General features: G+C 43.2%; 49 protein-coding genes (2 of these 49 only partly in view). 24 read left to right on the top strand and 25 right to left on the bottom strand.

Translation table 11 applies throughout. The annotated features are described in order from the left end of the window. From E2K93_RS01040 to E2K93_RS01025, 4 genes are all read right to left on the bottom strand, one after another. Positions 1-644: the 5' portion of a transporter gene (locus E2K93_RS01040; RefSeq protein WP_228445420.1), read on the bottom strand. It extends 166 nt beyond the left edge of the window; only the first 644 of its 810 coding nucleotides appear in the window; it begins with the start codon at positions 642-644; the stop codon falls past the left edge of the window. Between the two features lie 382 nt (positions 645-1,026). Continuing rightward, complete coding sequence (locus E2K93_RS01035; RefSeq protein ID WP_135437303.1) at positions 1,027-1,461, bottom strand: hypothetical protein; 435 nt, start codon at positions 1,459-1,461, stop codon at positions 1,027-1,029. Between the two features lie 85 nt (positions 1,462-1,546). Continuing rightward, positions 1,547-3,178, bottom strand: coding sequence for an ATP-binding protein (locus E2K93_RS01030; protein ID WP_135437302.1), 1,632 nt, complete (start codon positions 3,176-3,178; stop codon positions 1,547-1,549). A gap of 196 nt (positions 3,179-3,374) precedes the next feature. Further along, entirely contained in the window at positions 3,375-3,989 is a 615-nt protein-coding gene (locus E2K93_RS01025; protein WP_135437301.1) for an arylesterase, read from the bottom strand. Between E2K93_RS01025 and E2K93_RS01020 the strand changes: the two genes are divergently transcribed. Both E2K93_RS01020 and E2K93_RS01015 read left to right on the top strand, forming a co-directional pair. Further along, positions 3,988-4,710, top strand: coding sequence for an ABC transporter ATP-binding protein (locus tag E2K93_RS01020; protein ID WP_135437300.1), 723 nt, complete (start codon positions 3,988-3,990; stop codon positions 4,708-4,710). The two genes, E2K93_RS01025 and E2K93_RS01020, sit on opposite strands and share 2 nt — an antisense overlap. After that, positions 4,710-7,214: an ABC transporter permease gene (locus E2K93_RS01015; protein ID WP_228445416.1), complete on the top strand. Its 2,505-nt coding sequence runs from the start codon at positions 4,710-4,712 to the stop codon at positions 7,212-7,214. The genes E2K93_RS01020 and E2K93_RS01015 overlap by 1 nt, the downstream gene beginning before the upstream one ends. A gap of 31 nt (positions 7,215-7,245) precedes the next feature. On the opposite strand, the gene E2K93_RS01010 is transcribed toward E2K93_RS01015, so the two are convergent. After that, positions 7,246-8,172, bottom strand: a complete 927-nt coding sequence (locus tag E2K93_RS01010) for a TIGR01777 family oxidoreductase (protein WP_228445414.1) — start codon at positions 8,170-8,172, stop codon at positions 7,246-7,248. A gap of 121 nt (positions 8,173-8,293) precedes the next feature. Here E2K93_RS01010 and E2K93_RS01005 point away from each other — a divergent pair, with 121 nt between their 5' ends. Continuing rightward, positions 8,294-9,376 (top strand): AI-2E family transporter, encoded by a 1,083-nt coding sequence (locus E2K93_RS01005; protein WP_135437299.1) that lies wholly within the window; start codon positions 8,294-8,296, stop codon positions 9,374-9,376. A gap of 93 nt (positions 9,377-9,469) precedes the next feature. Here E2K93_RS01005 and E2K93_RS01000 read toward each other — a convergent pair whose 3' ends face one another. From E2K93_RS01000 to E2K93_RS00975, 6 genes are all read right to left on the bottom strand, one after another. Then, complete coding sequence (locus E2K93_RS01000) at positions 9,470-9,901, bottom strand: lysozyme inhibitor LprI family protein (protein WP_135437298.1); 432 nt, start codon at positions 9,899-9,901, stop codon at positions 9,470-9,472. A gap of 29 nt (positions 9,902-9,930) precedes the next feature. Further along, positions 9,931-10,233 carry a YciI family protein gene (locus E2K93_RS00995; RefSeq protein WP_135437297.1) on the bottom strand — a complete coding sequence of 101 codons (303 nt, stop codon included), beginning with the start codon at positions 10,231-10,233 and terminating at the stop codon, positions 9,931-9,933. Continuing rightward, entirely contained in the window at positions 10,233-10,790 is a 558-nt protein-coding gene (locus E2K93_RS00990; protein ID WP_135437296.1) for a septation protein A, read from the bottom strand. Before E2K93_RS00990 ends, E2K93_RS00995 begins: the two co-directional genes overlap by 1 nt. A gap of 101 nt (positions 10,791-10,891) precedes the next feature. Beyond that, positions 10,892-11,572, bottom strand: coding sequence for a sulfotransferase (locus E2K93_RS00985; protein ID WP_228445412.1), 681 nt, complete (start codon positions 11,570-11,572; stop codon positions 10,892-10,894). Positions 11,573-11,576: 4 nt separating this feature from the next. Then, the gene (locus E2K93_RS00980; RefSeq protein WP_135437295.1) at positions 11,577-12,800 is read right to left on the bottom strand and encodes a M24 family metallopeptidase; all 1,224 of its coding nucleotides are present in this window, start codon (positions 12,798-12,800) and stop codon (positions 11,577-11,579) included. Positions 12,801-12,912: 112 nt separating this feature from the next. Next, positions 12,913-13,257 carry a carboxymuconolactone decarboxylase family protein gene (locus E2K93_RS00975; RefSeq protein ID WP_135437294.1) on the bottom strand — a complete coding sequence of 115 codons (345 nt, stop codon included), beginning with the start codon at positions 13,255-13,257 and terminating at the stop codon, positions 12,913-12,915. A 151-nt stretch (positions 13,258-13,408) separates the two neighbouring features. Between E2K93_RS00975 and E2K93_RS00970 the strand changes: the two genes are divergently transcribed. Continuing rightward, on the top strand, positions 13,409-13,756 hold the full coding sequence (locus tag E2K93_RS00970) for a rhodanese-like domain-containing protein (protein WP_135437293.1): 348 nt from the start codon (positions 13,409-13,411) through the stop codon (positions 13,754-13,756). A 162-nt stretch (positions 13,757-13,918) separates the two neighbouring features. Here E2K93_RS00970 and tcdA read toward each other — a convergent pair whose 3' ends face one another. The 8 genes from tcdA to E2K93_RS00930 all read right to left on the bottom strand — a co-directional run bounded on the left by tcdA (position 13,919) and on the right by E2K93_RS00930 (position 19,923). Continuing rightward, positions 13,919-14,716, bottom strand: coding sequence for a tRNA cyclic N6-threonylcarbamoyladenosine(37) synthase TcdA (gene tcdA, locus E2K93_RS00965; RefSeq protein ID WP_135437292.1), 798 nt, complete (start codon positions 14,714-14,716; stop codon positions 13,919-13,921). A 232-nt stretch (positions 14,717-14,948) separates the two neighbouring features. After that, entirely contained in the window at positions 14,949-15,737 is a 789-nt protein-coding gene (locus E2K93_RS00960; RefSeq protein WP_135437291.1) for a hypothetical protein, read from the bottom strand. A gap of 167 nt (positions 15,738-15,904) precedes the next feature. After that, positions 15,905-16,846: a LysR family transcriptional regulator gene (locus tag E2K93_RS00955; RefSeq protein ID WP_135437290.1), complete on the bottom strand. Its 942-nt coding sequence runs from the start codon at positions 16,844-16,846 to the stop codon at positions 15,905-15,907. A 246-nt stretch (positions 16,847-17,092) separates the two neighbouring features. Continuing rightward, complete coding sequence (locus E2K93_RS00950) at positions 17,093-17,284, bottom strand: hypothetical protein (RefSeq protein WP_135437289.1); 192 nt, start codon at positions 17,282-17,284, stop codon at positions 17,093-17,095. After that, a complete protein-coding gene (locus E2K93_RS00945) occupies positions 17,277-17,993 on the bottom strand; it encodes a M15 family metallopeptidase (protein ID WP_135437288.1) in 717 nt (238 codons plus the stop codon). Before E2K93_RS00945 ends, E2K93_RS00950 begins: the two co-directional genes overlap by 8 nt. A gap of 23 nt (positions 17,994-18,016) precedes the next feature. Then, positions 18,017-19,162, bottom strand: coding sequence for a succinyl-diaminopimelate desuccinylase (gene dapE, locus E2K93_RS00940; protein ID WP_135437287.1), 1,146 nt, complete (start codon positions 19,160-19,162; stop codon positions 18,017-18,019). Further along, a complete protein-coding gene (locus E2K93_RS00935) occupies positions 19,155-19,505 on the bottom strand; it encodes a Spx/MgsR family RNA polymerase-binding regulatory protein (protein WP_135437286.1) in 351 nt (116 codons plus the stop codon). The genes dapE and E2K93_RS00935 overlap by 8 nt, the downstream gene beginning before the upstream one ends. A 22-nt stretch (positions 19,506-19,527) precedes the next feature. Further along, positions 19,528-19,923, bottom strand: coding sequence for an ACT domain-containing protein (locus E2K93_RS00930; protein ID WP_135437285.1), 396 nt, complete (start codon positions 19,921-19,923; stop codon positions 19,528-19,530). A 615-nt stretch (positions 19,924-20,538) separates the two neighbouring features. Here E2K93_RS00930 and yfbV point away from each other — a divergent pair. Further along, on the top strand, positions 20,539-20,961 hold the full coding sequence (yfbV, locus tag E2K93_RS00925; RefSeq protein WP_135437284.1) for a terminus macrodomain insulation protein YfbV: 423 nt from the start codon (positions 20,539-20,541) through the stop codon (positions 20,959-20,961). Positions 20,962-21,046: 85 nt separating this feature from the next. Here the strand turns inward: yfbV and rlmA are convergent, their stop codons facing one another. Next, complete coding sequence (gene rlmA / locus E2K93_RS00920) at positions 21,047-21,856, bottom strand: 23S rRNA (guanine(745)-N(1))-methyltransferase (RefSeq protein WP_135437283.1); 810 nt, start codon at positions 21,854-21,856, stop codon at positions 21,047-21,049. A 29-nt stretch (positions 21,857-21,885) separates the two neighbouring features. Beyond that, on the bottom strand, positions 21,886-22,695 hold the full coding sequence (gene xthA, locus E2K93_RS00915; RefSeq protein WP_135437282.1) for an exodeoxyribonuclease III: 810 nt from the start codon (positions 22,693-22,695) through the stop codon (positions 21,886-21,888). A gap of 437 nt (positions 22,696-23,132) precedes the next feature. On the opposite strand from xthA, the gene E2K93_RS00910 reads away from it, so the two are divergent. Both E2K93_RS00910 and E2K93_RS00905 read left to right on the top strand, forming a co-directional pair. Continuing rightward, positions 23,133-23,849, top strand: coding sequence for a response regulator (locus tag E2K93_RS00910; protein ID WP_135437281.1), 717 nt, complete (start codon positions 23,133-23,135; stop codon positions 23,847-23,849). Between the two features lie 24 nt (positions 23,850-23,873). Next, positions 23,874-25,151, top strand: a complete 1,278-nt coding sequence (locus E2K93_RS00905) for an ATP-binding protein (RefSeq protein WP_135437280.1) — start codon at positions 23,874-23,876, stop codon at positions 25,149-25,151. 134 nt (positions 25,152-25,285) lie between these two features. Here E2K93_RS00905 and E2K93_RS00900 read toward each other — a convergent pair whose 3' ends face one another. The 4 genes from E2K93_RS00900 to E2K93_RS00885 form a co-directional block, all read right to left on the bottom strand. Beyond that, positions 25,286-25,759, bottom strand: coding sequence for a YchJ family protein (locus tag E2K93_RS00900; RefSeq protein ID WP_135437279.1), 474 nt, complete (start codon positions 25,757-25,759; stop codon positions 25,286-25,288). Between the two features lie 300 nt (positions 25,760-26,059). Next, the gene (locus tag E2K93_RS00895; RefSeq protein ID WP_135437278.1) at positions 26,060-26,467 is read right to left on the bottom strand and encodes a hypothetical protein; all 408 of its coding nucleotides are present in this window, start codon (positions 26,465-26,467) and stop codon (positions 26,060-26,062) included. Between the two features lie 268 nt (positions 26,468-26,735). Next, the gene (locus E2K93_RS00890; RefSeq protein WP_135437277.1) at positions 26,736-28,472 is read right to left on the bottom strand and encodes a thiamine pyrophosphate-binding protein; all 1,737 of its coding nucleotides are present in this window, start codon (positions 28,470-28,472) and stop codon (positions 26,736-26,738) included. A gap of 31 nt (positions 28,473-28,503) precedes the next feature. Beyond that, positions 28,504-30,138, bottom strand: coding sequence for an FAD-binding dehydrogenase (locus E2K93_RS00885; RefSeq protein WP_135437276.1), 1,635 nt, complete (start codon positions 30,136-30,138; stop codon positions 28,504-28,506). A 78-nt stretch (positions 30,139-30,216) separates the two neighbouring features. On the opposite strand from E2K93_RS00885, the gene E2K93_RS00880 reads away from it, so the two are divergent. The 17 genes from E2K93_RS00880 to E2K93_RS00800 all read left to right on the top strand — a co-directional run. Continuing rightward, a complete protein-coding gene (locus E2K93_RS00880; RefSeq protein ID WP_135437275.1) occupies positions 30,217-31,200 on the top strand; it encodes a helix-turn-helix transcriptional regulator in 984 nt (327 codons plus the stop codon). A 35-nt stretch (positions 31,201-31,235) separates the two neighbouring features. Continuing rightward, complete coding sequence (locus tag E2K93_RS00875; RefSeq protein WP_135437274.1) at positions 31,236-31,808, top strand: DUF6942 family protein; 573 nt, start codon at positions 31,236-31,238, stop codon at positions 31,806-31,808. Positions 31,809-31,898: 90 nt separating this feature from the next. Next, a complete protein-coding gene (locus E2K93_RS00870) occupies positions 31,899-33,107 on the top strand; it encodes an acetate kinase (RefSeq protein WP_135437273.1) in 1,209 nt (402 codons plus the stop codon). 9 nt (positions 33,108-33,116) lie between these two features. Further along, complete coding sequence (gene pta / locus E2K93_RS00865) at positions 33,117-35,234, top strand: phosphate acetyltransferase (protein ID WP_135437272.1); 2,118 nt, start codon at positions 33,117-33,119, stop codon at positions 35,232-35,234. Positions 35,235-35,539: 305 nt separating this feature from the next. Further along, complete coding sequence (locus E2K93_RS00860; protein WP_135437271.1) at positions 35,540-36,409, top strand: bifunctional 5,10-methylenetetrahydrofolate dehydrogenase/5,10-methenyltetrahydrofolate cyclohydrolase; 870 nt, start codon at positions 35,540-35,542, stop codon at positions 36,407-36,409. 228 nt (positions 36,410-36,637) lie between these two features. Continuing rightward, positions 36,638-37,780 (top strand): porin, encoded by a 1,143-nt coding sequence (locus tag E2K93_RS00855; protein WP_135437270.1) that lies wholly within the window; start codon positions 36,638-36,640, stop codon positions 37,778-37,780. A gap of 169 nt (positions 37,781-37,949) precedes the next feature. Further along, positions 37,950-38,708: a hypothetical protein gene (locus tag E2K93_RS00850; RefSeq protein WP_135437269.1), complete on the top strand. Its 759-nt coding sequence runs from the start codon at positions 37,950-37,952 to the stop codon at positions 38,706-38,708. A 381-nt stretch (positions 38,709-39,089) separates the two neighbouring features. Beyond that, positions 39,090-42,818, top strand: coding sequence for a S8 family serine peptidase (locus E2K93_RS00845; RefSeq protein WP_135437268.1), 3,729 nt, complete (start codon positions 39,090-39,092; stop codon positions 42,816-42,818). Positions 42,819-42,861: 43 nt separating this feature from the next. Further along, complete coding sequence (locus tag E2K93_RS00840) at positions 42,862-47,004, top strand: S8 family serine peptidase (RefSeq protein ID WP_135437267.1); 4,143 nt, start codon at positions 42,862-42,864, stop codon at positions 47,002-47,004. Between the two features lie 490 nt (positions 47,005-47,494). Then, the gene (locus E2K93_RS00835; RefSeq protein ID WP_228445410.1) at positions 47,495-50,311 is read left to right on the top strand and encodes a hypothetical protein; all 2,817 of its coding nucleotides are present in this window, start codon (positions 47,495-47,497) and stop codon (positions 50,309-50,311) included. A gap of 106 nt (positions 50,312-50,417) precedes the next feature. Further along, entirely contained in the window at positions 50,418-53,090 is a 2,673-nt protein-coding gene (locus tag E2K93_RS00830) for a TonB-dependent receptor domain-containing protein (RefSeq protein ID WP_135437266.1), read from the top strand. A 712-nt stretch (positions 53,091-53,802) separates the two neighbouring features. Then, positions 53,803-54,570, top strand: a complete 768-nt coding sequence (locus E2K93_RS00825; RefSeq protein ID WP_135437265.1) for a DUF3450 domain-containing protein — start codon at positions 53,803-53,805, stop codon at positions 54,568-54,570. Between the two features lie 15 nt (positions 54,571-54,585). Further along, complete coding sequence (locus tag E2K93_RS00820) at positions 54,586-55,962, top strand: MotA/TolQ/ExbB proton channel family protein (protein WP_135437264.1); 1,377 nt, start codon at positions 54,586-54,588, stop codon at positions 55,960-55,962. A gap of 3 nt (positions 55,963-55,965) precedes the next feature. Further along, complete coding sequence (locus tag E2K93_RS00815) at positions 55,966-56,505, top strand: MotA/TolQ/ExbB proton channel family protein (protein ID WP_135437263.1); 540 nt, start codon at positions 55,966-55,968, stop codon at positions 56,503-56,505. Positions 56,506-56,526: 21 nt separating this feature from the next. Next, positions 56,527-56,940, top strand: coding sequence for an ExbD/TolR family protein (locus E2K93_RS00810; protein WP_135437262.1), 414 nt, complete (start codon positions 56,527-56,529; stop codon positions 56,938-56,940). A 24-nt stretch (positions 56,941-56,964) separates the two neighbouring features. Continuing rightward, a complete protein-coding gene (locus E2K93_RS00805) occupies positions 56,965-57,570 on the top strand; it encodes an energy transducer TonB (RefSeq protein WP_135437261.1) in 606 nt (201 codons plus the stop codon). A gap of 14 nt (positions 57,571-57,584) precedes the next feature. Next, on the top strand, positions 57,585-57,671 hold the 5' end (the start) of the coding sequence (locus tag E2K93_RS00800; RefSeq protein ID WP_135437260.1) for a tetratricopeptide repeat protein. Its footprint extends 1,263 nt past the window's final position; the window shows 87 of its 1,350 coding nt (coding positions 1-87); the start codon lies at positions 57,585-57,587; its stop codon lies beyond the right edge, outside the window.

Here is a 57,671-nt window from a genome sequence, read left to right as displayed (position 1 = left end):
TCATTCCAGTTGTAATTGGACTCTGAGGTCAATTCAATGGTCATCGCACCTTCGGTGGTGTAATCATAAAACGGTTGAATAAAAAAATTGCTGTAACTGTCTCCAATACTTCCTTCCGCTGAATAATACTGCGTGGCTAGAAAGCCATAAGTGCGTGGGCCATCGACGGTCAATGCGATAAAAGAACCACCAATACCGTGCTCGTCAAAACCTAAGTAGTCATCACTTGCGGTATCAAGCTGAACATAGGGCCCATAACCCATGATCCAACCATTGTCGGTTGGCTCTGTGGGCGAAAAGAATAAGCTTTCAGAAATATCACCAATGCCGCTTTGCGACCCTGCACCGGGGAAAATGTCGTCTTGCTGAATAATTGGCAAAATAGTACGAGTTATTAAATTCCAATCTTCATTAAGTTCAATAGGAATGATTGGTTGGACAAATATTGTGGTTCTGGTTCCATCGTCCTCAGGGCCGATATTGTCGTTATATTCGGTTTGAATAGGCACAATAACCATCGTCGTTAAGGGGTTGGCAATCTCTTGTGCGAGATCTTTAGAATTGGGTTTTTCTGCTGCACTGGCAACGCAAAAGCTCATTGATGCGAGTAAGCCAATACTGATTTTGCTGATAGTACTTTTCACAAGAATACTCTTCTGTCATACCATACAAACCTTTGGCTTAGTCATCACTTTAATTCAGGTGCAATGACACTCGGTTTTATAACGACTGGTGTTTTCTTATCTAAAAAAGGTTATAGAGATTATAGAGCTAACATGACCACTAATGCTTTTACATTTCGGTATTGCTACCTGCTAACTCGTTTAATTATTACGTTAATTAGTAATACAGTTAATTAATAATACACTTTTGCTAGAAGCGCAAAAATGTATAGCCAGGTTCGCCGAATTAGCCTTACCATCGGGGTTGCGGCCTTCGCCGCAATGACGGTGCTTTTCAAGTGATCTGACCCCTTGAATGACCCCTTGAAACAAGCGGGGGGCAATTTTGCTAGCTCATTTTATTTTAGTCGAGCCAGTTTTTCTGATTGGCGTGTTTAGCCAAATACAATAGGGCGACGGCAATAATGATCACCAATAAAGGCATGACCATCGCCGATTGTCCAAAGATAGCGATGCCATCATTGAGCATAAACGCATGTACGTTTTGCACGATCACGCCAAGTAAACTGAGCAACAATAAAACAATCGCAAGTCGTTTGCGCAGAGCGAGCATTAAACAGCCTAAGCTGCCGGCAAATACGGCGATGGCAAAGGCAGTCATAGCCCACGTTGGCATGGTTTGATAAAACGCTTGTTGCGCTTCAGAAAGACTGGACATAACGTCGGCATTATTGACTGGGCCCATTAAATAGGCCATGACGCCCATTAAATTCCAGATCAAGGCTACAACGGTAACAGGAGCGAACCATTTCGGCGCAGGGTGTAAGGTATCATTCATAAGCAATTCCAGCTGGTAAAGGATAATCTTAGCTTATCGTATTACCCGTGAAATGGCTAATGCAGTCAATGGCTTAGCGCCATAATTAGGCTTTAGGAAAGTACTTGTCTACCAAGGCCGTTAAATCATCGGCTTTCAGCGGTTTAGCCAAAGAGTCACAAATACCAGCGGACAAGCATTCAAGCTTGTCGGTCATTGAAAGATTCGCGCTAACGGCAATGATCGGTGTGCTGGAATTACGATTATCGGCCTTAATTTTCTTGGCGGTTTCCAGACCATTCATGCCCGGCATGCGCAGATCGGTAAGAATGATATCGAACTGATGTTGATGACAAAGCTCTATCGCTTGTTCACCGCTTTGTGCACTCATAACATCAAAATTAAGGTTGTTAAGAAAGTAACTAGGTACCACGATATTCATTTCTAAATCATCAACGACTAAGGCTTTCTTACCTTGAAAACGCTGACGTTCACAGATATTGTGCGCTGAGCTTGGCGCGTTTTTCTTGGCAAAACTTAGCTTGAAACTAAAGCGACTGCCCTGACCAATGTCGCTATCGACACTGAGCTTACCGCCCATTTTGTCGATAATACGACTGGCAACCGATAAGCCTATACCTGAGCCGAAGTGGCGTTCGTTTTGATCAGATTGATAAAATGCGTCGAAGATTTTATCTTGCTCTGCCTTGGCGATACCGACACCAGTATCGGTCACACACACATTAAGTTGAACGTTATCTTTTTCACCTTCGCAACTGAAGGTTATGTTGATTTCACCTTGTTCGGTAAATTTAATGGCGTTGTTGATCAGATTTATAATGACTTGGAATAGTTTACTTTCGTCACCCAATAAATAGTAATCGATAGGGGTTAATGAGGTAAATTTTACGTTTACGTCATTTTTTCGATTGATGGTTGCGACTACTTTTTGCAATTGTTCAAAGGTATAACCTAAATTAAATACCTTTTCATTTAAGGTTAGTGCGTTAATTTCAAAGTTAGTGGCATCAAGGATATCTTCAATGACCAATGATAAATGCTCTGTTGTTTCGGCAATGTCGTCAATGTAACGGAATACTCCGTGATATCCCTGACTGGCAAGTGTCGAGTTAGCATTGTCTGATGATTCAATCGACGCTTGCACTTGCTGAAATTCATTTTGGGTGATCTCGGCAAGCCCTGAAATGGCATTTAACGGTGTGCGTATTTCATGACTTAGCTGCGCTAAAAATTCGGTCTTTTCTCGGTTCGCTTTGAGAAGTTCTTGTTCTAATCGCTTTTGCTCGGAGATATTGGTCGCCGAGCCGGCTAGGGCGATAACCTTATTATCACGATCGGTAATCGCCGCCTTGGTGGTTAAGAACCAAGACAGGCTGCCATCTTTGACCCGTATCTCTTCTTCAATTTTGATGGTTTCCGCATTTTTAATTAGTTTTTTATCGGTATTGATAATATGATCACGAGTTTTCTCATCAAAACTGAAAATGTCCGCATCGGTTTTGCCTATAACTTGTTGGCGATTTATACCGGTCTCTACTTCGTAGGCACGATTAACAAACAAATGTTTGCCATCAACATCTTTTACAAAAATGATTGAGTCAATCGCATCAAGCACCGACATAAATAGGTGATCATGGCTGCCTTCAATGTGGTGCTGAAAACTAAACGCATCAATATGTTTACTGATGATATCAAAAATGTGGTGCGGGTCTGACATGAGGGCTTATATTATCACGGGTTTGTTTTTCATTAATATTGCCATAATATCGCCGTTGATGACATGACTTGTTATCATTTTGACTATTATTTTGGACGTTTGAGCAACGTTCAGGCAAGGATGTGAAACTAAGCTACGTTGTTGTACTTTTATGTTACGCACTACACACAAGTCCTTAGCCCTTAGTTAATAAAAATTAAATATTCGCGTCCAACATACTTTTCATTTCATCGGCCAATATTGGCTGCGCTTTTGAGTTTGGGTGAATGCCGTCGGCTTGCATCATACTCGGATCGGTCGCGACTTTTTCGATAAAAAACTCCAGTAAGGTGACGTCGGTTTGCTTGGCGACATCGACAAATACTTGTTCAAACATTTGGTTATAGCGAGGACCATAATTAGGTGGAATTTTTACTTTCGATAATAAAACCTGTACATTTTTAGCCTTAGCTTTTGATATTATTTGTAACAAGTTGTTTTTTATGAGCTTTGGTGGGAAGCCACGTAGGCCATCATTGCCGCCCAACTCAATTAACAATATATCAACTTTATTTTGCTCTAAAATAGCGTCAATCCTAGATAGACCGCCTTCTGTAGTCTCACCACTGATGCTGGCGTTTTTGATACGGTAAGTGGCTTTTTCGCTTTCGAGTTGTTGATTTAGAAGATAAACCCACCCCTGTTTTTCTTCCATGCCATAACTTGCACTTAGGCTATCACCTAGTAGTAAAATAGTATTGTGAGCCAAAACCTTTTGGCTTAACGTAACAGTTAGTAGTATGACAAGAAACAGGGACAATTTTTTAAGCATGAATAAAGATTCCGAAATTATTCTAGAATGCCGCGCAGTCAGTAAAAAAGTGACAACCGCCGCGACCAAGGGTCAAGATAATGTGCTGACCATCTTGCGAACAATTGACCTGCAAGTCAAGTCTGGTGAAACCTTAGCAATCATCGGCGCATCCGGCTCAGGTAAAACAACCTTGCTATCATTGATGGCCGGTCTTGATGTGCCAAGTGATGGTGAAATTTATTTAAAAGGCTTGCCGTTGCATCAATACGATGAAGAGCAACGCAGTCAAGTTCGTGCCCAACATGTGGGCTTTATTTTCCAATCGTTTTTATTGATCACCAGTTTAACCGCATTAGAAAATGTCATGCTGCCAGCAGAGCTGGCCGGCGACACACAAGCGCGAGAAAAAGCAGAAGCGATGCTTACTCGCGTAGGTCTTGGTGATCGTTTTGAACATTACCCAAGTCAACTATCCGGCGGTGAGCAGCAGCGCGTTGCCATTGCCCGTGCCTTTATCAGCAAACCTGATATTTTGTTTGCCGATGAGCCAACCGGTAACTTAGATGCTAATACTGGTGAAACCATTAATCAGTTATTGTTTGAACTAAACAAACAACAAGGCACAACGTTAGTGCTGGTTACCCATGACACCGATTTAGCGCAACGTTGCCAGCGAAAACTCACCATGCACGCCGGTGAATTTGTCAGTCAGCAACCGGCAATAGCTGAGGTGGTGTAATGACGATGCCTATGTGGATGCGGCATTCATTGCGCTTATTTAAGCACGAACTGAGACGTGGTGAACTGACCATAATCTGTTTTGCGATCATTTTGGCGGTTGCTACGGTATTTTCCCTGTCAGGATTTAGTGATCAAATTCGTTCAGCGTTGATCAGCAAGAGTAACAGCTTTATCGCCTCGGACAGGGTGTTGCAATCGAGTCGTCCTGTTGACCAGGCCATATTAAACGAAGCGCAGCAGCAAGGATTAGGGCAGGCCAGTGTGTTGTTGTTCTCATCTATGGTGTTCTCTGAAGATGAAATGTTACTGGCGTCAGTGAAAGCGGTGACCGAACAATACCCATTGCGTGGTGAGTTATTAATTGATAACAACAATCAACCTATAGCCGGTAACCAACCGCAATCAGGCAACGTATGGGTTGCGCCAAGCTTATTGGAAAAAATGGGCTTGAATGTGGGGGATTCTCTGGAGATAGGCGTCGCAACATTTACCATTAGCGCCACCATCTTTCAGGAGCCTGATACCTCATTTTCTGTCTTTACCCAAGGTCCAAGGGTATTGATGAACTTTGCCGACGTTGAACAAACACAAGTCGTGCAACCCGGCTCTCGCTTAACCTATCGTTATTTATTTGCCGGTGAAGACTCGGTCATTGAGTCATTTGAAGAATGGGTTAAACCGCAGGTATTAGAAACCCAGCGTTGGTATGACATTAAATCTCAACAATCTCCTCTTGCGAGAGCCTTGAACCGCGCCGAAAAATATTTGGCCTTAGGCAGCATGTTGGGCATTATCTTGGCGAGCGTTGCCGTCAGTGTTGCCGCGCGACGTTACGGCCAACGTCACCAACCTATGGTGGCAGTATTTAAAGCCATGGGCGCATCACTGTCTCATATTCGCAAATTGTATTTGTTGCATTGGAGCTCTTTAGCGCTGTTCTCTATTATCAGTGGCCTGTTACTCGGAGCATTGATACTTGGCGTTGGTTTGTTTTTTATCGGTGATTATTTGCCTTATGGCAGCAGTGAACTTGGCATATACCCATTTGCGGTTGCCGTATTTACCGGCGTTATCTGTGCGTTTGCGTTTGCTATAACACCAATGCAGTCGTTAATTTCGACACCTGTATTATCGGTTATTCGTGGCTTTACCAGTTTTGATAAGCGTCGCGGCTGGCTCGGTAATATTCCGCCATTGGTCGCGGTATTCCTGTTGTTGTGGCTGTTTAGTCGAGATGTGGTGCTTACCTTAGCCTTGATGGTTGGCGGCGCAATCGCCATTGCTATTGTGTTGTTACTCGGTCGCATGTTGGTTAGTGTTGGTCGAAAAATTGGCTCTCAAGCAGGTCAAGGCATGCACTTAGCCATGGCTAACTTAAAACGCAGAGGCAAACAAAATAATGTGCAACTGATCAGCTTTACCGTCGCCATCAAGTTATTGCTGTTGATGCTGGTTGTTCGCAACGATTTACTTGATGAGTGGCAAGGTCAATTGCCAGTCGATACACCAAATCAGTTTTTGGTGAATATCAATAAGCAACAAGTCGGCAATGTTGAGCAGTTTTTGGCTGAGCATAATATGAGTGCCAGTAACCTGTACCCAATCGTTAGAGGTCGACTCACGGCGATTAATGAAGAAACCGTCAGCAAAGAAGCGTCAAAAGAAGAGCAAGATGGTTCTGATCGTGGTCGCCAAGGCATTGGCCGTGAATTGAATTTGACCTGGCATAATCAATTACCCAAAGAAAATAAGATCATCGAAGGTGAATGGTTTGTCGACGCTGAAAACAAGGCACAGGTGTCGGTTGAATCCCGTGTTGCTGAGCGCTTAAAGCTTAACATTGGTGATACCATTAGCTTTCAAATTGGTGCGCAAAACGTCACCGTACCGGTCACCAGTATTCGTGAAGTGAATTGGCAAACCATGCAGCCAAACTTCTACATGATATTTTCGGACGCGGTATTGGATCAATTCCCAGCAACGTATATTGCTTCGATCCATGTTCCTCAAGATAAAAAACGCGAGATGCAGCGCTTTTTAAGTCAATACCCAACCATCAGTGTGATTGATGTTGAGGCGATGCTAACGCAATTACGCGATGTGATTGAACAAGTCTCTTTGGCGGTCGAGTTTATTTTGATCTTGGTGCTTGTCGCTGGGGCGTTGGTGTTGATTGCACAAGTACAAGCGAGCATGGAAGAGCGTGAACGTGAACTGGCTATATTGCGTACCTTAGGCGCGCGAGGAAGTTTATTAAAGGCGGCAACACTATTGGAGTTTGTCGTGTTAGGTGCTATTGCCGGATTACTGGCGAGCTGGGGCATGGAAGTTGCCGTGCATGTGGTGCAACAGCGAGTGTTTGATATGCAGCCTAATTGGCATTTCGAATACTGGTTGCTTGGTATTATCAGTGGCGCGGCGTTTGTTGGCTTGATGGGATTGATCAGTTGTTACCGGTTAATGAACTTATCGAGCGTGACGCTAATTCGTCGTACTTTATAATAGTGAGTTTTTTAGTCAGCTTTTATAGTGGCTAAGGTGCTAACAAATCGTTAAGCGCTTCTTCCAATTGCGGATGCTGGAACAGAAATTCAGCATCCGTTAATTTTTTGGGAATAACTTTTTGCCCAAATAAAAACAAATCTGCCATCTCTCCAAACAGTAAACGTAAAACAAAACCTGGCATTGTGGCCACATTAGGTCGATTCAATATTTTCGCGAGTGTGGCACTGAATTCGGCATTGGTTACTGGGTTTGGCGCAGTTAAGTTGTAGCTGCCTTGGCAATGGGGATGATTGAGTACAAACTCGATGGCACGCACCATATCATCAATATGGATCCAAGACATATATTGATGGCCGGTGGCGAAACGACCGCCTAAGCCCATCTTGTAGGGCAATAACATCTTTTTCAAAGCGCCATGGTTTTTATCCAAAACAATCCCAGTTCGTAATAAGCAAACCCGAGTTTTGGCATGGCTTAGGAGGGCTTTTTGTTCCCAAACTTTACAAACACGATGGGTGAATTCTTGATAGCATTCATCGAAGTTCTCATCAATCTCAATCGAATTCTGTCGACCATAATAACCAATAGCCGAGCCTGATATAAAGACCCTTGGGGGAGACGATGAATTGTTTAAGCGTTTTGATAAGCGATGGGTTAAATTCCAGCGACTATGACAGATATTACGCTTTTGTTGCAAGCTCCAGCGCTTGTCGGCAATGGGTTCACCAGCAAGATTAATAACTGCGTCGTAATCATTAAGGTCATCGAGATCTCGAATGCCATACAGTAGTTGAATGTTCTCTTCGTTGTTAAACAGACAGTTAACCGAGACACGCTGGCGGGTCAGCACATCAAATTGATATTTGTGCTGATATTTCTTGATAAATGCGGATCCGATCAAGCCGGTACCACCTGTTAGTAGTATGCGTTTCACTGAATCGTTGTTTTCACTCAAAGCAAGTCTGTATTGCCTTAAGTGTAGACGATAGGAACATTTTTAGCACCGCTCATATACCTTTTAAGCGAACTTTGTTAAGGTAAAAACATACTAAAAAATAACTAGTTAAGTTATCAACATGACCACTATAAAGCATACTGGTGCGGTGCGCGTACTGTTAATATTAACCTGCCTTGTTGTCATCATGGCAGGCATTAAAACCGCCAGTAATATCCTTATCCCGTTTTTACTCTCTGTATTTATTGCCATTATGTGCAACCCACTGGTCACCAAGGCTGAACAATATAAGGTGCCCAAGGCTTTGGCTATTGTGCTGATTATCGCCTTATTCGTTGGAATAGGTATGACTTTGGCCGGCTTGATTGGCAATTCATTAAATGAATTGTCGTTATTAATGCCGGAATACAAAGCTCAAATTACGCAAAAATTCGCTGGCTTAATAGACAAACTCGCAGATTACAATATCAATGTCTCATCAAAGTTGTTGGTACAGTATCTTGATCCCAGTGCGGCGATGGGCTTTGCTGCCGATATGCTATCTGGCTTTGGTGGCATCATGGCCAATGTGTTTTTGATCTTATTGACTGTGGTGTTTATGTTATTTGAAGCATCAAGTATCTCTGGGAAATTGCATTTGGCATTGAAAGATCCAGAGATGAAAATAGAGCGAATTGACCGTTTTCTTACGTCTGTAAATCAGTACGTGGCGATAAAAACCTGGGTCAGTTTACTAACCGGAACATTGGTTTCGGTGATGCTTTGGGTGATCGGATTAGATTTCTTTATTCTTTGGGGAGTCTTGGCATTCCTGTTTAACTATATTCCAAATATTGGTTCTATTATTGCTGCGGTACCGGCGGTGTTATTAGCATTTGTTCAGTTTGATCCAAGTGTGGCATTAGCCATAGGTGCAGGCTACATGGTGATCAATACGGTAATGGGCAACATGGTTGAACCTAGGTTTTTAGGCAAAGGCCTGGGTTTATCGACCCTTGTGGTGTTCTTGTCATTGATATTTTGGGGCTGGTTACTCGGCACCGTCGGTATGTTGTTGTCCGTGCCCTTAACCATGATCATTAAAATTGCCTTGGAAAGCTCAGAAGAGGGCAAGTGGTTAGCGGTGATGCTTGGTGATGAAGATGAAGTTGAAGATAAGTTAAAGCCTGAAAATGAGCTAAAAACAGACAATGAGCCGAGCTAAAATCTAGGTTACAGAGCAATAGGAAAAACTACACGTAAAGTAAACGCAAAGCGAGAAACTAGCTCGCTTTGGCCATTCTACAATCATATTTTGTTAGTTTGATAGCTGCGTTTGTAAGGTACTCATCCGTGCCTGAGTAAGCCGAATATAACAACGTTTATATTCAATGCCTGCACCACTGCCTGGTGCCATTAACTGATAATGCAATTGACATTGTTTTAGCCTATATCCGCTAAACGCCTGATTAGCTTGCTGCATGGCTATGACGGCATCGTCGCGACCGGTGATACTGGCAAGTTCCTTGACTTGTTTCTCTAAGGTGAAGAGTAAATCTTGATACTGGCTATCTAACGTTTTGATGTGCACATCGAGGCATTCAGACAAGGCAACTTGGCTGTCACTGTGAGCGTCACACTGGTGGTTATTTAATGCAGATTTGGCAATCGATTGAGGCGAGTAGGGCAACAAGCCCACGGCACATAATAGACAAGTAATGCAGGCGCCAGACAGTAACGTATATTGCATATCTGGCTCCTTACGAATTATCTGATGAGCTACACACCCAACACTTTTTTGAAGGGTTTTACGGTGACGTTTTTGTATACGCCGGCAGCAATGTACGGATCGGCATCAGCCCAAGCTTTAGCTGCGTCTAATGAATCAAAGTCGATGACCAAAAGCGAACCGGTAAAACCAGACTGACCTGGGTCGTCACTGTCTATGGCTGGCAACGGTCCAGCAATTAGCAGCCGACCTTGATCTTGCAATTGCTGCAAACGTGCGAGATGTTTATCACGCACGGATAAACGTTTTTGCAGTGAATTATCAACATCTTCACTGTAAATCATGTACCACATTATTCTTTGTCCTTTTGCGGGCTGCTTTCATCGTCTTCCGGTAAATACTTAAATACCGATACCACCGATACAATGGCAAAGATAAAGGTCATTGCGGTTAGGCCAAATACTTTGAAATTGACCCAGGTTTGTTGGTCATAGTTAAACGCGACGTACCAGTTTGAAACAGCGCAGACAATGAAAAAACCAACCCATGCAAGGTTGAATTTAGTCCATACGCTTTCAGGCAATTGAAATTGCTCACCAAGAAAACTTTGCAGTAAGTTCTTGTTAAAAACGTATTTACCAACCAGCAAGGCAACTGCGAATAGGCCATTAATAATCGATACTTTCCACTTAATGAAGGTATCATCATTAAAGATAATCGTTAGACTACCAAAGCCAACAATAAGCGCGAATATGACCCATTGTCGATTTGGGATCGGGTGCTTTTTAATCTTTAAAAATGCCATATGGATGACGGTAGCAACAATCAACGCACCGGTCGCGACGAAAATATCGTGAGTTTTATAAAAGATGAAAAATATAATTAAGGGAATGTATTCTAGTAATGCCATAGTATTGTCATTGTTGTAAAAAATAAAAATTCAGTCGATACATAGGTGGTGATTTTCTTGTCTTACAAGCGGCTTTAATATCGACAACTTACCCTAGTATATCAGTTAGCGGATTCGAGGCTAGATAGATGCAAAAATAAATCAGCATCGATTCGCCCTCGATGGCTCGAATCGACTTTATTCGGGTGCCTGATTTTATTCCAGGCGATGACTTTGCCTGCAACGTTTATCGGTTCAAAGCCAGGGTGTTCGGCAGGCGCATCAACACCAACAAACGCACATAAGCGACTAAAAGCATCTGCGTCACTCACCTTAATCGATAATAGATCCTGCTCTCGACCTTGAAAGTAATTGAATACCTGTTGTTGATGACGTCGATAACAATCGGCTAGCAACGAATCATGTTGCAGCATATCGGCGCTGTATGGACTAAACACCTGCAAAAAACTGTGTTTGATGTAGGGATTAAAGCCACCATGTTGACGAACTAGGTTATCGTGCATTCGTTGCAATAGGCGCCTAATGGATGCAATCCATGGCTGCATATCTCGTTCTAGATAAATAAAACGACTGCCAGGAAACGCTTTGTCTAAACCTTGGTAATCGCTAAACACTGGTGTGTCTGCAATCACATTAGCCTGTGCTAAGCAACGTTTGGTATAGCAAGTGTGGGCGACGTTAAAACCTAAATCGAGCATTGCCACGCAGACGCTGGTGGTTGCGGTGCGTGGTAAGCCGATAATGAAGATTTTACCCTTCATTTGTGGTGCAGCGTCATTCATGGGTTTAGCCAGCGTGATAACCAAACGGATCGTCGATGCTATGGGCAGGCTCGGTAAACCATTTAGGGCCGTTCTCGGTCATATAAAAATGATCTTCCAAACGCACACCAAATTCACCTGGAAGACAAAGCATTGGCTCATTTGAGAAACACATACCGTTTGCCAGTGGCGTTTGCTCACTTAGCACTAAATAAGGCCATTCATGGATGTCCAGCCCGATACCGTGTCCTGTACGATGCGGCAAACCGGGTAAATTGTAGTCAGGACCGTAGCCTTGTTCGCATAAGAAATCACGGGCCGCTTTGTCGGCGACACTGCAAGGTTGACCAATTTGCGCCGCTGCAAATGCTTTAAGCTGCGCGTCTTTTTCATCTTGCCAAACTTGGCGTTGGCGTTGATTGGCTTCACCAAACACATAAGTGCGAGTGATATCAGAATTATAACCGTGCAATTGGCAGCCTGTATCGATCAAGACAATGTCATTGTGCTCAAGCGCTTTAGGGTTAGCGACACCATGCGGGTAGGCGGAATCTTCGCCAAATAATACAATACAAAAATAAGAGCCTGCCGGTGCACCAAGGCGTTTATGTGCTTCGTTAATAAACGACTCGACTTCCTTTGTTGTTATACCTTGGCGTAGAATGCGCGCCGCTGCTTTGTGCACTTCTAAGGTCATATCTTTGGCACGCTGTAATAGGGCGATTTCGGCAGCAGATTTTTGCATACGGCAACCTGCGGTAACCACTTTAGCGTCAATTAACTTAAGCTGTTTTGCTGTTTGCTGAATGCCATTGGCAATAAAAAATGCGGTAGACTCATCAATGGCGATATCGCCATCTTTAATGCCCATATTGGCTAACGCATCAACGAATGTTTGATATGGACTGATATGTTCGTGCCAACTGTTGACCTTGCCCTTGATCACCATAAATTGTTCAAGGGTATCAATTTCAAAATGTGGAGCAATATATTCAATATCGCCATTGGCGGGAATAATCGCGCCAACCATGCGCTCGGAAGCGTACCAGCGAGTGCCGGTGAAATAGTATAAATTGGTACCTGCGTTTACGTAGGTTGCGGCAATATTATGCTCGCGCATTATCGCTTGCGCTTTATTGACCCGTTGACTGAATTCTTGCTCAGTAATCGCCTCAACATCGCTGGTCATGTCGGTTAATTTTGCTAACTCCAACTCTGCTGTAGAGCCGCCAATTCCGTTATTCGTCATCATCATATCCAAAATTAATTATATGCGTTGTAGAGTACGGATTTGAGCGCTTAAAGCAAGTGCTAAGGTATTAAAAATGCGGTCAATTGCGTTTATTTACAGGCAAAGAGCGTTATGTTTGGGGACCATCAAATTCTTCCCACGCTTGCATCGCTTCGGCAACCGTCATAACCGATGGGCCGCCGCCCATATACATAGCTACCTCACATACTTCTTTAAATTCTGCGTAGCTTGTGCCCATATTTATCAACGCTTTTACATGAAAACCAATACAGCCTTCACAACGGTTCGCGATAGCGACTGCGGTTGCTATGAATTCCTTGGTTTTCGCAGACAGGGCACCGTCTTGCGAGCAGCCTCGTGCCATTGCAGAAAAACCGCCAAAAACCGGGTTTTGCTCTTTACGGAATTTGTTTAATTGCTTAGAAATATTTTGTGTTGCTTCGGTATAATTCATCAATCATTCCACCTTTATCAGAACATGTGTTTTAGGTAAATAAAGTTGATTTTATTATATACCTAACATTAGATAATACTAATATTAGTTGTTGCTAATATACTGGGCTCTTATATAATACGGCAATATGACAGTATATGAGGTAGATAACATGTTAAAAACCATGCCCGAACTTATGACCGGTGTATATCCAAACATTCGTCGCATTAGTGCAGAGCAAGCTCAACTTGAATTGCAACAAAAACCTGGCTTGCTTGTTGATGTCAGAGAACCGGCAGAATGTGCCAAAGGAATGGCCAGTGACGCGGTGAATATTCCCCGAGGCATTCTTGAAGCAAAATTATTGGAGTTGGTTAAAGATGCAACACAGCCGATATATTTGCATTGTGCCGCTGGAGTACGAGCGTCGTTAGCAGCAGAGTCGATTATGCGCCTTGGTTATCAACACGTGACGGCGATCAGCTGTAAAAGTGATGCGGTTATTTCGGCATTTTCTTAACGTTAACTCGAACAGATGTCGCGCTAAAACGAAAAAGGGATCGACGTGAGGTCAATCCCTTTTTATTCTTCGTTAGCCCTTAGCCCTTAGCCCTTAGTTCTTAGTTCTTAGTTCTTAGTTCATAGCACTTAGTTGATAGAACTTAGCCTTTAGCTCTACGCTTTAGCCTTTTCGTTGACGTTGCTTACGAGCGAGGTATTTTTCCATCGACTTAGCAACGGCGAAGAAGGCAAAACTGGCGGTAACATGTGTCGCCGCACCAAAACCACCGCTGCAATCGAGTCGCATCGCACCCTCATTATTTTGTTTCGCATGACAAACGCTGCCATCTTGCGCCGGGTATTTTAGTTGTTCAGATGAAAATACCGCATCGATAGCGAATTTACGCTTGCCCTCACGCGGGTAGTTAAATTGGCGACGCAATTGATTTTTTACCTTGGCTAATAACGGATCTTGATAGGTTTTGCTTAAATCGCAAATCGCTATTTTGCTGGGATCGGTTTGCCCACCGGCACCACCTATGGTGATAATCGGAATCTTATTACGTTTGCAATGCTGAATAATGGCGGTTTTGACTTTTACCGAGTCAATGGCATCAATGACATAGTCAAAACCTTGCTGCAATAACTCGGCTAAATTGTCTTCGGTGACAAAGTCATCAACTTCATTGACCTGACAGTCGGGATTTATTTGACGCAGGCGTTGTGCCATGACATCAACTTTGCTTTCGCCAACGGTGTCAGCCAAGGCGTGGATTTGACGGTTGGTATTGGTGATGCAAATATCATCCAAATCAATTAAGGTGATGTTACCAACACCATTACGTGCCAATGCTTCTGCCGCCCAAGAGCCAACACCGCCAATGCCAATAACACAAAAATGTGCTTCTTTAATATCGCTCGCAGCTTGCACACCGTATAAGCGTTCAATACCACCGAAACGTAATGAGTAATCAGACATCAATAAATTCGACAAATTAGGGTAAATAAAAAGGCGGCTATTATAGCGATAAAATCACCAGCTTGCATCTGCTTGCTAGAGAAAGCGCCATTCGATGTTAATAGAGCTGACCTCTAGCGAGTTCGTGTCGAATCGGGCTAGAGGCGTAAATAAATGCAGGGAAGGGCAAAAGCACAAGCCACTGTCGAGATGATTGCACTTGTGCTGAGAAAGACTAAACGCTGAAACGCGGTTAGAAGCGATAGGTTATACCCATACCTGGACCGCTTATTTCCATGTTATAGATAAAACCTTGGTCTTTGTAATCGACTTCCATATAGCGATAAAAGTACTTTAATGACCAATTTTCGCTGAGCTTATGATCCAAAACCGCACTAACCAGATAAGATTCATCCGAGCCGACGCCAAATCCACCGGTTTCCAAACGGCCTTGCACAGCGAAGGTGTTATTGATTTTATGTATTACGTGGATACCCACTAAAGGGTCAACCCAGTCACTGCCCATTTGCGCTTGATTAGCGCCATTGGCGGTTTCAATTTGGATATTGGTGTCGACTTCCATGGCGCGAGCCCCGATGTAGCTATATAACTCGGTGTCACTCGATTCATAGACTTTATAGCCAACCCCCATATCAAATACGTAGCCTTCGATATCAATATGGACATTACCATCTTGACCGCCATAATTGGCAAGAGATTGCTTGTCATTGACATCTAAGTAAATCAGCTCGGAATACAATAACCAGTTGTCTTTACGGGCGTTAAAATTACCCATAAATGCGGCATCGGTATGATCGATTAAGGTTTGAAAATCTATGTCGACTTCTGATTGTTTGCCGCGCTCTTGACCTGCGGGGCCCTGACGATAAGCGCCTGATTCACCCTCATTTTTGGCACCCCAAACAAAGGGGGTAAACTCAAACTGCCATTCATCTTTTTCAGTTTTTGCACTACCGGTATCAGCAAAGGCGGAGGTCGTCGCAAAAGCAAGTGTCGCTGCAATAATTAGCTTCATGTTCATCAATCGGGCCTGTCATAACCTATCAAATATAATGGCGCTACTATAGTGATGTCTATTTATGATGGCTAATGATTTAAATGTGTAGGTGATATGCGATATGTGCATAATGCGTTAAAAACGCGCTGTGCACAGGCATTAGTCGGCTTCCTATGCTAACAGATTGAGTATTAATGGAAATTAATGAAGGTGCTGATTCGTTTTAATAGATGTTCACGAAACCACTGGTGATCTAGGCTATTCTCGCTGCGGCGATGTTCAATCAACATAAATTGAATTTTTACGTCTTTGGGTAAGTCAAATTGAAATATGGGGGTGCATATTTTGTTCACCAATGGATCTTGCAATAGGCCTTTGACACAAGGCATGATCGAATTTGAGTTTTGTAATACTTTGATCAGATTACTGGCTTGAGTCGAGCGAAATTGCACTCGACGTTTGACGTTAAACCGTTGCATTAATTCTTCACTGGGCCCTCTAAAATCACGAGTGTTTTCATTGCCGACCATAAGTTCGGCAAACGGGTATTTCGCACATTGTTCGAGAGTCACATGGCTTTGCTCTGCTAATGGGTGACCTTTGCGAGCAATAATGACCACATCTACGGTTCCTAATGGCGTACCGAGAAAGCTACTTGGCAGATCTCGCTTTATTGATAAAGCAAAGTCCAATTGACCAGATTCCAACATAGGTAATGGATTTTCTTGTGCCGGTAATTCTGAAAAACTGACGTTAGGTGCCTGCTCCATGATGGTTTGATATAGCGGCAAAATATTGGTGTAGCCCATGACGGCAGGTAAGGAAATACTAAAATGGGATTCACATAAAGCCGGGTTAAATTCATCCTTTTGCACAAATTGATTTAAGTGTTCAAGTAGATCCGGCAGCATGGCTTCGAGTTGTAGGGCTTTATCCGTTGGCAGGATGCCTGTGGCAGTGCGATGAAATAATGGGTCATCGAACAAATCTCGTAGTCTATTTAAGGTGCGACTCATTGCCGATTGTGAGAGAAACAAGGCATCCGCCGCGCGGGAAACGTTGCGGTACTTTAACAGTACCGATAGTGATACCAATAAATTCAAATCAACACGTGCCAGTTGTTGCTCAACCATTACCTTTTACCAAGTCAGCTTTTATTACACCGAAACATCTATACAGACGCGTTTGCACAGCGGCACTCGCATAGAAATACCTGCATAGCAGCATTGTTTGCTAAGCATAAACAAAGTGTAACAGTGGACCCTGATAAGGCAAATTCATTGCCGATTTGAGTAAACTAAAATGCTGATTTAACTAAGCAAATTTCACTTGTTCTAGAGAGTAGGGGGGGGATAATGGGCGGTAATTAAAAAACGCCATTAACGGCGTTTTCTATTTTTACTTTGTTTAATGTCTTGCTCACGTTTATCACCGGCTCGTGGCAAGGTTTCTTCAAGATCGTTCAGGCTTTTGCGGCGAATCGGACTATTACTTCGTCGCAGCAATGATAAGTTGCCAACTATGGCTGCTAGCGCCAGTAAACAAATTAGAATAATAAGCCAGTTAGGCATGGGGATTCTCCAAATCTGGATGTGTAGGCGAGCAGACATTGACGACAAATTGTTGGCATAGCAAGTCGAGGTTATCAAGCACCGTTTGTTTGTTGTGCAGCTCACTGGCGGCGATAAGTTGATGCCAATCACTAACTTCAAAGGCTTGCATATAGACCTTAGCTAATGGTGCATAAGATAAGTGCCAAGGCTCTTCGGCGACACCATTGCGATAGTCTTGATAGGGGCGATAAAAACCAAAGCGCTGCATGTTGGCATCAAGCCAACGGTTAAGTGGTGCTTGTGGTCCGTTATCTTGATATTCCCAAGGTTCTAACTGCAATGCTTGCTCGTTTTGCAAGTTGGGATCATAAACGTCGATATCGGTGCCCCAATGATGGCGACTGCCACCTGGCAAGGCTGAGAACAACATCGTGGCTTGCACCTGTTCAAGTTCGCTCAACACGCTGCAATCAATCACCTTATTCTCTCTGTTCTTGATTGCACGCTGGCCAGTCAACTTGGCATTGACCAAGTGTAATTGACGAGTAAAGTTGCGAAAGCCACTGGCAACCTGCAGGTTAAAACCTGCTGCTTTAGCGGCTTGTTGCATATGGTTAAACGCAGCTAGCATATTCTTATGAATACCGGCACCATTGTCTAGCCAATGAATGTGTTCATCGGTTAGGCCATATACTTGTTCTGTGGTAATCTTGTCTGCCGTTGCCATAGTGTTTATTCAATTCATTATTTTTAATCGTTATCAACTAACAATTTTTTCATAACCAGATAATACATTTCAACCAAGTCTTCGAGATCGTCACAGTTCACGCATTCATTTACTTTATGAATGGTCGCGTTAGTCGGTCCCAATTCAACCACTTGTGCACCTGTTGGCGCAATAAAGCGACCATCTGATGTGCCACCTGATGTTGATGGGGTGGCATCGACACCATTACTTTCTTTAACCGCCGAGATAACCGCATCAAGTAATGCCCCCGGTTCGGTTAAAAACGGTTTGCCGTTAAACGTCCAGTGAACATCATAGTCGAGCTCATGACTATCAAGAATATCGACAACTTTATCGACAATGATTTGATCGTTTATCTCGGTACTGTAGCGCAAGTTAAAAATGGTATGCAATTCACCTGGTACCACATTGGTCGCACCGGTACCTGAATTTAAATTTGATATTTGCAAACTGGTTGGCGGGAAATAGTCATTGCCTTCATCCCATTGATATTGCGCTAACTCAGCTAACGCTGGCGCGACCATATGGATTGGGTTTTTCACCAAATGAGGGTAGGCGACATGACCTTGTATGCCATGCACTTGCACATCCGCGGTAATAGAACCACGACGACCGTTTTTAACGATGTCACCACATTTATCGGTACTCGATGGTTCACCAACAATACACCAATCTATTTTTTCATTGCGTGCTTCTAGGGTATCTATGACACGTGTCGTACCGTTAATAAATGGTCCTTCTTCATCAGAGGTTATTAAAAACGCAATCGAACCATTATGGTATGGATAATCTTTGACAAAGCGTTCAGTAGCGACAATCATCGCCGCCAATGAACCTTTCATGTCGGCAGCACCTCGACCGTACAGCCAACCATCTTTAATAACTGGCGTAAATGGGTCGGTATGCCATTTATCTAGGTTACCAACAGGAACAACGTCGGTGTGTCCGGCAAAACAAAATACCGGGCCGCTATCACCGCGTCGCGACCATAAGTTGGTGGTATCTTCAAACACCATGGTTTCATTATTGAAGCCAAGTGCCGCCAAACGCTGTTTCATTAACTCTTGGCAACCTTCGTCTACTGGTGTTATCGATGGACGCGATACCAGTTCCTCGGTTAACTCTATAACTTCGGACTTATTACTCATGACCAAATAACTCTTGATACTGGGCCGCTTTAAAACCTAGGTGCAATTCACCGTTGTGCATTAACAGCGGACGTTTTAGCAAGGTTACCTGTTCTAATACTGTGTTGGCAGCAACATCGCCTTGCAAGTTGTCTTTGACGTCTTGCGCTAGGTTACGATAGGTGGTGCTGCGTTTATTGATCAGTGAAGACCAATCGCTTTTACCGCTAAAGTCGGCCAATAGGTCGGCATTTAGACCGTCTTTACGTAAATCGTGAAAAGTGTATTCGATGTTGGCGCTGTCTAGCCACTTTAATGCTTTTTTGACCGTATCGCAGTTGTGGATACCATATATAGTTGTCATAGAGTCTATCTTACGTTTGATTTTATTCTGTATCGTTATTAATGACTAGGTACTCGGCACGCCTTAAGGCTGAAATGGCATTTGCCAGGGTATGGTTCTTCACCAAAATATAGTCGGTATCAAATGTCGATATGGCAAAAATACTGATCTCTTGTTTTGCCAACACACCTGAAATATCGGATAAAATACCCGTCAATGAAAACCCTAGCGGCCCCAACACTTCCAGCGCTCGCCAGTCAGACTCTGCTTCTAAGCTTTCCAGCTCAAAACTGGTCGGCAAAACGATGGACAATTCATCATGGGTTTTACCGATAAAAAACACGTCTGCGGTGAGTACCTGTTCTGGAATTTTGGTTTCAGGGGTAAAGCTATGAATGGTAAACGTGTTTGCTAACACCTCTAACGTTTGTTTTGCCATACGGATCCCTTTTAGCTACCTAAATTACCTATTGCTCCATACTATAACGCAGGGGCAATTTTAATGGTATTGCTTTTTCTTTTGTTACACTGCGACTAAATCGCCGTATAAACCCGTACAAACTATATATAAGCGTGATATTAAACGACTTTTTCTATCTATTAAGACGTTTTTTTAAACATTGGATAAACCTGTCATTATCCACAAAAGGTGTGGATAATTGTGTATATAAGCTCTGACAACATCCGTAAGTGTATGTAAGTATTGGTTTATTCTGATAGGTTAAAAAACGTCCGGTTATAGTGGTTGTGTATAAAAATAACCTAAACTGATCTTTTAAAGTGTTTGTATGCAAAAGTGATCAAGTGCTTAAAAGTTGACAGTTAAACGATCCTTTTGCGAGCAAATAGTTGTAAAATAAGATCAATCCATGACCAATAGGGCAAAAGGGGATCGGCGTAAAGGATATGTTTTGTAACAATCACGCCATTAAAATTGTTACGCGTAGTTGCGATAAGTATGTTATCTTTTAACTGATAAGTTTATTTTTAAAGCCGCGCTTTATATAAGCTAGAACACTGCAACTCTTGTTGGACATCGGACAAATTTCTGACTATGCAACAGCACCTATACGATATATATAAAACTGGCGTCAAATACATTGATACTTGGCCTAAACGTCCAGAATTGATCAATTACTTTCCTCAATATCGAGCGGTATTAGCGAGCCGATTCGTGTTGCGTTACGCACCACCTTTGGCTGCACTGGCATTTATATTGCCGCTGATGTTTTTTGGCGTCGAACAGCTTAAGCAAGCGTTATTCTATGGTATTTTCATTGCATCAATGCCTTTTCAAGCTGTGGTTTACATGGCCAAGCAAGCGAAAGAGTTATTACCACCTTCGTTGGCTAACTGGTATCGACAGGGTGTTGAAAAATTAAAGCAAGAAATGGAAGACCTAGAACTCACCGCGAACAAGCCAACCTATCATGACTTGGCAACCTTGCTAAATTACTCGTATAACCAACGTATGTAATTATATCGCTGTACAAACAACACTATGAACACAAAAAAACGCATCGAAAGATGCGTTTTTATGTTTAGTTAATGGCTTTTTAATGTCACTGTTTTTGATACAAACGTATCAAGAAGTCCGCTTCGCAAACAAAATTTGTCGATAAGGATAATTGCTCGGTCAATTGCGCTGAGCTTTTAAAGGCAAATGGTGTCATAGCCAATAATTTAAGCGCCATTTGACCGTCATCAAAGGTCATGTCATAACGTAAACGTTGTTCATCCACTAGGGTAAAGCCCTCAAGCTGACTTTTGCTTTCATCATGGAGCTTGGCTTCTCGATAAATCAATTGCTTAAGTTGCCATAGGTGGCGAGCGGCTGGCGTAACCGTCAATAAGTAACCCTTGTCACTTAGTAAGCGTTTGAACTCATTCGCTTTTATTGGCGCATAGATGGAATACAACCAATCTACCGAGCCATCCTCAAAAGGTAACTGGGCGATAGATGCGACACTAAAATGACACTGCGGATATTTTTTAGAGGCAATACGTACAGCATTTTTAGCAATATCAATGCCGTACACTGTGGTGTCCGTTGCCGCATGAGCCGCGGTGTAATAGCCTTCACCGCAGCCGGCATCAACAACGCTTGCAATAGGCATATATTGTTGTTGCATGCTAACAATGGTGTCGCGCAATGGCTGATAATAACCCGCGTCTAAAAAGGCTCGACGAGCATTGACCATGTCTTTATTATCGCCTGGATTTTTAGAGTGCTTAAATTGCACTGGCAATAAATTAACGTAGCCTTCTTTGGCGATGTCAAAGCTGTGTTTTTGCGCGCATTGATAGCTGTTATTTACCCTTGCTAGCGGTTCGCAGCAAATAGGGCAGCTGTATTTTGCCTGCTGGATCATGATCTGTATCCGTATCTAAATGAACAACATTAACCGCTAAATACCGACCAAATAGGCGCATGGTCTGACGGCTTCTCTATGCCACGTAATTCATAATCAATATCTGACTCAACACATAATGACGCAAGTTCACGGGTTGCTAAAACAACGTCAATACGCAGCCCGCGGTTATCATCAAAGCCTCGCGAGCGATAATCAAACCAGCTGTATTTTTCGCCTAGGTCGGGGTGCAAAGCGCGAAATGTATCGATAAAACCCCAATCGAGTAGTGTTTGTAGCCATTGGCGTTCTTCAGGTTGGAAACTACATTTACCGGTCTTCAACCAACGCTTACGGTTAGGTTCACCTATGCCAATATCCAAATCAACCGGTGAGATATTAATATCGCCCATTACAATGACATGGTCAGTTGGTTGATGGTACTCGTTTAAATAGCCCATTAAATCTTTATAAAACTGACGCTTGTATGGAAACTTCGTTTCATGATTAATGTTGTCACCTTGTGGGAAGTAACCATTAAGGACGGTAACTTCACGACCTTGCTCGTCGGTGGTGGTAACCATGATCATACGTTTTTGCATGTCATCGTTATCACTAGGAAAGCCTTTTTGAACTTTCAACGGTTGTTTTTTACATAACATAGCGACACCGTAGTGTGCTTTTTGACCGTGAAAATAAACGTGATAACCCATACGTTCGACATCTTCTAGCGGAAATGCTTCGTCATGAACTTTGATTTCTTGTAAGCCAATAATATCTGGTTGGTGTTTGTCGATCACCGCTTGCAATTGATGAAGACGAGCCCTAAGGCCATTAATGTTGAAGGAAATAACTTTCATAATGATGTTTATTTAGTGATGCGTGCAGGCATTTTAACAGGTAATGTCAGGCCTCGTTAGAGTGTCACCAAAATTATTTGATATTTTTTTAGCAATAAATTTAGTCTTTATAAATCAATTAACTAAAATGTAACCAAGGGCGAATTTTTGAACAGGGTAGCGATATTTGCTGTTTTTACCTTAAGTTTGTAACCAAGGTGTAAACTGTGGTGTTGATTTGTTATCAAAAAATGTTGATTATTTGTTAAGAATTAGCTTTAAGTTACTGTTTATAGTGATTTTTTAATGTTACAAAAATGTAAAGTGGTTTGTTAATTAACATTATCAACTGGCAAATTTATTTGTTATAACTACGAACATATTGAAAAAATAATTACTTTTCTACCAAGTGTTTACAAAACATACGTAGATTCGTTTAACCTTTTGGAGCGATTTAAATGGCAGAAAATAAACCAAGCTTAAAAAAAATACTACTGGTTGAAGATGATCGTCAACTATCAGATTTGATCAAAGATTTTCTGGTTAGCGAAGGCTTTCACGTTAAACAAGAATTCCGTGGTGACACGGTAGCAAAGACCGTGGAAAACTTTTCACCAGATTTAATTGTCTTGGATGTTATGTTGCCAGGCAAAGATGGCTTCACGGTATGTCGCGATTTACGCCCGTCGTATAGCAATCCTATCTTAATGTTAACGGCGAAAAGCACTGATTTCGATCAGGTGTTGGGTCTTGAAATTGGCGCTGATGATTATGTCGCTAAGCCGGTAGAGCCTCGAGTATTACTTGCTCGTGTTAATGCGCTTTTACGTCGTGGTCAACTGCCTAAAGGTGGCAGTGAGAAAGCTGAAATTAGCTGCGGTAAGTTGCATGTTAATCGTAACTCTAGACAAGTTACTTTAGACACCGAAAACATTGAATTAACCAGCCAAGAGTTTGATTTGTTGTGGTTACTGGCGACACGAGCTGGTGAAGTGCAAAACCGTGATTATATCTATAAAGCGGTTGTTGGACGTGAATACGATGGTATGGACCGTAGCGTCGATGTACGTATTTCTCGTTTGCGCAAAAAGCTGCATGATTCAAATGAAACACCATTTAGAATCAAAACGATTTGGGGTCAAGGGTATCTTTTCGTACCGGATGCGTGGGAATAATTAGTACCCACCAGAGGTTAAAAAATGAAACTTGGTCGCTCATTTTTTAGCCTGTATTTCTTAATCATCGCCTGTTTTGGTGTGCTCAGCTATGCTCTAGATCATATCTGGAGCCGCAGTGTTGAGCAGGATGTTGAGTCGTATACAGGCTATAAAACGGTAATGCTTGCAATCAATGAACGATTGTTAGTATTAGATAAAACTCTATGGAATGATTTTATTGACAGTGCAAATGGGCGCTTTGAGATGCCAATTGTCATTGTCTCTGAAACGGAAGTTGAAACGCTCGTTCCTGACATGAGTTACGTACAAGGTGAAGATGTCACCGTCTATTATGACGATGATCATGTGACCTTATTCCTGCCTATGGCCGAATCGGATCAAGTCTTAGTGTTAGGGCCCGTTCGATCGCCAACCCGTCCAAAAACTGAAGCCATGGTGCGTGTCGCTATTATGGTCTTACTGGGGCTTGTGGTGTTTTTCTGGATTTGGCCGGTGTCTCGCGATCTCGATAGGTTAGCCGCAACCGTAACCGCATTTGGTGATGGTCAATTTGACGCAAAAGTTGAAAAAGCAGATTCTGCGCTGGTTCAACCTATGGTGAAAACCTTCAATATGATGGCTACGCGCATTAATAATCTGATTGAGGCTCACAAAGAGCTCACCAATGCCGTGTCTCACGAATTAAGAACACCCTTAGCACGCAGCAAATTTGCCTTGCAGGTTTTGCGTGGTGCAAAAGATGACGAAACCAGAGAACGTTATACAGATTCAATCAATACCGATATCTGCGAACTTGAGTCGTTAGTAAATGAGCTATTGGTTTACGCGTCGTTCGAAAGCGAACAACCGAACATGACCATGGAGCAAACTGATATCACTGCATTGGTAAATTATCAGGTGCATAGCTTTTCTCATTCCTGTGCAAACATAAATGTTGACGCGCAGCTGGATCAACAGTTGATTAAATGTGACCCTCACTTTATTAATCGTGCGCTGAGTAACTTACTCGCAAACGCCATAAAATATGGTAATGGTAAGGTGTTGGTCCGTATGTATGAACAACAAGGTCAGTGTTGTATCGATGTAGAAGATGACGGCGATGGAGTCGAAGATTCGTTTAAAAGTATTATCTTTGATGCCTTTTCACGGTTCGATGAAAGTCGTGGTAAAGACACCGGTGGTTTTGGCTTAGGCTTGGCTATCGTCAGTAAGATCATGCTTTGGCACAATGGCGAAGCCAGTGTCTCAGACAGTGAGCTGGGCGGGGCTAAATTCAGTATTAAGTGGCCAACGCAATAATAGTCTCTTGTAAAGATTGACGGCGAGCTAAGGCTCGCCGTTTTTATTTGCCTGTTTGTTTGCATTACATCAAGGGTAAAAGCGTTTTCTAGCGCTACATTTATTGCCCGAGCTAAAAGACTTAACTGGTTTTATTAGCCGTGACAGCGTTTAAATTTTTTGCCACTTAGGCATGGGCAAGGTTCATTGCGTCCAATGGTTTTGACGACATCATGGTTGATAATATCACCGTCTAAATATCGCCAACTGCCGTTTTCTTGCAAAAAACGTGAATTCTCGCGCATCTCACAGAGTTGTTCACCATGTAAATAACGCACAACAAATTGCACATAGTGGTAGGTGTTGTCCGTGTAATCGGTTTGTTCGACGTTTAATGATAACCATACTGTCTCATCCATCCATGCTTTGATATCCGCTTCGCTATTTTCTGCTTGTTTGGCTGCCGCATAGGTATTAGCGACGTATTTAGAATCGCCTAGGGCGTAGGCGGTGAAACGTGAGCGCATAAGCTGCTCAGCCGTATTGGCTTGCTTAGCACCGGTAATAATGGCTTGGCAACAATGGTCTAATTCTTGTTGTGAACCGCATGGGCATAAATGGTTTTGCATGATCAGTGACGCAGGACTTAGTTATATAGAATGGTCATCAAGCTACTATAACAAAATATAACAAAATTTGCCTTGTCGGCCTATTGGCATTGGCTAAAGCTAAAGGGAGTTGGGCGGCAAGGTATTAGCTAATGGAACTACTGAACTGGAGGGGCTAATACCTCGCCTAAAACGTGTTGTGTGCACTCAATACCGGTAATCAATATCTGCAAAGAAAAGACCTTCAAAGAAACGACTTACAAAGCAAAGACCTACAAAAAAATACGTGCAAAGAAAAACGAAGTTAGAAAATCAAACCCGCTAGTGCAATACGCTTTTTGCTGAATTTACGATAATACACTCGGTATTACCGTGTTTTGCGCAACTTTGCAGCATTTGCAACTGACTTTCGCTAAATGTCTGATCCCAGATGATCACTGTAGAACAGTTACCACGCAATAAGGTCGTCGCGATTTTCTCAAACGCGAGAGGTTGGTGTTGACCATTGACGCGCAATAATTTTGAACAATCAATTTTTTCAGCCAATGGCTGGATATCTAAATCATCACTATCGACACATAAAATCCAACGCTTTTGTTGTTGGTTATGTTGACATAACAACGCTAAGTCTTGCGTCATCGCCTGAGCATTTTCAGGTGATGTTATGGTCAACCAACGATTGTTATGGCCATTTAATATTGCGTCTTTGTTTATTAATTGTTGATTCATTTGCTCGTCTCCAGTCGTTCATATCTATACTGTATGAATAAACAGTATATGTTTTTCAAAACTGGGTCAAGAACTTTTACTGTTTATTTATACAGTATTTATTGGTTGACCTAGAATCTAAATAGACTATCTGGCTCTACAGCTTGTTGTGCTTGGTGTTCAGCAAACTTGATGGCTTGCAAAGGGCGTTAATAAATAAACAATTAGCATAAAAAAAGCGCAACCTTGTGGTTGCGCTTGCATAGATTTTACCCATTGAAGGTGTTAACTAATCGGTAATTTTTCGATAGATAGCCCGTCCTATCATGCGCATTTTAGTCGGCAACGGCATACGTTTTAAATTGGTTTTCACAATGCCTTCAGTAAATGCCGTTGCTTTTGAATAATCGATATTGATGTCTAAAATGACAGGTTGATTGTTAGCGGCAATTTGTCGGGCTTGACGGATACCGTCGCTGATCTCGCTGTCATTTTCGATGCGCACATAAGCTGCGCCTGTGGCACTGGCGATGCCTTGGATTTTTGTTTGTGGCAATACGGTACACGTTTTGCGGTTATAAGGGATTTGCTGAGCTTGCGAAATTTGCGACAACTCACCGTCATTAAATACGCCAATGATACAGCCAATTTGGTGTTCTACAGCGGTGGCGAGTTCCATACAGGTCATCATAAAGGCGCCATCACCAACCACACTTACGACTTCCTGTTGCGGATTCGCCAGTTTTGTCGCAATAGCAGCAGGCGTCGCGTAACCCATACAATTAAAATCTGTCGGAGAGATGAAACCAAACGGTTTATGCACTGGCATAAGTTCAGCGCTTAAAAACGTATGGTTGCCATCATCAACGACGATAAACGCGTCATCGTCTAATTGCGCCCGCAGTTCGTCGAAATAGCGGGCAGGGTTTACTCTCTCTTTACTGTCGTGCTGATACCAAGCTTGGCGATACGCTTGCTTGTTTGCAGCAATAGTCGCTTTTACTTTATCGCCATCAACAGATGATTTGTGATCGGCTAACTCGGCGACTAAGGCGGTCAATATTTGTTTGCTATCACCTTCAATAGCGACCTTAGTGGCAAAGTTACAATCGAATACCTCGGGGTTGATATCAATATGAATCAAATTTTCTGGCATGTTGCCACCAAAACTGCCAGTGGCAATTTCACCAAATCGAGTGCCAATGGCAATAACACAATCCGCATCATTGATGGCTTGCTGCGCCGCAGGTGCTGCTGCTGGGCCAAAACAAAAACCTGCATGCAGTGGATGGTTTGCGGCAAATGCGCTGATACCTTGTAACGTGGTCGCTACGGGCGTTTGCATGATATCGGCCAATTGGGTCATTTCTGCATTAGCATGCACGGCGCCCCAGCCAGCAAAGATTGCCGGTGATTTACTGCTCTTTAATAACGATGCCGCAGCGGATATTTGCGCTAAAGTTTGCTCTGATAGGGCAGGATTGGCTTTCGCTTTATACTCGGGCAACTCACTGACGTCACCTTTATCAAGTTGCAAATTGACCGGGATCTCAACAAATACCGGGCCAGGTTCGCCGGATGTGGCAACCTCGTATGCTTTGTATATGGTATCGATGACTTGGTCATGTGTGTCTACTTTAAAGGCTGCTTTGGTGAAACCTTCAACCAGTTTGATTTGATCAAGTTGGTGTAATTGATAGTTAAATTTAGAATCATTACGGATACCACCAGAGATAACCAACATTGGAATACCGTCAAGATATGCTTCTGCAATGCCACTGGCCGCGTGGGTGACGCCAGCAGCGGGAACAATGACCATGGCGCCAACACTATCGGTGGTGCGAGAAATAGCGTCTGCCATAAAGCCACCATGGCCTTCATGCATAACCAAATACGGGTGTATGCTGTCTGAGTTGTTTAACTCGTCATAAAGTTCGGTATTATGGACTCCCGGGATGCCAAACGTGTATTTTACGCCAATTTGCTCCAGTGCGTATCGAGCTAGCCATGCTGCTGTTTTCTTCATCTTAGTGATCTCGTCGTCTATGTTATTCTAGTTATTCGTTAATGTTCGATTGGCAGATATGTTTCGCCGCTTGTTTTGCGGTAAGAATACACCCGGATAAAAAGGTGCCTTCTAATGAGCGTTTGCCACTGGCACCGCCGCCGCCAAAGCCGGCCGCTTCGCCGATTGCATAAAGGTTAGTTAAAGGTTCACCGCCTTTGCTGATGACTTGTGAGTAGATATTGGTTTGAATGCCACCTAAGCTTTTGCGACTGATCAGACTTACTTTTATCGCAATCAATGGGCCATGTTTACTGTCCTGAATTGGATGAGGTTTACAGGTTCGTAATCGATCGGCTTTCCATTTTCTGGCGTGTTCAATACGGCGGATTTGATCATCGTTAAATTGCGCACTTGGCCGAGCCAAGTTGGCGTCATAATCCGTTAACGTTTGACTTAGTATCGTTTCATCCATGTCAATGGTATCGGCTAATTGATTCATTTTGCTGACCAGCTGAGAGACCGTATCGGCGACAATAAAATGATCGCTTTGCTGTTGCATTTGTTTAACCAAACGATGATTACCAAGCAGTGTTTCTTTTATAAAGGTAACAAACTTTTTATCGCGGATCATTTGGTTGTGCTCGGCGCCAGAAATGGCGAACTCTTTACTGGCTATTTTCCAATTTAACACTTGCCAGGCGTAACCATGTTGTTGTTTCGCCATTTGTTTGCATAATTCGCGGGTATCAAAGCCTGTGACTAATGGTTGCGGGCCAATACGCTCGCCATTGGCATCGAGCCATAAAGCGGATTTACATGGTATCAAACTCAAGCCATGGTGTTCAAAGAGTGGTTCAGGGTGGGGAATGCCTGCAGCATAATTCCACATTTTATCTAAATGAGTTAACCGTCCGTGATGACGGGCGACTTCATCGTGCATTTTACCATCACAACTCGGACTGGTGCCATTTAACAATCGCGTCGGTTTTTGCCAATGCACAGGCCAATGTGCTTTTACCATATCAAGATTGCCGGTAAATCCGCCGCTGGCTATGATTACGTTGGTCGCTTCAAAGCAAACACCAACACCATCATTTGTCGTGGCAACACAACCGTTAATATGGCCCAAATCGTTTGTGGTTAAACGGTCTACAGAATGCTCAAATTTAATCGTTAATTGTGGTGCTTTAAATGCTGATAACGCATCTAAGGTTTTATTAACCAGTTCCAATGATGTGCCCCACATCACATGATAGCGGGGTAATGAGTTACCATCGCCGTACATGCCACGTTCAACCCAATTAACGGCAGGTAAGAATTTAATACCTAATTGTTTTACGTGTTGGTAAACATCTTGATAACTGCGTTGACAATAGAGCTGCGCCCACTGTTTTGGGTAATCATCGTCATCATTAAAGTCGGCAAAATTGTACCAGTCTTGTAAGGCAATATCGGCGTTATCATCTATGCCGTTACGTTTTTGTTCTTCGGTACCAATCAATGCCATGCCGCCAAAAGCCCAACGTGCTAGGCCGCCGACCATTTCTTGGCCATGTCGCTCTAGTATGACAACACGTTTTCCTTGCTGACATAATTCCAACGCCGCGGTTAAGCCAGCAATGCCAGCACCGACGATCAGTACGTCGCAAGATTCAACCTGTTGGGATGTTTCATTGTTGCGCATAGAAAAATTAATCTTTACCAGAGTGTGTATGCTTAGCATAATGGAGAAAAAATAAAACGCTATGGTAAAAAATACCTAATGGTGATGTCGAACGCTCACGCAAACGCTGAACAACAGCAGATGGCTTTACAACGCTTTATCAGTGAAATTTATACCGATATTGGCAAGATAGACTTAGCAGAATACCGCCAATATGCGCTTGGCCGATTACAGCAAGTTATTGATTTTGATGGTGCTATATGGAGTAATGGGCATCAGAAAACGTTAACCTTCCATAATCAAACACGGTTTAATGTACCTCAGCAGTTATCTCATGATTTGCTGCAATACCTTGACATAAATCCGTTAGCGGACGTGCTGTTGCAGCAGTTAGGGCAACCAATTGATATGCGTGATTTGTGCCCCGACAGCGAGTTTTATCAGTCGCAGATATATCAAAAATGTTTTAGTCAGCACGGCATTGAGCGGATTTTATCGAGCATTCATTTAGATGAGCAATGTGGCTTATTTACCTTGTTAAGTTTGTATCGTTTTGATCGCCAACGACCGTTCTCTGAGCAAGATAAGAAAATACAGCAAATAGCCTTGTATCATTTACTTACCGCCGCCAATCACGCCTTGTTTATGGCATTACTCGATGAGAAAAATCAACCAGGATTTGCTGCAATCTGTGACGACAAGGGCTACTTACATCAAGTGCAGAGTGAGTTTTTGCCATTACTGGCACAGTATGCCGACAACTTGCCTGCTGGGCGCTTACCTTTTTTGCCGCAAAACCTTGCCGATAATCTTGTCGACATTGAAGGCTTGTCGATGTCGGTGGCGCCATTTGATGACCGTTATCTAGTGCAAATAAGGGCAACAGGACCCTTGGCCAGTTTGTCAGAAAGAGAGCAGCAAGTGGTGACCTGTATTGTCCAAGGGCAAACCTTTAAACAAGCGGCAAAGTCATTGCAATTGTCACCATCTACGGTGTCGAATCATCTATATCGAGTCTATAAAAAGCTCAATATAGGTAGCAAAAGCGAACTCATTGCTTTAGTCAAACAAAGCGATTTTTAACTGCACCATCCCAACCCTTTATTAATGGAACTGCCATGGACAATAGCGTAAAGACACTGACAGGCTTTGGCGATGACGACGCAACAATGCGGGTTTATTGTCAAAATAGACCGCCTCTGGCCCCATTTGATGCGACTGAGGGGATTGTGCCGCTGCAATCCGGTGATATCCACTATATCGGCAAACACACTTCAAATCATTGGCGTAAAATCTTTAATGTCTATGCCAAGCTAGGCTTTGATTTATCGACAGTAAACAACACCAGTAACGCAAGTAGTAACGCAAGTAATAAGGAACAACGCTGGCAAGATTATCGTGACCACAGGTTATTGCAACAAGGCAGTAATAGTGCCTTGTTGTTTGCGCAACAGGCCGAGCAACTCGACGATGGGCAACGATTGCATATTGTTATGGGCAAAACCTACGCGACAAATTTGCTAGGAGAACAGTTTTTACAGCGCTGTTTTTGGCCAACAGCGGATATCGCTATATGTGAGAGTCGATCTATTATTGTTTGCCCATATTTCGATTATAGGCAATTAACAAATGAGAAAATCAAAATTTTACAATCACTTATAAGAAATATGACGGTTGTTAAAAAGTTGTAAATTTGCCTGTTAAAATTATTCCAAATCAATAAAATCTCGATATTATTATCTATACTTCAAGCATCAACATAACACTTAGTAAGGTAATCTATGTCTGAGCAAACCGTTCTGGTAATAAATTGCGGCAGTTCCAGTCTGAAATTTTCACTAATCGATCCCGACAGCGGCGAAGAATTTGTTTCTGGCGTTGCTGAGCGATTAATGACGGAGCAGGCGTTTATCAAAATCTCTCATCAAGGCAAAAAACAGCAAACTGCGTTATCAGAACCTTTTGACCATCAAATCGCGGTTAACTTTATTGTCGGTGTGTTAGAGCAGGTCGGGTTAGCGGACAAGGTCAGTGCCGTAGGGCATCGCGTCGTGCACGGTGGTGAGTCATACTCGCAACCAACCATGATCACCGACGAAGTAAAAGCCTCTATTGCCGAACTCGGTAAATTAGCGCCTTTGCATAACCCGGTTAACTTAGTTGGCGTTGAAGCGGCAGAGCAAGCATTTGAAGACACGCCGCAAGTGGCGGTGTTTGATACCGCATTTCATCAAACCATGCCAGAAAAAGCCTTTATTTATGGCTTGCCATATCATTTATACAAACAACATGGCATCAGACGCTATGGCTTTCATGGTACCAGTCATTTCTTTGTCGCCAATCAAGCGGCAAAAGCATTGCAACAGCCTATAAATGAGACCAGTGTTATTACCGCTCATCTTGGCAACGGTTGTTCCATTAGTGCCATTGAAAACGGCAAAAGCGTTGACACCTCAATGGGCTTAACGCCATTAGAAGGCGTGGTTATGGGCACCCGATCCGGCGATATCGATCCCGGTATTGTGTTTCATTTAATTGAACAGCTCAATTACACCCCAGATAAAGTCAACAGTTTGTTGAACAAAGAAAGTGGTTTATTGGGTATTTCGCAAATGTCCAATGACTGTCGCACCATTGAAGAAGCAATCGTTAACGATAATGACCAACATGCGGATCTGACCATGGACATTTTTTGCTATCGCATTGCCAAGTCGATTGCCTCGTTTATGGCAGCATTAAGCCATTTTGATGCCTTGGTCTTTACCGGTGGTATCGGCGAAAATTCGAACTTGGTGCGTTCAAGAGTGGTGCGTTCATTAGCTTTATTAGGATTGACCATCGACCCGCAACGAAATAGCGACGTACGATTTGGCAAGCAAGGGCTTATTTCTACCGATGACAGTGTCAAATGTTTGGTCATACCAACCAATGAAGAGTTGGTGATCGCGATGCAAAGTGCGCAGGTTATCGCTGAACAAGCGCAGCAATAGGAGACAGTAATGCCTAGACGAATTATGCTAACACCCATTGGCTTTGGGGTCGGACTTACCAGCGCCGCCTTTGGTTTGTACCACAAATTACAACAACTTGGTGTGGATGTCGGTTATTTTAAACCCATTAGTCAGCCGTCACGAAACATCCTACAAAGTGCGATAAGCTCGCCGCCAGAATTTAACAGCATTATTGAAAACTCTATTCCAATCAGTACGGTGGAAGAAAAGGTCGGTAATGATCAACTCGATGTGGTGTTGGAAGAGATTGTTGGTAACTTTGAAAGCATCGACAAAGATATCGTGATAATAGAAGGCATGATCCAAACCACCAAGCATACCTATGCGGCTAAAATTAATGCCGAGGTTGCCAGTGCTTTGTCTGCTGATATTATCTTTGTCGCAACCCCGGATAACGACACGCCTGAACGATTTCAAGATCGTATCGAGGTCAGTGCAAAAACATTTGGTGGTCTGAAGAATTCTCGCATAAAAGGCATGATCATTAATAAAATTAATGCACCTGACAAAGATGTGATTGGTTTGCTGCCAAGAGAAGGTGAGTTCACTCAAAATAGTGACATCAGTGAATGGGAAAATTTAAAAATATTTGCTGATAAAGAGATCAAACTAATTGGTGCACTACCTTGGGATATGGACTTGGTTGCGCCACGAGTCGAAGAGGTTGGCAAGTATTTAGACGCAACAATATTAAATCGTGGTGATATGGAACATCGCCGTATTCGCAGCATCAGCTTTTGTGCGCGCAGTGTGGCAAATTTAATGAGTCACCTTGAACCCGGTCGGTTAATCGTCACCCCAGGCGATAGAACGGATATTATCATTGCTACCTGTTTATCGGCGCTCAATGGTACCAAGATGGGCGCCTTGCTGCTCACCAACGGCTATTTGCCAAATGATTCGGTGCTTGAATTATGCCAACAAGCGTTTAAAACCGGACTGCCGGTGTTGTCGGTAGAATCGGATACGTGGGAAACCTCACGCAACTTAATGGGCTTTAACCCTGAGATCCCAGAAGAAGACATTCAGCGCCAAGATAGGGTGAAACAGTTTATCGCCGATAGATTAAACCAGACCTGGTTGGAAAAATATATTGGCAGTAAAGTCACCGGACAATTGTTATCACCGCCCGCGTTTCGTCACAAGCTTACCTCATTAGCTCAATCGGCCAATAAACTTATCGTCTTGCCTGAAGGTAATGAAGTTCGCACCATAAAAGCCGCGGCTATTTGTGCCGAGCGCGGCATTGCTCGTTGTCAGTTATTAGGTAAAAAAGACGAGATCATTATGTTGGCAGAGCAACAAGGTATTACCTTGCCGCCAGGGGTGATCATTACCGAGCCGAAACTAATTCGAGAAAACTATGTCAATCCGTTGCTTGAATTACGTAAGCATAAAGGCATGACCGAAGTCGTTGCTAAAGAAGAGTTGAAAGACAATACCATGTTAGCGACTATGATGTTGCAACTTGGGCAAGTCGATGGTTTGGTATCTGGCGCAGTCAATACCACCGCCAATACCATCAGACCGGCGCTGCAATTGATCAAAACCGCACCGGGTAACTCGTTGGTCAGTTCGGTATTTTTTATGCTGTTACCGGATCAGGTGTTTGTTTATGGTGATTGTGCCATTAACCCAGATCCTAATGCCGAACAATTGGCTGATATCGCCATTCAGTCCGCTGAGTCGGCGCAACAATTTGGTATTGAACCTAGAGTCGCAATGATCAGTTACTCAACCGGCAGTTCCGGTTTTGGTGCTGATGTAGAAAAAGTGGCTGAAGCGACGCGTATAGCACAACAAAAACGACCAGATTTATTGGTTGATGGCCCTTTACAGTATGACGCGGCAGTAATGGAAAATGTGGCTCGTAAAAAAGCCCCGGACTCCAAAGTGGCAGGGCAGGCGACGGTGTTTATTTTCCCTGATTTAAACACCGGTAATACAACTTACAAAGCCGTACAACGTTCTGCTGACTTGATCAGTATTGGTCCAATGCTGCAAGGTTTGAATAAACCGGTAAACGATTTATCTCGTGGGGCGTTAGTTGACGATATAGTTTACACCATAGCGCTAACGGCGATTCAAGCGGCGCAAAAAAAGTAGCCCTAAATAAAACGTGATATAAAAAGGCTCTACAGTGATGACTGTTGGAGCCTTTTTAATATATTGTATATTGTGCGCAATTGTGGACAAAAAGCCGCGGTCTTACCAGTGCGATATATCAATAGTGTGGGTATCAACCTGCATTCAAACCGGTTAATCAATGATAAAATTGATCGCTAATATGAAAGCTTTCAATGCATCAGATTAACGCACCAAAATAAAGCACTAGAATAAAGCACCAGTATAAAACACCAAAGATAAACAATAACTTAACGCTACTTACAACTAGAACGATAATAAAACCTATGACAAACATAATAGATGGAAAACTTGCGGCCCAACAGCTACGCCAGCAATTAAGCGCTAAAGTCGATGCCTTCGTTGACGTCAATGGCATTACCCCAAACTTAACCGTTATATTGGTTGGCGAGGATCCTGCCAGTCAGGTGTATGTGCGAAATAAAATTCGCCAAACACAACAAGTCGGTATGATTTCAAATGAAATCAAACTCGCTGATGATGTAAGCCAACAAGAGATTCTTGCTCATATTGCTCGCTTAAACGCCGATCACAATGTACACGGTATTTTGGTGCAGTTGCCATTACCCAAGCATATTGATGAACATGCCATATTAGAAGCAATCGAGCCGCACAAGGACGTCGATGGTTTTCATGCGTTAAACTCAGGGAAATTGTTCAGTGGCCAGCCTGGAGGTCTTGTACCCTGTACGCCTCAGGGGTGTGTCATCCTTGCAAAAAAAGCCTTAGGGGATAATTTAAGCGGTAAACATGCGGTGATTTTAGGCCGTTCGAATATTGTCGGTAAACCCGTCGCTATGCTGCTATTACAACAAAACTGTACTGTGACTATCGCCCATTCTCGTACCGAAAACATCGAACAAGTGGTGCGTGGTGCAGATATTGTTATCGCCGCTGTTGGCATTGCTAACTTTGTTAAAGGTGATTGGATCAAGCCCGGTGCAACCGTTATCGACGTCGGTATTAATCGCATTTTTGATCAGCAACAGGATAAATATACGCTGGTTGGCGATGTTGATTTTGCTGAAGTAGCAAAAGTCGCTGGCGCTATTACTCCGGTTCCCGGTGGTGTGGGTCCAATGACCATTGCCTGCTTGTTAGAAAATACCTTTGTCGCCGCCACACATAGTCTGTAGCGCGATTTGTCCTGTTGTAAATAAAGGTGGTACGGTGAAGCGACCACCTTTTTGTTAACTTGTGTGAAAGTTTTCATTTACCCTTTTAACGTTTCAGCAATACCTATTCTTGAGTTGTAATTGATTGTTTTAAAGGGTTTTTTACTATTCTCTTGATTGCCATTGGTTGTTATAACGTCATTCCAAACATTAGTGAATGACAAAACAACTTAGATTTAGGCAATTAAGATGAAAACAAAACTTGCGACAACTTCGGTACTAACAGCATTGGCGACCGTGCCGTTATCCTCATCTGCAGTAGAGGTATACGATGATGGTAAAAACACCTTTAATATTGGTGGTTACTTTGAGCCAAATATGGTGTTTGCCGATGGCACAGACGAGGTTGTTGACGGTGGCTCTCGTATCAATCTTAATTTTACCCACCAGTTAAAACACGGTTGGACTGCTTTTGCTAGTGCAGAGTGGGCAGTACGCTTAGTAAGTAATGATTCTGATTTAACGCTTGGTGGTGATGCCAGATTGGCGCAAGGAGAATCTTCGGATACCTTGTCTAATCGCCTTGGTTTCGTTGGTGCTCGTCACGACAAATGGGGTAGTGTCAGCGTTGGTAAGCAATGGGGTTCTGTATACCAAGTTATCGGTGTGACCGATAATCTTAATGTCTTTGGTGGTGACGCGGCAGGTGCCTACGCCCTAGGTGATGGCGGATATGTTGGTACCGGACGAGCCGAACAAGCAATTCAATACAATAATCAATTTGGTAATTTAGGTCTTAGCGCACAGTTTCAAGGTACTGAGGATACTGCGGTGTTGAGTGAAGAGTTACCGCCGCCTTTTGACGTGTTAAACGATGCAGAAATTACCTATGACAATTCTTATGGTGTGGCTCTGACGTATCAATTGCCGTGGCAATTAAAAGTCGGTGCGGCGTACAACCAAGCATCGGTAGAGTTTAGTGCGATCGACGATACCTTAGTACGTGAATTAGATGACACTTTAACGGCGGTTAGTGTGACCTATGGCAGCTTAGGCAAAACCGGATTATACGCAGCAGCGGTCGCTGTTGAGACTGAAAATCATGAATTTGATAACCGTGGCGACTTACTTGAAGAAGCCAGTGGTATTGAATTGATGGCCTCTTATCGTTTTGATAATGATGTCGAGCTGTTGGCTGCATACAACAATATGAGCAGTGATGATGCGGATAATGACTACGAGCGAGCCTATTATGTCGCCGGTGCAGCGTATCATATGAGTAATCAGTTTGTGGTGTTCTCTGAGTACAAGCTTGATGAATCAAAGAATCACGATGGCAGTGAATTAGAAGATGCGGATACGTTAAGTTTAGGTGCCCGCTATAGCTTTTAATGTTGCGCTTGTACACCGTGCAAATAACGATGCTCTGCAACGTATGGCAAGGGGACGGTAGTAGTCCCCTTCGCCAATATAGGCAGTTGTTATCCGTTAATTCGCAGCACATAACGAGTAGCCATTTACTCGCTTTTATTGTTTTAGGAGATACCAAGCAAATTGATTTATGCGTTTAGTGCATAGTGTTGTTGCGATAAAGTCATTGGGGCGTTGCATTGCTGATCCGTATAGTAGCGGCATCTTCAATGGTTACCGGTTATTGGTAGCGAAACACGGCCAGCATGCTTATATGAACAAAACGCAACTTTCACAATCAATGACGTTATGGTCATTTTTTAAAAGCAAAGCTTATTCGATCACCGTGACGCTTATTTTGTTGTGCTTAATTGCCATGCTGATGTTTAAACCATTACTGGTTGCTTTTGTGCTGTCACCAGTGCACCTGAGTTTTGACGCTGTTTTATTGCACGAGTTAATATTTGCTTTTAGCGCGCCATTAATATTGGTGTTTTGCTTACAAAGATTGGTGGTGAAACAGGATGTCAAAAAGCAATTTTCGAGTGTGGTTACCTTGGTTTGGTTGTGGGCATTATCACGCCTACTACTGCTTAGTGATGTCTATTTAGGTTTATTTTTGTGCGTTGTAGCGCAAACTTGGTTTTGGCTGTTGGCGACAAAGTTAATGCGTCATTTGTGCCGATTACGCGGTCAAGACTTAGCCAAGCCAATCGTCAGTATTTTAATGACCTCGCTATTATTTAATGATGTGGTGATGGTGACCGGTGGGTTGTTTTTGCCATTAAATACGCTAGTTTATCTGTCTCTGGCATCGATGCTGTCGTTACTGTTATTAACCTTATTGACGTTTACGCTAACGTCACAAATACAGCAAAAACAACAGCAATTAGTCAACAAACCACTGTAGCTATTTATACTGGATAACGCTCTTGTGAGCCGTTATTTTTTAACACCCGGTTGTCATCTGGAATCCAGTCTGGGGACAACCTCCCTTCTTTATATACATTCCTTGAATCTTTAAGCTCATATTGTTGAATGTTTTTTGTAAATTATTTGTATCAATTGTGGTCAGATGAGCACTTTGTATACCCCTGTTTTTCAATGTAACTGTTTGTAATTAAATGTAATTGATATTTACTTGAGATTAAATTGACACTGATTTGAGGAACTATCTGTTGTGTCTTTTCCTTAGCTTATTTATTAATCGTGCAACCCCGATTTTTGTTGGTATTACATCGACAAGAAATCGGATTTATAAAAACGCTTAATAGCATAGTAGGGGAGTGGCATGATTTTTAAATCATCGACTTTGGCTATGTTGATAGGAGCGGCGCTAGCAAATACTGCACACGCCGAGCAAGCACAAGATACAAATAATAAGCTATCTACCTATCAGCACGGTTCAACACAAGCGCAAACTGATCAACAATCAAGTTTTGCACAGACACATGAAACAACAGGTGTCTATCTTTTCATTTTGTCAGAAAAAAGTGCACTTGATAGCACTTATCAAGTACATGGAAATGATCGCTCGAAGGTCGTCGCTGTAATCGAACAACAACAACAGGACATTATGGCGGCGATCCGTAACTTAGACGCCAATGCCGTTCTAACACGTAAATCGCGTTTAACAGAAAACGCTATCTATGTGCAAATGACGCACGAAGCAGCAAAAACTATTCGCGAAGACTCTCGTGTTGTTCTCGCTGAACTGTTAAACGAAGAGCCAAACTACACTGCTGAAGATGAGTTTACTCGTTTTCCTTTCTTAAATGTGAAAGATGCAGGCGATGCGGTAACGGTTGCTATTATTGCTAACGGTGTTGATTACACTCACGCAGCATTAGGCGGTGAAGGTACTGCTGAAGCCTATAACTTAGCCTGGGAAAACCGCCATAACGCATGGGATGGTTTCCCTACCGATACAGTTATTGGTGGTCTAGATTTCGCGCCTGAAGGTTATCATACAATCGATTATAACCCGCTAGAAAACGCTAATGATGTTAATGTTGCCAGCGGTAACTTGCCATCAGGTACCGTGATCGCGAGTCAAATCTTATCTCAAGCACCTGATGCGAAAATTTTATCGTACAAAACCTACGATTGGTCACATGTATATTTTTACCCAGTACTAGATGTGATTATCGATCCAAACCAAGATGGCGACATCAGCGATCGTCCAGACGTTATTGTCATGAACAGCTGGGGCAACAGTGCGTTTTATGTTGAAGGTGACACGCAAGGCTCACAAGCTACTCGTGATATTGGCCTAGTACGACGTCTAAGTGCGACTGGTTCTTTGTTAGTGGTTGGTGCAGGTCAAACGTACTATGACCAGTATTTTAACCTGGCATGGCGTGGCGCAGTTCCTGAAGCGTTAACTGTTGGTAGCGTTGCTATCGATGGCGAAACAGCACAACTAAGTGGTTTTACGCCGGCAGGTCCTGTTCGTGGCGGTCATTTATTGAAGCCAGAAGTGGTTGGCCCAGGTGAAAATGTTGAAGGTCCTATTGCAGGCTCTGGTACAGACAACCTAGTGGTGTCTCCACATTCAAGTTACGCAGCCGGTTACGCGGCAGGTACAGCGGCTAAAATTCTAGCGCAATACCCACAATTGAGCCCAATTGAAGCCAAAGCGCTTGTTGCAAACACGGCAAATGCCAGCAACATCGTCGGCAACCAAGCGTATATTGAAGAATTTGATATATACACCAATAAATTGGCAGAAGTGCCGTTTATGGGTACCGGTTTAGTTGATGGTGAAAATGCCGTTAACGCAAGCGCGGTTGTGTTTGAATCATCAAGTTACCAACCAGGATTGGCGTTTGGTTTTGTAGAAGCATCTACAACAACCAGTGAAACACGTTATATCACGGTTAAAAACTTGACCAAAAAAGTACAAACATACCGTATTAACCAAGTCGTTAATGGCGATAAAGCCAATAATGCTGCAGTAAGCTTTGTTTACCCTGAAACCGTTAGTATTCCGAGTAATCGTTCGGTTACGTTCCCTGTGACCATGACTGTAGACGCGACTAAATTAACCACAGACGCATTTTTGTCGACTGAAGATTTTAATATCGAAAATTGGTCAAAAGCCTCTGTGAATGGTTACTTCACGTTTACCGATGACAAATTCAAGTCAGCAGATTTATCTATGGCTTGGCAAGTATTTCCAAAAAGTAACGCAGAATTAACAAAAGCTAATTCTACCGTACAGTCACGTTTGCCATATGATGGCGGGAAATTGGAAGAGTTGAGTAATGCATCGTATGAGTGGCTTGAAAGCTCAATGATCGATGTCACCAACAATACCGCGCAAACCCGCGTATTGCATACAATGCCATCAATTACCTCTATCCCAGTTAAAGAGCCAAGCAAGGCTGGCGGTCAAGGTCACCTATACCAGCGTATGGGCGCGACAATCAGCGCAGATGATCGTTGTGAATCAAACGCGATGTTATCTATCGCCGTGCAAATGTTTGATAAGTTTGATGTACCAATGGCAGAGCATTTTGATAAAGCCGGTCACGTATTGTCTTACTTTACTATTTACTCGGAAGAGATAGCTGATCAATATGCCGATGATCCGTTTGCGCTTGACCAATCATCAACGGATGCAGACAAGCTAGGTTATTTTGAAATGATCACCGACAACCAAGGTGAGCCAAAGCTTAGATACCTTGATTTAGCTATGGAATGGCGTTGGTGGGATCCAATGTATCGTGTTAAACACAGCGATATCCCATTAGACGTGTCTATAGGTGATGATACCGTCGTTGGCCATATCTGTGTTGACAAATTATATCACGACGATTTCCAATCAGTAGATGCCTTTGATGGTAACTTGGGTTGGCAGTTTGCCTCTGACCGTGACGCTCAGTCGCCGGTAAGTGGTGATGTAATTCGTTACAACCCAGTAATTAATGGTCAATACCGTGAAGAGATCATCGATCATACAGGTGAAACCGGTTATCCAAACTGGTGGGATACTTGGACTCCATGTGAAGCGAAAAGCTGGAATCCGAATTACTGTATCGAACAAGCAAACACGCTATTAGCAACCACAGGTAAAATCGCCACTTTAGATGACGACGGTGAAGCGGTTAGCTGGTCTAATCGTCAAGAAATTGCCCCTGGTCAAACAGTACGTGTCTCTGCTGCAGCGAGCTTGCAGTGTAACCCGAACGTTGTTTCTACAGGTATTTGGGTAACGCATGAAGACTGTCCTGAAGGTGTGATGATTTTTGAAACCGGTAACGATCAATTCCATATGTCAGGTATGACATTTGGTTATGATGCCACGATTATTGAAGGTCAATCATTTGTAGTCTACGAGAATGCGGAAAACGGTACTGTTGTTGGTCAACTTGACATGGACAGCATGAACTTCTTCCAAGCTGATCGTTCAGACGGTGAAATTCACTTAGTTAATGCTATTCCAGGTACGCCGTTTACGGTAGCTACCGACGGTACCATTACGATTGCTAATCGTGATGCGATTAACTACGAAGACAACACCTCTTTTACTCTTAAATTGCAAGCAGATTACGAAAACCGTGATTCAAAATTGGTTGAAGTGACTGTGATTGTAAACAACGTCAACGATGTTGCGCCTATGCAAGTGAAATTGCTAGACACAATTTCAACAACCGTTGGTGAAGCGCTAAACGTTGATTTGAACGGTAGCTTTATCGATGTTGAAGGTGACGGTGTGTCATATTTCTCAACCAACCTTCCTCAAGGTTTAACTATCACTGCATCTGGTGTTATTTCAGGTACAGCGGAAGTTGCAGGTAACTACGATGTAAGCGTTGTCGCTACCGATGGCGTAAATGATACAGCAGCGCAAGTCACTGTTGAGGTTGCCCAAAGCAATCAAGGCTCTGAACAAAAACAAGAGCAAAATCAGGACGAGATTTCAGAAAAAGCTGATGACTCATCTGCAGGTAGCACAGGTATTGTGTTTGCCATGCTAACCCTGTTCGGCCTTATCTCACGTCGCGTGTACAAATAAGAAAAAGTGAGAGGCCTCGTGCCTCTCATACGAGGAAAAAATTGTGAAGTTTAAATTAAATAAAATAGCAATGGCATTGCCATTGGGTATGATGACGTTGGGCGCTATCGCGTCGCAACAATACCCAGATGATATCCCTACAGTGCAAGCTAACATTGCTGATAAAAACGCTGAGTCAAAAGTTCATGCTCAGAAACAAAAAGCGCGTTATTTCGTATTACTTGAAGATGAACCTGTTGCTTTATACCAAGGTGGCGTTAAAGGCTTTCGAGCAACCAATATCGCGGCATCAAACGGTGTCAATGCGAACGCAAGTGGTAAGCTTGACTTACAAAGCTCAGCATCATTAGTTTACCGTAACTACTTGTCTCTTAAGCAAAATGAAGTGTTTGCGAAAGTACAAAGTAAGCTTAACCGTAACGTTGAAATGTTAGATCGCTACCAAGTGGCGCTAAACGGTTTATTGGTTGAATTAGAGCCACATGAAGTGTTGTCTCTGCGTAAAATGCCTGGCGTTTTAGCGGTACAAAAGAACGAACTTAAACAACTGATGACCGATGTTGGTCCTCAACACGTTGGTGCGCCAACGATTTGGGACAATATGGAAGTTGCCGGTTCAAAAGGTGAAGGTCTGGTTATCGGTGTGATGGATACTGGTGTCGCCTCATACATGAAAGTAGGCTATACATCTCGCGGCGACGCTGCGTTTGACGGCGTACCACATCATCCAGCATTTGCCGATATCGGTGGTGACGGTTATGACCACACCAACCCATACGGTGAAGGCGTGTACTTTGGTGACTGTGTTGAGCAATCATTTTGGTGTAATGACAAGCTAGTTGGTATTATTGCCTACGAAAATATTAGCTTTTCACATGCTTGGCCAAGCTATGATATGCGTTATTTAACCGGTCAAGATGGTCACGGTCACGGTACTCACGTTGCTTCGACCATTGCTGGTAACGTTGTGCACGACGTGCAATACCCGACGGTTTATCCAGACATGGAACAAACCTACAAGCATAAGTACTATAACTCTGAAATGAAAGTCAGCCTTAGTGGTGTAGCACCACATGCTAACATCATGTCATACCAAACTTGTGGTATGTATGGTTGTTGGGACGATGCAGCCGTTGCTTCTATTGAGCATGCTATTGCCAATAATGTTGACGTATTGAACTACTCTGTAGGTGGTGGCGCGTCATCACCATGGTTCTCAGCAGATGCCTTAGCCTTTTTGTCTGCTCGTGAAGCGGGTATTCATACCGCTGTTGCGGCAGGTAACTCAGGTCGTTTAGGTGAAAAAACCGTTGGTTCTCCAGGTAACTCACCTTGGGTGACAACCGTTGCTGCACTATCTCATTCTCGTGATTTTACCGAAGAAAAGGTAGCAAGCTTTACCGGTGGTGAAACCGAATTAGGCGATCTAATGGGTAAAGGTGCAACTTCAGGTGTCGGTCATGACGCGCCACTTGAAGTGGTTTATGCCGCTACTGTAGAAGATCCAACACGCGCTGAAACATCTGGTGGTCTTGGCCATTGTGGTCCTAACTCGTTACCGAGCAAATGGGCTGCTGAGAATGTTAGCGGCAAGGTAGTTGTTTGTCGTCGTGGTGGTGTAGATGCCGATGGCGAGCCATTGTCACGTTTATCTAAAGGTGCTGAAGCGTTAAGAGCTGGTGCTGCGGGTATGGTTTTTATCAACTCTGAAGAAGAGTTCGATAATGTAGCCAATGATTTGCACGTATTACCAACCGTACATTTGAGCAAAGAAGATGGTGACGCGGTTCTAGCATGGTTAGAAAGCGGTGAAGGTCACGCAGTGAGCTTTACTGATTCTGAGCTAGAGATGAACCCTGAAGCGGGTGATATTACTGCAAGCTTTACTTCACGCGGTCCTGATTACTTCACAGGCGATTACTTAATCCCTGATGTTGGTGCACCTGGTGTAGATATTGTTGCCGGTGGTCTAGGTCGTCGTATGCATAGCCGTGCCAACCCAGTATACGCTCAAATTGATGGTGAGTGGAGATACATGAGTGGTACATCTATGGCGACACCTCATGTTGCTGGTATGTACTTGCTGATGAAAGCGGCACAGCCTGATTGGACACCTGCAGAAGCACAATCGGCGTTGATGATGACGGCGTTTACCGACGTTAAAGAAGACGATGATTTCGACGGTGAGAAAAACCGTGCTGATTTTCATCGCACAGGTGCCGGTAGTTCACGTGTTGATTTAGCGGTTAAAGCCGGTCTTGTGCTAAATGAGACTCGCGCTGGTTATGAAGCGGCTAACCCATACGCTGAAGAGTATGGTATGCAAGATGAAATACCTGGCTGGCACGGTCAACCACATCAAATGAACATGCCTAGTTTGTCAAAAGGCGAATGTTTGATTGATTGTGATTGGACTCGTACCTTTACAGCAACAGCCACAGCTGATTACAGCGTAAGTTTCGAGTACTACAACGAAGGGTTTGAATTGTCAGCGGATAAGATGACGTTCAGCGCCGTTGAAGGTGAAGAGACTGTTGTTAAGTTTATGGCGATGGCAGGTGAAGGCTTGCGTGATGAGTGGGTAAATGCACGTGTTGTATTAACACCATCTGATGCGTCTTTACCTACACTTACGTTGCCAGTAACCATTAACTTTATCGCCGGTGTTGTGCCTGAACAAATCGATATCGATGTTCATCGTACTAATGACTCCGTAAACGTTGAAGGCATCATCACCTCTGGAACAAGTGACTTACAATTAGAAAAATCTGGCATTGTTAAAGCCGATGTTCGTGAATTCGAACTAATGCGTGATGCAAGCAATGGAGTGATTTTTGATTGGCAGGATGAAGACAATCAGACCATCAAGACCATTCCTTTAAACGTTCAGGCTGGTACTAAGCGCTTATTGGTTAAAATTGATGAAACTACGTCGCCAGATATGGATATCTTCGTAGGTATCGATGCAAACCTTGATGGTAAGTTGTCGCATATCGAAATGGATCTAATCCGTTATATGAGTGCGGGTCCTGATTCAAACGAAGTGATTGATATTCTAGATCCTATTCAAGATACTTACTGGATTCTTGTGCATAACTGGGCTGAAGGTCCAGCGCCACTTGAAGAGCATCAAATGGTATGTGAAGAAGGTCAAGAAGCTGCTGAAGGTATGGAATGTGCTGACGCACCTATCATGGATAACGTAACACTTACCGTTAATAGCATCCTTTACGATGAAGACAACATGATGGTACACGTACCATCAGATGCCGCACCTCGTGAAGAAATCGACGCTCGTGTTGAGTGGGATCAAATGATGACTGAAGGCGATAAGTACCACGGTGTATTCTGGTTGGGTACTGATGCTGAAGTTCCTCGTAACATCGGTTCTGTGCGTGTCAACATGACCCGCGGTGCAGATGACGTTAAAGTGAAGAAAGCATCTGTGTCTGGTGATGTGATCACCTTTGCTGTACACCTAGCTGCTAACAATAGTGGTCAAGACCGTCAGTATGACTTCGCAGTTGATTTAGCGGACAACATTGGTGTTGACTTATTGCTTGTTGACCAAATCATCGAAGGTGTTGGTCAGTCGCAATCAGCGAATGAGTTAGCATACAAAGTTGAATCAAATCAATTGAGCTTTGACTATGTTCACCCAGTAGGCGCACCAACAACGGTATTCAATGTCGTGTTGAACGCCAGCGAAGTGATTGGTATGCAAGATGCAACACCAGTACTTCACTCTATGGTTGATAGTGCATCACAAGAGCAAGTTGACGTGGTTGAGTCAGAAGAAGGTCCAGTGTTTATTGCTGGTCGTCCAACGGCTGAAGTGGTTAACACGGTTGCATTGATTGAAGAGGGCGAAATGGTGTCTGTTCAAGCCAATATGGTTGATGCGGTTATTGAAAACCCACAAATCAGCTACCGATGGATGCAAATCTCAGGTCCTACAGCACAAATCACAACGGCTGATAACGTCATGAGCTTTGAAGCACCTAAAGTTGATGAGTTGACTACCCTTGAATTTGCTATGGTGGCATCAAACGGTGAGAAAGACAGTCAACCTGTTAACTTCTCTGTTGATGTTGAAGAAAAGCCTGGTGATGGTGGTAGTACATCAATGGTTATGTTGTTACTAGGTATGCTTGGTTTAGGCCGCAAACTAGCAAAACGCAAATAATCATAACGATAAATCGTTAAGCTAATTAAAAAGCACCTGTTGACTATGTCACAGGTGCTTTTTTTATGTCTTCCTATTCGCGCTGTTAAATAACAATCAGCAAAACTAAAAATGCAATGATGGGGATAGTGATAGTCGGTTGTTAAAACATATCTTGAGCTGTATTAGTTAAGAATAGAGCTGCCGCTAATTCCTTCTAAAAACTAATGGCTATTAATATTAACTAGCAGCCCATTAATCAAAATTAGCCATCGGCGGGAACAGATCTTGGTCTGCAATGAATACGCTGCAATAGGCGATAGAGCAAGGGATGTCTCGCGTTATATAGTCGAATTTGAGTAACTGTATTTCAGTTTCTATGTAACAAGTTGTAATCAATTTGTAATTTTTTCGACACAGAAGTGTCATCCATTTAAAACAGAAGTGTCATTTTTCATCCGTAGAATAGCCAGCGTTTAGTTCATATTTATACATCTGCGGAGCAGCTAAAATGCAAACACAAATAACAATTAAAAATATTTTTAAAGTAAGCGCTATTACTGCAAGCCTTATGCTTGCTGGTTGTGGAGGTGATATCAACCTTGAGTCTAATGTAGATAAATCGGTTGGTGATACGGTCACAAATAACCCATCAACGCCTAGCACACCAACTAACCCTGACGTAGAACTGCCAGGTGCACCAAACGCAACCTTATCGGCTGAACTGTCAGCTAAGTTAGGTATTCAAGTTCAAGTGCAACAACTTGGTTCTGAAATTAGTGAAGATACGACATTAATATCAAATGCCAATGGTGTACCAGTAATGTACGCTATCAATGGTCCATTAAAAGTTGGTTCAGGTGTTGCAGCAAGCTCATCTAACATCAACTCTGTTGCAGAAGGCAAAGTATCGCTAACCATTGAACCTGGTGCGGTTATCTTTGGCCAATCGGGTAATGATTATGTGTTAGTTAATCGTGATGCACAAATCATCGCTGAAGGTACCAAAGCACAGCCTATCGTATTCACGTCGTTGCAAGACGTTAAAGGTGAAGAAACTGCCGCTGGTCAATGGGGCGGTATCGTAATTCTTGGTAATGCACCGTCAAACAAATGTCCTTCAGACGGCACTGAGTGTGCGTTGCAAGTTGAAGGTGTTGAAGAAGGTGCCGTGTTTGGTGGTACAAACTGGGAAGATTCTTCAGGTATCCTTAAATACGTTGTTGTTAAATACGCTGGTTACGAAATCGCACCAGATAATGAATTAAACGGTATCACGTTTGGTGGTGTAGGCTCTGGTACAACCGTTGATTACATTCAAGTTCATGCTAACGCTGATGACGGTGTTGAGTTTTTCGGTGGCGCGGTAAACGTTAAGCATCTTGTGTTGACGGGTAACAAAGATGACTCGATTGACTGGGATAACGGTTATAAAGGTATGCTACAACACGTTTATGTTGCCCACGCTGAAAACAAAGGCGAAGCAAACCGTGCAATCGAAGCCGATAATGACGGTAAAAACCCAACCAAAGATCCGCAATCAAACCCTATGATTGCAAACATGACCATCATTGGTAATAACTTCGATACTGAAGATAAAGACTCAGAAGGTATTTACCTACGTGAAGGTACTGCTGCGACTATCGTCAATACGGTGGTTACCGGTCCTGATGGTATGGGTGAGTGTTTAGAGCTAGAAGCGGGTGTTACCGTTGATCAAGCCGTTGCTGGTAAAGTGGTATTTGAAAACACTTTCATGGCATGTAATAACGGCGAAAACTTCAAATCGCAAGCGGGCGACACCAACACCGATTTTGATTTACAAACATGGTTCCTAGCGAATCAAACCAATATGGTGAAAGAGTCAATTTCAGTATCATCAACGGGTGTTCCTTCAGCAAATTCTGCGTTAGTAGAAGATGGCGCAGGTCAAGATGCATCTGCCAAAGACACCTTCTTTGATGCAACCGAATATGTTGGTGCATTCGACGGTGTAAACGATTGGCGTGAAGGTTGGGCTTACGGTTTCGGTGGTGCAGAAGTATCACAAGCACCGATAGTCGGTTGTCCTGAAGGCACATCAGAAATCAGCCCAGTTGACGGCTTCACTCGTACCTGTGAAATCTCAGGAAGCATTCGTGAAGATATGAACCTAACTGCGAACAATATCTACTCTCTATCGGGTGCGGTATTTGTTGGTGGTGACAATGCAAACTCAGCAACCTTGTCGGTTGAAGCGGGTGCAACCATTTACGGTCAATCAGGTAATGATTACTTAGTGGTTAGCCGTGGTTCAAAAATCGAAGCAAATGGTACCTCATCTGCACCAATCACATTCACGTCTTCTCAAGATGTAACGGGTGCAACAACAGGCTCAGGTCAATGGGGCGGTATTGTACTACTAGGTAATGCACCATCTAACAAGTGTCCTTCTGACGGCAGTGCATGTGCACTTCAAGTTGAAGGTGTAGAAGAGGGCGCTGTATTCGGTGGTACGGATGCACAAGATAGTTCAGGTACACTGCGCTACGTTGTGGTTAAACACGCTGGTTACGAAATTGCCCCAGATAACGAGCTAAACGGTATTACCTTTGGTGGCGTTGGTTCAAACACGGTTGTTGAATATATCCAAGTTCACGAAAATGCTGATGACGGTATCGAGTTCTTTGGCGGTACTGTAAACGCTAAATATGTTGTTCTTACGGCAAATAAAGACGATTCAGTTGACTGGGATAACGGCTTTAAAGGTAAGCTTCAATACGTGCTTGTTAAGCACGCTGATGAAAACGGTGAAGCTAACCGCGCTATCGAAGCAGATAACGATGGTTCTAACCCAGGCAAGCAACCACAATCTAACCCTACCATTGCCAATATGACCATCATAGGTAACGGCTTTGACACATCAGATAAAGATTCTGAAGGTATCTACTTACGAGAAGGTACTCGAGCGCAACTTCATAACTTTGTGGTAACCGGTTATGACGGTATGGGCGAGTGTTTAGAGCTTGAATCGGGTCTAACGGTTGACCAAGCTGCGGCTGGCGATACGGTTATTACTAACTCTGTATTTGCATGTGGTGAAAACTTCAAGTCGCAAGCGGGTAACGAAGATGCCAATGCTAACTTCGACTTAGGTGCATGGGTTCTTGGTCTAAGCGACAACTCTACAGCTGCAAGCATGATGGACGTACTAGACGGTATTTACACCATCGATGCAACACAACCAAAAGACTTCTCTGGCGATTCGTTTTTCGACAATGCTGACCATATCGGTGCGGTATCTGCTGATAACGATTGGACAGCTGGTTGGACGGTAGGTCTTAAGTAATAAACGAATAGCCTGGCTAGGCATGAGATTTAGTTTAGCCAGGCTTTTTATTACGACCTGCTAATAGCATCGGCTTAAGGCTGATCCCAATCATATGAGGTTAACAATGAATAATAATACTAATGCAACTAAAGGCGCTTTTCGATTGTCTAGTTTGAGCCTAGCTTTGGTTGCGGCAATGACCGCAAATACTGCTCTAGCTCAAGAATCAGACATTGAAGATGAGGCCATTGAAGAAGTCGTTGTTAAGGCAAGTCGCCTTAAAGGTACGGCGACAGCGGTTTTACAAGAACGTAAAAACCAAGCCTTCGTTGCGGATATTTTAGGTGCTGAGCAAATTGCCCGCACCGGTGACAGCGATGCAGCTGCCGCCCTTAAACGTGTGACAGGTCTAACGCTTGTTGATGGTAAATTTATTTACGTACGCGGTCTTGGTGAACGTTATTCATCGACGTTATTAAATGGTGCACAAGTACCAAGCCCTGATCCAACACGTACCGTTATTCCACTGGATTTATTCCCATCGTCAATCGTTGAATCTTTGTCTGTACAAAAATCGTATTCGGCATCAATGCCAGCCCACTTTGGTGGTGGTAATGTCGATATTCGAATTAAGACCATCCCTTCAGATTTTACATTGCAAGTTGGTGCCAATATTGGTGGAAACACTGATAACTTTGGTGAAGGCTTTGAATACAACGGTGGTGATGACGACTGGTATGGGCGTGACGATGGCACTCGTGGTGCACCAAGTTCACTAAAATCAGTATGGAATAACTACGATCGTTTGCAAGATCTAACACAACAAGAAAATCGTCAAATTGCCGCTGATTTAAATCGTGATTACGATCCCGTGCAACAAAATGTCGATCCAGATTTCGGTGTGGATTTCACCATAGGTGATCGTTTTGATTCAGACAATGGTGATTGGCGTTATGGTTATTTAGCGGCGGTATCTTACGATAACGAATACCAATTCAAAGAAGAGTTTGAAGGTCAGGATTTCACCAACAATGGTGATGGTAGTTATAAGATGATCCGTGGCTTTGATGATATCCAAACCACAGAACACACCGTTAAGTGGTCGGGAATGTTTAACTTTGGTGTTGAATACAACCGTGATCATCGCATTGACTTATCTACCATGATCTTAAATGACACTATTGATGAAACGTCAATCAAGTTAGGTAATTCAAATAACGTATTGATATCAGATGGTCTGCGTATTCGTGATAATGAGACCATTTATGAAGAACGTGAACTTATTGCCAACCAAGTTCGTGGTACCCATAATTTTCCTGAGTTAATGTATTTAGGGCTAGATTGGTTCTATTCAGACTCCCGCTCTAATCGTTACGCACCAGGCAACGTTTCTACTCGTTTCATTTTATTTGATGCCAATAACGATGGTGAGTTTGATCTTGAAAACGAAAGTAATTTACGTCGTGGTACCACCGCGTCTCGTTATACCTTTCAGGATTTAAACGATGACGTAGAAAATTCAGGGTTTAATGTATCATTGCCATTAACATGGGATAAAAGCGAGATTGAACTGAAAGCTGGTGGTAATTTCGTTGAAAAAGCCCGTGATGCATTTGCACGTCGAGTAGACGTCAATACCCTAGCATTCGATGAACTAGATATGTCGGGTGATAAAATCAACGACATCTTAACCGATGATGTCATGCTTAACTGGCCATTGGTTGGTAATCAGCAAATTATACGTGATACCACGGTTGATGGTGATGATTACTACTCTGGTCAAAAAATTGATGCCTGGTATGGTGAGGTTGACTGGTTTTACGATAACACTTGGCGCGTGGCGGCAGGTATTCGTTGGGAAGACTATAGACAAGTTGTTGCGCCGTTAAAAACCGATGGTTCATTTGATTTGCCGGAAGAGCCTACCGCTGAAGACCTTGAAGAGCTTACTCGTAAAGAAGAAGATTATTTCCCTGCATTGGCACTAACCTATGTGATGGATGATTCAGTTCAGTTTAGGGTGTCTTATGGTGAAACGGTAGTTCGCCCGGATATTCGTGAAATTGCGCCAGCGACATACTTGGATCCATTAACGGGGCAACCTATTGGTGGTACACCAGGTGTTCGTTCAACGGAAATCAAAAACTATGATGCGCGTTGGGAGTGGTACTTAGATACCGGTGAAAACTTGTCTGTTGGTTTATTCTATAAAGACATGATCGACCCGATTGAATCGATACAATCACCAGCACAAGATGGTCCGGCTCTGATTCGTATTGCTAACGCCGAAGAAGGTGAAGTATACGGTATTGAAGCAGAGTTCTTGAAAGACTTCACTTTCTTAGGTGGTTACGGTCAAGACTTTTTCTTATCAGGAAACGTTACCATCAGTGATTCTGAAGTGACCATTGATACCCAAAAAGTTGTTGAGCAAACCGGTGTGTCAGCGGCAATCACCAATACCGAGCGTCGATTGACGGGACATTCTGAGTATGTTGTTAACTTAAACCTTGGCTGGGATGCGCCAAATGGTAACCATAGTGCAACACTTGCCTACAACGTATTTGGTGAGCGCATCATTTTCCCTGGAATCGAAGGTGAAGATGACAAATTCGAACAACCTTTCCATTCAGTGGATTTAGTTTACACCTACTACCCAACGTATTCATCTACGTTGAAGTTTAAAGTAAACAATGTGCTTGATGAGAAGAAAGAGATCGAATTTGATGATCAGCTGTACCGTTCAAGTACACAAGGTATCGGTTTTGACATCTCATTCAAATGGGATTTCGAGTAGCAGGGACGTACTCGTACCGAAACTGCAGGGATGCAAAGTTTCGGTCAGGTAGCAGGGACGTACTCGTACCGAAACTGCAGGGATGCAAAGTTTCGGTCAGGTAGCAGGGACGTACTCGTACCGAAACCGCATGGAGCAAAGTTTCGGTCAGGTAGCAGGACGTACTCGTACCGAAACTGCATGGAGCAAAGTTTCGGTCAGGTAACAAGGATGTACTCGTACCGAAACTGCATGGAGCAAAGTTTCGGTCAGGTAACAAGGATGTACTCGTATCGAAACTGCATGGAGCAAAGTTTCGGTCAGGTAGCAGGGATGCAAAGTTTCGGTCAGGTAGCAGGGACGCAAAGTTTCGGTCAGGTAGCAGGGACGCAATGCTTGTTAAATATCAGGTAGATACCTATAGATAAGGCGCTTCGGCGCCTTTTTACTGTCACCCGCATAGTGTTGGTTGATTATGACGAGTTTATGACAACTGTAAACATACCGTCATTTAAGCCACACAAACTTGTCACCTTATTGTCATCTTCAAAAAACTGACACATTGCTTTAACTAAAGTGTCACAAATGGTCATTACAATTTATAACAAATTTTAAAGAGCTGTTTACGTCAATTATGAGCTTTCCACTCATTGTTTATAAGAGGCGTAAACAGACTTTCAACCCATTATTGTCATCTTTCAATAGGGATGACAGCACAAGCCAAAGGATCGTTATGAAATTTTCCAAGTCTGTACTGGCCAGTGTCGTTTTAGGTGGTTCGCTTTTTGCAACTGCTGGTATTGCGGCTGATCAACAATTAAAACAGGTTGTAAAAGCAGGTGAAGAAATCAACCAATCTGCAGAACAATCACAACAACGCATTAATAAAGTTAACCAAGATATTCAATCTAAGCTGCAACAATTTAAAGCCATAAACAAAGAAGTAGCAGGTCTGGATATTTACAATGGGCAGATGCAACGTCAAATCAATAGCCAAGTTGAAGAGCTTGTTGAACTACAAGAATCGATGCAACAGGTGTCGGTTATTGAACGCCAAATCTCACCATTGATGAGTCGTATGATTGCCACACTGGAGCAATTTGTCGCATTGGATGTTCCGTTTTTAGTCGAAGAGCGTACGCAACGTGTCGCAAATTTGAAAGAGATGATGGACAGAGCTGATGTTGCGGTTTCAGAAAAATTCCGCCGCGTACTTGAAGCATATCAAGTTGAAACCGATTACGGTCGCACGATTGAAGCTTATACCGGCATGCTCGATATTGACGGTAATGAGAGCAACGTCGACTTTCTGCGTATAGGACGCGTCAGCCTTATTTACCAAACTCGTGACGGAAGCCAAATGGGCTTATGGAACCAAGAAACTCGTCGTTGGGACGAGCTACCGCAAAGTATGCGTACTGACATAAATAAAGGTCTGCGCATTGCCCGTAAACAATTGGCACCAGATTTGATTGTTGTGCCTATGCAATCTGCTAAGTAATAGGACATAAGAATAATGACTATTAAAAATACACGTAAATTCATTTCAATAGCAGGTGCTGCGCTAGTTTCTGCATTGTCGATAAACGTTACTGTTGCTCAAGAAGCGGCAAACCTTGATCAACTTTTGAGCCAATTGGAAAAAGGTAAAGTGGCTCAAAATGCGCAAAATCGTCAGCGTGAGGCTGAGTTTGCTGCGAAAAAGTCTGAGCAAGACGCGATGCTAAAAGCGGCAGATGATCGTCGTCAACAAGCCATTGGTTTATCGGAACGTCTAGAGCTTGGTTATCAAGAAAACGAAGTAAAACTAGCAAACCAAACCGATGCGTTAAATAAACGCATGGGTGAGCTAAAAGAATTGTTTGGTGTGCTGCAACAAGTGGCTGGTGATACTAAATCTAAATTCCAAACCTCTGTCGTATCAGCACAAATACCAGGTCGTGAACAATTTCTTGACGAATTTGCCCAATCTATGGGGGCGTCAAGCAAGCTTGCTTCAATTGAAGAAATTGAACGCGTTTGGTTTGAGTTACAACGTGAAATGACGGAAAGCGGTAAAGTCGTTAAGTTTGAGCGTGAGGTTGTACTAGCAAACGGTCAAAAACAAAACAGTGAAGTTACTCGTGTTGGTAACTTTAACTTAGTGGCTAATGGCCAATATCTAGAATATATCTTTGAAACAGGCTCGGTTGCCGAATTGCAACGCCAACCGGTTTCACGACATCTAGCGAGTGCTGCAACCTTGAGTGCAGCAAACGGTGAGCAAGTATCTTTTGCTCTTGACCCTACAGGTGGTTCGATCCTTGCGTTATTAGTGCAGGCGCCAAATCTGCAAGAGCGTACTGACCAAGGTGGTACCGTTGGTTACATCATTCTGGCTATCGGTGCGATTGGACTACTTATAGCGTTAGAACGTTTTATTGCCTTGTTTTTAATTGGCAACAAGGTCTCGCGTCAGTTGAAATCTGATGTCGCCAGCGACGACAACCCTTTAGGTCGTGTGATGCTGGTTAAAGACAATAACCCTAATGCAGATGTCGATACTCTCGAGTTAAGGTTATCCGAATCGGTATTAGGTGAATTACCTAAGCTTACCTCACGATTAACCATGATTAAGATCATCTCTGTGGTGGCACCACTTATCGGTTTACTTGGTACGGTAACCGGTATGATCAACACCTTCCAGGCAATTACATTATTTGGTACAGGTGACCCTAAACTTATGGCGGGGGGTATATCCCAAGCCCTAGTGACAACTGTGTTAGGTTTGGTTGTTGCAATTCCTATGGTGTTCTTATTCGCGTGGCTTAATACCCGTAGCCGCAACATCATCAGTATTTTACAACAACAAAGCGCAGGCATTATTGCCGAGCGCTCTGAGAAAGAGGCATAAACCATGTTGTTATTCATCGAAATGATGAACGACATCCGCGAGTTTATGGAAACTGGCGGTCAGGTTCTTACTGTTATCGCCTTTGTTGTCCTGTTTATGTGGCTACTGATAATTGAGCGCTTTATGTTTTTCTTTATCAAGTTTAAAGCGCTTAAAAAAGACATTTTAACTCGATGGAATGCACGTTCTGAAGCAAACGACAAAGTCAGTTGTTGGAACAGCGAACACATTCGCCAAGCGCAAATATCGAAAGGGAATTTAAGCCTGACGCAAAACCTAGCTTTGATACAAGCACTTGTTGTTTTATGTCCTCTGTTAGGTCTGATGGGCACCGTGACTGGAATGATCGAAGTGTTCGATGTCATGGCTATTTCCGGCAGCGGTAATGCCCGTTCTATGGCGTCAGGTGTATCGAAAGCAACGATTCCAACAATGGCGGGAATGGTGGGCAGTTTGTCCGGTGTTTTTGCGGCAACGTTTTTACAGCGCCGAGCCAAACGTGAAACAGAATTATTAGAAGATGCCATGCCATTAGTTCACTAATGGCAGCATCAAGGAACCATTATGAGAAATCAATTAACCAAAGTCTTAACCGAACAGGAAGATAACGAAGAAATCAACATGACTCCTATGCTAGATGTCGTGTTTATCTTACTTATTTTCTTTATTGTTACCGCGTCATTTGTAAAAGAGGCGGGCATTGAGGTGAATCGCCCTGAAGCGGCAACTGCTGTGAAAAAAGAGCGGGCTAACATTTTAGTCGCAATAAGTGATAAGGGCGAGATTTGGATAAATAAACGTCGCATTGATGTGCGCGCAGTACAGGCGAATATAGAACGTCTTAAAGCGGAAAATCCACAAGGTACTGTGGTTATTCAAGCGGATAAAAAAGCCACAACAGACGTCCTTATTAAAGTGATGGACTCAGCAAGGGCTGCGGGTGTATTTGATGTATCTATTGCTGCTCAAGATGCTTAATCGATAGATGCGAGAGGAAGGAACATGAGATACCTAATTTCATTTGCTATCGCTATTGCTGTAACGTTCCTGTTGTTTTGGGGCATGCAGACTCTAATATCAGGTGGTAACGATGCGTTAAGCGAACCGCCGAAAGGGCGAATGTTGGACTTTATTCGATTAAAGCCCGATGAGCAGGTGGTGAAAAAAAAACGCAAACCGCAAAAGCCACAAAAACCTAAGACACCGCCGCCGCAAAGTATGCAGCCTAACATTGCCAAAGCAAACCCAAATGCTGGTGCGTCGACCAATACGTTTAGTGCCGACATCGAAGCGGATGTGAGTATTGGCAGCGGCCTAAGCTTAGACAGTGGTGATGGAGAGTATTTGCCAATCGTTAAAGTTGCGCCAATTTACCCCCGTCGAGCACAGTCTCGCGGTATCGAAGGCTTTGTTATTGTTGAGTTTACGGTAACCACCAATGGTTCAGTAAGAGATCCGATTGTGGTGCAATCTGAGCCGCAAAATATTTTTGACCGTGCTGCTATGGACGCGGCGCTTAAATTTAAATACAAGCCACGTGTTGTCGATGGTATGCCTCAGGAAGTGGCCGGTGTTCAAAATAAGATCACCTTTGAAATTGACGGCTAAGTTGGAGATAAACTATGAAAACATTCAAACCATTTAAACAGCTCGGTATACCTGCTTTGATAGTCAGCTCATTGTTTGTTGTTGAAGCGTCGGTCGTTAAC

This window comes from Thalassotalea sp. HSM 43 (genome assembly GCF_004752005.1).
Taxonomy (GTDB): domain Bacteria; phylum Pseudomonadota; class Gammaproteobacteria; order Enterobacterales; family Alteromonadaceae; genus Thalassotalea_A.
Note: the sequence above shows the minus strand (reverse complement) of the source record. Positions and strands in the feature narration are given on the sequence as shown.

What these genes read in the sequence shown, in the direction of transcription:
- E2K93_RS01035 (WP_135437303.1), bottom strand. Translation starts at nt 1,461, where the DNA reads ATGAATGATACCTTACACCCTGCGCCGAAATGGTTCGCTCCTGTTACC.
- E2K93_RS01030 (WP_135437302.1), bottom strand. Translation starts at nt 3,178, where the DNA reads ATGTCAGACCCGCACCACATTTTTGATATCATCAGTAAACATATTGAT.
- E2K93_RS01020 (WP_135437300.1), top strand. Translation starts at nt 3,988, where the DNA reads ATGAATAAAGATTCCGAAATTATTCTAGAATGCCGCGCAGTCAGTAAA.
- E2K93_RS01025 (WP_135437301.1), bottom strand. Translation starts at nt 3,989, where the DNA reads ATGCTTAAAAAATTGTCCCTGTTTCTTGTCATACTACTAACTGTTACG.
- E2K93_RS01015 (WP_228445416.1), top strand. Translation starts at nt 4,710, where the DNA reads ATGACGATGCCTATGTGGATGCGGCATTCATTGCGCTTATTTAAGCAC.
- E2K93_RS01005 (WP_135437299.1), top strand. Translation starts at nt 8,294, where the DNA reads ATGACCACTATAAAGCATACTGGTGCGGTGCGCGTACTGTTAATATTA.
- E2K93_RS01000 (WP_135437298.1), bottom strand. Translation starts at nt 9,901, where the DNA reads ATGCAATATACGTTACTGTCTGGCGCCTGCATTACTTGTCTATTATGT.
- E2K93_RS00995 (WP_135437297.1), bottom strand. Translation starts at nt 10,233, where the DNA reads ATGTGGTACATGATTTACAGTGAAGATGTTGATAATTCACTGCAAAAA.
- E2K93_RS00990 (WP_135437296.1), bottom strand. Translation starts at nt 10,790, where the DNA reads ATGGCATTACTAGAATACATTCCCTTAATTATATTTTTCATCTTTTAT.
- E2K93_RS00985 (WP_228445412.1), bottom strand. Translation starts at nt 11,572, where the DNA reads ATGAATGACGCTGCACCACAAATGAAGGGTAAAATCTTCATTATCGGC.
- E2K93_RS00980 (WP_135437295.1), bottom strand. Translation starts at nt 12,800, where the DNA reads ATGACGAATAACGGAATTGGCGGCTCTACAGCAGAGTTGGAGTTAGCA.
- E2K93_RS00975 (WP_135437294.1), bottom strand. Translation starts at nt 13,257, where the DNA reads ATGAATTATACCGAAGCAACACAAAATATTTCTAAGCAATTAAACAAA.
- E2K93_RS00970 (WP_135437293.1), top strand. Translation starts at nt 13,409, where the DNA reads ATGTTAAAAACCATGCCCGAACTTATGACCGGTGTATATCCAAACATT.
- tcdA (WP_135437292.1), bottom strand. Translation starts at nt 14,716, where the DNA reads ATGTCTGATTACTCATTACGTTTCGGTGGTATTGAACGCTTATACGGT.
- E2K93_RS00960 (WP_135437291.1), bottom strand. Translation starts at nt 15,737, where the DNA reads ATGAACATGAAGCTAATTATTGCAGCGACACTTGCTTTTGCGACGACC.
- E2K93_RS00955 (WP_135437290.1), bottom strand. Translation starts at nt 16,846, where the DNA reads ATGGTTGAGCAACAACTGGCACGTGTTGATTTGAATTTATTGGTATCA.
- E2K93_RS00950 (WP_135437289.1), bottom strand. Translation starts at nt 17,284, where the DNA reads ATGCCTAACTGGCTTATTATTCTAATTTGTTTACTGGCGCTAGCAGCC.
- E2K93_RS00945 (WP_135437288.1), bottom strand. Translation starts at nt 17,993, where the DNA reads ATGGCAACGGCAGACAAGATTACCACAGAACAAGTATATGGCCTAACC.
- dapE (WP_135437287.1), bottom strand. Translation starts at nt 19,162, where the DNA reads ATGAGTAATAAGTCCGAAGTTATAGAGTTAACCGAGGAACTGGTATCG.
- E2K93_RS00935 (WP_135437286.1), bottom strand. Translation starts at nt 19,505, where the DNA reads ATGACAACTATATATGGTATCCACAACTGCGATACGGTCAAAAAAGCA.
- E2K93_RS00930 (WP_135437285.1), bottom strand. Translation starts at nt 19,923, where the DNA reads ATGGCAAAACAAACGTTAGAGGTGTTAGCAAACACGTTTACCATTCAT.
- yfbV (WP_135437284.1), top strand. Translation starts at nt 20,539, where the DNA reads ATGCAACAGCACCTATACGATATATATAAAACTGGCGTCAAATACATT.
- rlmA (WP_135437283.1), bottom strand. Translation starts at nt 21,856, where the DNA reads ATGATCCAGCAGGCAAAATACAGCTGCCCTATTTGCTGCGAACCGCTA.
- xthA (WP_135437282.1), bottom strand. Translation starts at nt 22,695, where the DNA reads ATGAAAGTTATTTCCTTCAACATTAATGGCCTTAGGGCTCGTCTTCAT.
- E2K93_RS00910 (WP_135437281.1), top strand. Translation starts at nt 23,133, where the DNA reads ATGGCAGAAAATAAACCAAGCTTAAAAAAAATACTACTGGTTGAAGAT.
- E2K93_RS00905 (WP_135437280.1), top strand. Translation starts at nt 23,874, where the DNA reads ATGAAACTTGGTCGCTCATTTTTTAGCCTGTATTTCTTAATCATCGCC.
- E2K93_RS00900 (WP_135437279.1), bottom strand. Translation starts at nt 25,759, where the DNA reads ATGCAAAACCATTTATGCCCATGCGGTTCACAACAAGAATTAGACCAT.
- E2K93_RS00895 (WP_135437278.1), bottom strand. Translation starts at nt 26,467, where the DNA reads ATGAATCAACAATTAATAAACAAAGACGCAATATTAAATGGCCATAAC.
- E2K93_RS00890 (WP_135437277.1), bottom strand. Translation starts at nt 28,472, where the DNA reads ATGAAGAAAACAGCAGCATGGCTAGCTCGATACGCACTGGAGCAAATT.
- E2K93_RS00885 (WP_135437276.1), bottom strand. Translation starts at nt 30,138, where the DNA reads ATGCGCAACAATGAAACATCCCAACAGGTTGAATCTTGCGACGTACTG.
- E2K93_RS00880 (WP_135437275.1), top strand. Translation starts at nt 30,217, where the DNA reads ATGGTGATGTCGAACGCTCACGCAAACGCTGAACAACAGCAGATGGCT.
- E2K93_RS00875 (WP_135437274.1), top strand. Translation starts at nt 31,236, where the DNA reads ATGGACAATAGCGTAAAGACACTGACAGGCTTTGGCGATGACGACGCA.
- E2K93_RS00870 (WP_135437273.1), top strand. Translation starts at nt 31,899, where the DNA reads ATGTCTGAGCAAACCGTTCTGGTAATAAATTGCGGCAGTTCCAGTCTG.
- pta (WP_135437272.1), top strand. Translation starts at nt 33,117, where the DNA reads ATGCCTAGACGAATTATGCTAACACCCATTGGCTTTGGGGTCGGACTT.
- E2K93_RS00860 (WP_135437271.1), top strand. Translation starts at nt 35,540, where the DNA reads ATGACAAACATAATAGATGGAAAACTTGCGGCCCAACAGCTACGCCAG.
- E2K93_RS00855 (WP_135437270.1), top strand. Translation starts at nt 36,638, where the DNA reads ATGAAAACAAAACTTGCGACAACTTCGGTACTAACAGCATTGGCGACC.
- E2K93_RS00850 (WP_135437269.1), top strand. Translation starts at nt 37,950, where the DNA reads ATGCGTTTAGTGCATAGTGTTGTTGCGATAAAGTCATTGGGGCGTTGC.
- E2K93_RS00845 (WP_135437268.1), top strand. Translation starts at nt 39,090, where the DNA reads ATGATTTTTAAATCATCGACTTTGGCTATGTTGATAGGAGCGGCGCTA.
- E2K93_RS00835 (WP_228445410.1), top strand. Translation starts at nt 47,495, where the DNA reads ATGCAAACACAAATAACAATTAAAAATATTTTTAAAGTAAGCGCTATT.
- E2K93_RS00830 (WP_135437266.1), top strand. Translation starts at nt 50,418, where the DNA reads ATGAATAATAATACTAATGCAACTAAAGGCGCTTTTCGATTGTCTAGT.
- E2K93_RS00825 (WP_135437265.1), top strand. Translation starts at nt 53,803, where the DNA reads ATGAAATTTTCCAAGTCTGTACTGGCCAGTGTCGTTTTAGGTGGTTCG.
- E2K93_RS00820 (WP_135437264.1), top strand. Translation starts at nt 54,586, where the DNA reads ATGACTATTAAAAATACACGTAAATTCATTTCAATAGCAGGTGCTGCG.
- E2K93_RS00815 (WP_135437263.1), top strand. Translation starts at nt 55,966, where the DNA reads ATGTTGTTATTCATCGAAATGATGAACGACATCCGCGAGTTTATGGAA.
- E2K93_RS00810 (WP_135437262.1), top strand. Translation starts at nt 56,527, where the DNA reads ATGAGAAATCAATTAACCAAAGTCTTAACCGAACAGGAAGATAACGAA.
- E2K93_RS00805 (WP_135437261.1), top strand. Translation starts at nt 56,965, where the DNA reads ATGAGATACCTAATTTCATTTGCTATCGCTATTGCTGTAACGTTCCTG.